This window comes from Sporosarcina sp. USHLN248 (assembly GCF_037144575.1).
GTDB lineage: Bacteria > Bacillota > Bacilli > Bacillales_A > Planococcaceae > Sporosarcina > Sporosarcina contaminans.
The window spans coordinates 1-57,671 of sequence record NZ_JBBCZC010000021.1 but is presented as its reverse complement, the minus strand read 5'-3'; the positions used below and the strand labels follow the sequence as shown (position 1 = coordinate 57,671).

The 57,671-nt window shown below is 39.2% G+C and carries 59 protein-coding genes, 1 pseudogene and 1 other annotated feature (1 of these 61 running past the window's edge); of the genes and pseudogenes, 15 read left to right on the top strand and 45 right to left on the bottom strand.

The features are described from left to right. Together parC and parE are read right to left on the bottom strand one after the other, a co-directional pair. Positions 1 to 608, bottom strand: the 5' portion of a protein-coding gene (gene parC / locus WFH04_RS10335) for a DNA topoisomerase IV subunit A (protein ID WP_336823964.1). The gene continues 1,822 nt to the left of window position 1, outside the view; the window shows 608 of its 2,430 coding nt (coding positions 1–608); it begins with the start codon at positions 606 to 608; its stop codon lies off the left edge, out of view. Further along, a complete protein-coding gene (parE, locus tag WFH04_RS10330; protein ID WP_336823963.1) occupies positions 605 to 2,575 on the bottom strand; it encodes a DNA topoisomerase IV subunit B in 1,971 nt (656 codons plus the stop codon). The genes parC and parE overlap by 4 nt, the downstream gene beginning before the upstream one ends. A 508-nt stretch (positions 2,576 to 3,083) precedes the next feature. Here parE and plsY point away from each other — a divergent pair. From plsY to WFH04_RS10315, 3 genes are all read left to right on the top strand, one after another. Next, positions 3,084 to 3,686: a glycerol-3-phosphate 1-O-acyltransferase PlsY gene (plsY, locus tag WFH04_RS10325; protein ID WP_336823962.1), complete on the top strand. Its 603-nt coding sequence runs from the start codon at positions 3,084 to 3,086 to the stop codon at positions 3,684 to 3,686. Between the two features lie 33 nt (positions 3,687 to 3,719). Beyond that, entirely contained in the window at positions 3,720 to 4,013 is a 294-nt protein-coding gene (locus WFH04_RS10320; protein WP_336823961.1) for a HesB/YadR/YfhF family protein, read from the top strand. A 218-nt stretch (positions 4,014 to 4,231) separates the two neighbouring features. Continuing rightward, positions 4,232 to 5,161 carry a C40 family peptidase gene (locus WFH04_RS10315; RefSeq protein ID WP_336823960.1) on the top strand — a complete coding sequence of 310 codons (930 nt, stop codon included), beginning with the start codon at positions 4,232 to 4,234 and terminating at the stop codon, positions 5,159 to 5,161. 409 nt (positions 5,162 to 5,570) lie between these two features. Here the strand turns inward: WFH04_RS10315 and WFH04_RS10310 are convergent, their stop codons facing one another. The 4 genes from WFH04_RS10310 to WFH04_RS10295 all read right to left on the bottom strand — a co-directional run bounded on the left by WFH04_RS10310 (position 5,571) and on the right by WFH04_RS10295 (position 10,274). Next, positions 5,571 to 6,968 carry a UDP-N-acetylmuramoyl-tripeptide--D-alanyl-D-alanine ligase gene (locus WFH04_RS10310; protein ID WP_336823959.1) on the bottom strand — a complete coding sequence of 466 codons (1,398 nt, stop codon included), beginning with the start codon at positions 6,966 to 6,968 and terminating at the stop codon, positions 5,571 to 5,573. Continuing rightward, positions 6,946 to 8,292 (bottom strand): YheC/YheD family protein, encoded by a 1,347-nt coding sequence (locus tag WFH04_RS10305; RefSeq protein ID WP_336823958.1) that lies wholly within the window; start codon positions 8,290 to 8,292, stop codon positions 6,946 to 6,948. Before WFH04_RS10305 ends, WFH04_RS10310 begins: the two co-directional genes overlap by 23 nt. A 37-nt stretch (positions 8,293 to 8,329) precedes the next feature. Further along, positions 8,330 to 8,767 carry a hypothetical protein gene (locus WFH04_RS10300; RefSeq protein ID WP_336823957.1) on the bottom strand — a complete coding sequence of 146 codons (438 nt, stop codon included), beginning with the start codon at positions 8,765 to 8,767 and terminating at the stop codon, positions 8,330 to 8,332. Positions 8,768 to 8,897: 130 nt separating this feature from the next. After that, entirely contained in the window at positions 8,898 to 10,274 is a 1,377-nt protein-coding gene (locus tag WFH04_RS10295; RefSeq protein WP_336823956.1) for a Mur ligase family protein, read from the bottom strand. Between the two features lie 170 nt (positions 10,275 to 10,444). Between WFH04_RS10295 and WFH04_RS10290 the strand changes: the two genes are divergently transcribed. Then, positions 10,445 to 11,692 carry an ATP-grasp domain-containing protein gene (locus WFH04_RS10290; RefSeq protein WP_336823955.1) on the top strand — a complete coding sequence of 416 codons (1,248 nt, stop codon included), beginning with the start codon at positions 10,445 to 10,447 and terminating at the stop codon, positions 11,690 to 11,692. A 101-nt stretch (positions 11,693 to 11,793) separates the two neighbouring features. On the opposite strand, the gene WFH04_RS10285 is transcribed toward WFH04_RS10290, so the two are convergent. The 5 genes from WFH04_RS10285 to WFH04_RS10265 form a co-directional block, all read right to left on the bottom strand. Further along, positions 11,794 to 13,956, bottom strand: coding sequence for a YheC/YheD family protein (locus WFH04_RS10285; protein WP_336823954.1), 2,163 nt, complete (start codon positions 13,954 to 13,956; stop codon positions 11,794 to 11,796). A gap of 102 nt (positions 13,957 to 14,058) precedes the next feature. Further along, the gene (locus tag WFH04_RS10280; RefSeq protein ID WP_336823953.1) at positions 14,059 to 14,466 is read right to left on the bottom strand and encodes a CotY/CotZ family spore coat protein; all 408 of its coding nucleotides are present in this window, start codon (positions 14,464 to 14,466) and stop codon (positions 14,059 to 14,061) included. 16 nt (positions 14,467 to 14,482) lie between these two features. After that, entirely contained in the window at positions 14,483 to 15,694 is a 1,212-nt protein-coding gene (locus WFH04_RS10275) for an ATP-grasp domain-containing protein (protein WP_336823952.1), read from the bottom strand. Positions 15,695 to 15,799: 105 nt separating this feature from the next. Then, positions 15,800 to 16,117, bottom strand: a complete 318-nt coding sequence (locus WFH04_RS10270) for a hypothetical protein (protein ID WP_336823951.1) — start codon at positions 16,115 to 16,117, stop codon at positions 15,800 to 15,802. After that, complete coding sequence (locus WFH04_RS10265; protein WP_336823950.1) at positions 16,117 to 16,542, bottom strand: acyl-CoA thioesterase; 426 nt, start codon at positions 16,540 to 16,542, stop codon at positions 16,117 to 16,119. The genes WFH04_RS10270 and WFH04_RS10265 overlap by 1 nt, the downstream gene beginning before the upstream one ends. A gap of 419 nt (positions 16,543 to 16,961) precedes the next feature. On the opposite strand from WFH04_RS10265, the gene qoxA reads away from it, so the two are divergent. From qoxA to qoxD, 4 genes are read left to right on the top strand one after another with little or no spacing between them, the layout of a single operon-like run. Continuing rightward, complete coding sequence (qoxA, locus tag WFH04_RS10260; protein ID WP_336823949.1) at positions 16,962 to 17,873, top strand: cytochrome aa3 quinol oxidase subunit II; 912 nt, start codon at positions 16,962 to 16,964, stop codon at positions 17,871 to 17,873. 27 nt (positions 17,874 to 17,900) lie between these two features. Continuing rightward, positions 17,901 to 19,844 carry a cytochrome aa3 quinol oxidase subunit I gene (qoxB, locus tag WFH04_RS10255; RefSeq protein WP_336823948.1) on the top strand — a complete coding sequence of 648 codons (1,944 nt, stop codon included), beginning with the start codon at positions 17,901 to 17,903 and terminating at the stop codon, positions 19,842 to 19,844. Further along, positions 19,841 to 20,437, top strand: a complete 597-nt coding sequence (qoxC, locus tag WFH04_RS10250) for a cytochrome aa3 quinol oxidase subunit III (protein WP_336823947.1) — start codon at positions 19,841 to 19,843, stop codon at positions 20,435 to 20,437. Before qoxB ends, qoxC begins: the two co-directional genes overlap by 4 nt. Position 20,438: 1 nt before the next feature. Further along, positions 20,439 to 20,729 (top strand): cytochrome aa3 quinol oxidase subunit IV, encoded by a 291-nt coding sequence (gene qoxD / locus WFH04_RS10245; protein ID WP_336823946.1) that lies wholly within the window; start codon positions 20,439 to 20,441, stop codon positions 20,727 to 20,729. A 138-nt stretch (positions 20,730 to 20,867) separates the two neighbouring features. On the opposite strand, the gene WFH04_RS10240 is transcribed toward qoxD, so the two are convergent. From WFH04_RS10240 to WFH04_RS10155, 18 genes are all read right to left on the bottom strand, one after another. Next, positions 20,868 to 22,061 (bottom strand): MFS transporter, encoded by a 1,194-nt coding sequence (locus tag WFH04_RS10240; protein WP_336823945.1) that lies wholly within the window; start codon positions 22,059 to 22,061, stop codon positions 20,868 to 20,870. Positions 22,062 to 22,125: 64 nt separating this feature from the next. After that, positions 22,126 to 22,400 (bottom strand) — a binding site (T-box leader). Between the two features lie 73 nt (positions 22,401 to 22,473). After that, on the bottom strand, positions 22,474 to 22,854 hold the full coding sequence (locus WFH04_RS10235; protein ID WP_336823944.1) for a hypothetical protein: 381 nt from the start codon (positions 22,852 to 22,854) through the stop codon (positions 22,474 to 22,476). A gap of 327 nt (positions 22,855 to 23,181) precedes the next feature. Beyond that, positions 23,182 to 23,415 (bottom strand): VOC family protein, encoded by a 234-nt coding sequence (locus WFH04_RS10230; RefSeq protein WP_336823943.1) that lies wholly within the window; start codon positions 23,413 to 23,415, stop codon positions 23,182 to 23,184. A 485-nt stretch (positions 23,416 to 23,900) separates the two neighbouring features. Then, positions 23,901 to 24,827, bottom strand: coding sequence for an aminoglycoside phosphotransferase family protein (locus tag WFH04_RS10225; protein WP_336823942.1), 927 nt, complete (start codon positions 24,825 to 24,827; stop codon positions 23,901 to 23,903). Between the two features lie 77 nt (positions 24,828 to 24,904). Then, on the bottom strand, positions 24,905 to 25,423 hold the full coding sequence (locus WFH04_RS10220) for a GNAT family N-acetyltransferase (RefSeq protein WP_336823941.1): 519 nt from the start codon (positions 25,421 to 25,423) through the stop codon (positions 24,905 to 24,907). 639 nt (positions 25,424 to 26,062) lie between these two features. Continuing rightward, on the bottom strand, positions 26,063 to 26,287 hold the full coding sequence (locus WFH04_RS10215) for a transcriptional regulator (RefSeq protein WP_336823940.1): 225 nt from the start codon (positions 26,285 to 26,287) through the stop codon (positions 26,063 to 26,065). Between the two features lie 69 nt (positions 26,288 to 26,356). Further along, a complete protein-coding gene (locus WFH04_RS10210) occupies positions 26,357 to 27,547 on the bottom strand; it encodes an MFS transporter (protein ID WP_336823939.1) in 1,191 nt (396 codons plus the stop codon). Between the two features lie 174 nt (positions 27,548 to 27,721). After that, positions 27,722 to 28,054: a DUF3889 domain-containing protein gene (locus tag WFH04_RS10205; protein WP_336823938.1), complete on the bottom strand. Its 333-nt coding sequence runs from the start codon at positions 28,052 to 28,054 to the stop codon at positions 27,722 to 27,724. A gap of 111 nt (positions 28,055 to 28,165) precedes the next feature. Further along, positions 28,166 to 28,681, bottom strand: a complete 516-nt coding sequence (locus WFH04_RS10200; RefSeq protein WP_336823972.1) for a nucleotidyltransferase family protein — start codon at positions 28,679 to 28,681, stop codon at positions 28,166 to 28,168. Between the two features lie 68 nt (positions 28,682 to 28,749). Next, positions 28,750 to 29,622 (bottom strand): alpha/beta fold hydrolase, encoded by an 873-nt coding sequence (locus WFH04_RS10195; protein WP_336823937.1) that lies wholly within the window; start codon positions 29,620 to 29,622, stop codon positions 28,750 to 28,752. A 166-nt stretch (positions 29,623 to 29,788) separates the two neighbouring features. Continuing rightward, on the bottom strand, positions 29,789 to 30,175 hold the full coding sequence (locus WFH04_RS10190) for a hypothetical protein (RefSeq protein WP_336823936.1): 387 nt from the start codon (positions 30,173 to 30,175) through the stop codon (positions 29,789 to 29,791). Between the two features lie 120 nt (positions 30,176 to 30,295). Then, on the bottom strand, positions 30,296 to 31,216 hold the full coding sequence (locus WFH04_RS10185; RefSeq protein ID WP_336823935.1) for an anti sigma factor C-terminal domain-containing protein: 921 nt from the start codon (positions 31,214 to 31,216) through the stop codon (positions 30,296 to 30,298). After that, positions 31,217 to 31,714, bottom strand: a complete 498-nt coding sequence (locus tag WFH04_RS10180) for an RNA polymerase sigma factor (RefSeq protein ID WP_336823934.1) — start codon at positions 31,712 to 31,714, stop codon at positions 31,217 to 31,219. Positions 31,715 to 31,804: 90 nt separating this feature from the next. Further along, entirely contained in the window at positions 31,805 to 33,001 is a 1,197-nt protein-coding gene (gene thrS / locus WFH04_RS10175; protein ID WP_336823933.1) for a threonine--tRNA ligase, read from the bottom strand. 691 nt (positions 33,002 to 33,692) lie between these two features. Further along, positions 33,693 to 35,924: a YcdB/YcdC domain-containing protein gene (locus tag WFH04_RS10170; RefSeq protein ID WP_336823932.1), complete on the bottom strand. Its 2,232-nt coding sequence runs from the start codon at positions 35,922 to 35,924 to the stop codon at positions 33,693 to 33,695. A gap of 170 nt (positions 35,925 to 36,094) precedes the next feature. Next, a complete protein-coding gene (gene acnA, locus WFH04_RS10165; RefSeq protein WP_336823931.1) occupies positions 36,095 to 38,809 on the bottom strand; it encodes an aconitate hydratase AcnA in 2,715 nt (904 codons plus the stop codon). 153 nt (positions 38,810 to 38,962) lie between these two features. Continuing rightward, complete coding sequence (locus WFH04_RS10160) at positions 38,963 to 40,273, bottom strand: D-arabinono-1,4-lactone oxidase (protein ID WP_381479853.1); 1,311 nt, start codon at positions 40,271 to 40,273, stop codon at positions 38,963 to 38,965. Continuing rightward, complete coding sequence (locus WFH04_RS10155) at positions 40,270 to 41,442, bottom strand: alanine racemase (RefSeq protein ID WP_336823929.1); 1,173 nt, start codon at positions 41,440 to 41,442, stop codon at positions 40,270 to 40,272. The genes WFH04_RS10160 and WFH04_RS10155 overlap by 4 nt, the downstream gene beginning before the upstream one ends. Before the next feature lie 232 nt (positions 41,443 to 41,674). Between WFH04_RS10155 and WFH04_RS10150 the strand changes: the two genes are divergently transcribed. Together WFH04_RS10150 and WFH04_RS10145 are read left to right on the top strand one after the other, a co-directional pair. Continuing rightward, on the top strand, positions 41,675 to 42,220 hold the full coding sequence (locus tag WFH04_RS10150; protein ID WP_336823928.1) for a cysteine hydrolase family protein: 546 nt from the start codon (positions 41,675 to 41,677) through the stop codon (positions 42,218 to 42,220). A 113-nt stretch (positions 42,221 to 42,333) separates the two neighbouring features. Continuing rightward, positions 42,334 to 42,588 carry a GlsB/YeaQ/YmgE family stress response membrane protein gene (locus tag WFH04_RS10145; protein WP_336823927.1) on the top strand — a complete coding sequence of 85 codons (255 nt, stop codon included), beginning with the start codon at positions 42,334 to 42,336 and terminating at the stop codon, positions 42,586 to 42,588. Positions 42,589 to 42,729: 141 nt separating this feature from the next. On the opposite strand, the gene WFH04_RS10140 is transcribed toward WFH04_RS10145, so the two are convergent. The 5 genes from WFH04_RS10140 to WFH04_RS10120 all read right to left on the bottom strand — a co-directional run bounded on the left by WFH04_RS10140 (position 42,730) and on the right by WFH04_RS10120 (position 44,955). Next, positions 42,730 to 43,407, bottom strand: coding sequence for a lytic transglycosylase domain-containing protein (locus tag WFH04_RS10140; RefSeq protein WP_336823926.1), 678 nt, complete (start codon positions 43,405 to 43,407; stop codon positions 42,730 to 42,732). A 180-nt stretch (positions 43,408 to 43,587) separates the two neighbouring features. Then, positions 43,588 to 44,175 (bottom strand): SCO family protein, encoded by a 588-nt coding sequence (locus tag WFH04_RS10135; RefSeq protein ID WP_336823925.1) that lies wholly within the window; start codon positions 44,173 to 44,175, stop codon positions 43,588 to 43,590. Positions 44,176 to 44,296: 121 nt separating this feature from the next. Next, positions 44,297 to 44,425, bottom strand: coding sequence for a YvrJ family protein (locus tag WFH04_RS10130; RefSeq protein ID WP_336823924.1), 129 nt, complete (start codon positions 44,423 to 44,425; stop codon positions 44,297 to 44,299). Positions 44,426 to 44,504: 79 nt separating this feature from the next. Further along, a complete protein-coding gene (locus tag WFH04_RS10125) occupies positions 44,505 to 44,723 on the bottom strand; it encodes a DUF2922 domain-containing protein (protein ID WP_336823923.1) in 219 nt (72 codons plus the stop codon). A gap of 13 nt (positions 44,724 to 44,736) precedes the next feature. After that, a complete protein-coding gene (locus WFH04_RS10120) occupies positions 44,737 to 44,955 on the bottom strand; it encodes a DUF1659 domain-containing protein (RefSeq protein WP_336823922.1) in 219 nt (72 codons plus the stop codon). Between the two features lie 113 nt (positions 44,956 to 45,068). On the opposite strand from WFH04_RS10120, the gene WFH04_RS10115 reads away from it, so the two are divergent. Continuing rightward, positions 45,069 to 45,497: a DUF2621 family protein gene (locus tag WFH04_RS10115; RefSeq protein ID WP_336823971.1), complete on the top strand. Its 429-nt coding sequence runs from the start codon at positions 45,069 to 45,071 to the stop codon at positions 45,495 to 45,497. A 43-nt stretch (positions 45,498 to 45,540) separates the two neighbouring features. On the opposite strand, the gene WFH04_RS10110 is transcribed toward WFH04_RS10115, so the two are convergent. The 6 genes from WFH04_RS10110 to WFH04_RS10085 form a co-directional block, all read right to left on the bottom strand. Then, positions 45,541 to 46,056, bottom strand: coding sequence for a CcdC family protein (locus WFH04_RS10110; RefSeq protein ID WP_336823921.1), 516 nt, complete (start codon positions 46,054 to 46,056; stop codon positions 45,541 to 45,543). After that, entirely contained in the window at positions 46,049 to 46,378 is a 330-nt protein-coding gene (locus tag WFH04_RS10105; protein WP_336823920.1) for a thioredoxin family protein, read from the bottom strand. The genes WFH04_RS10110 and WFH04_RS10105 overlap by 8 nt, the downstream gene beginning before the upstream one ends. A 69-nt stretch (positions 46,379 to 46,447) precedes the next feature. Beyond that, on the bottom strand, positions 46,448 to 47,158 hold the full coding sequence (locus WFH04_RS10100) for a cytochrome c biogenesis CcdA family protein (RefSeq protein ID WP_336823919.1): 711 nt from the start codon (positions 47,156 to 47,158) through the stop codon (positions 46,448 to 46,450). Positions 47,159 to 47,462: 304 nt separating this feature from the next. After that, positions 47,463 to 49,244 (bottom strand): ABC transporter ATP-binding protein, encoded by a 1,782-nt coding sequence (locus tag WFH04_RS10095; RefSeq protein WP_336823970.1) that lies wholly within the window; start codon positions 49,242 to 49,244, stop codon positions 47,463 to 47,465. Positions 49,245 to 49,249: 5 nt separating this feature from the next. Continuing rightward, a complete protein-coding gene (locus WFH04_RS10090) occupies positions 49,250 to 51,004 on the bottom strand; it encodes an ABC transporter ATP-binding protein (RefSeq protein WP_336823918.1) in 1,755 nt (584 codons plus the stop codon). An 80-nt stretch (positions 51,005 to 51,084) separates the two neighbouring features. Then, the gene (locus WFH04_RS10085) at positions 51,085 to 51,420 is read right to left on the bottom strand and encodes a YolD-like family protein (protein ID WP_336823917.1); all 336 of its coding nucleotides are present in this window, start codon (positions 51,418 to 51,420) and stop codon (positions 51,085 to 51,087) included. 59 nt (positions 51,421 to 51,479) lie between these two features. On the opposite strand from WFH04_RS10085, the gene WFH04_RS10080 reads away from it, so the two are divergent. Next, positions 51,480 to 51,656, top strand: coding sequence for a hypothetical protein (locus WFH04_RS10080; protein ID WP_336823916.1), 177 nt, complete (start codon positions 51,480 to 51,482; stop codon positions 51,654 to 51,656). A 22-nt stretch (positions 51,657 to 51,678) separates the two neighbouring features. Here the strand turns inward: WFH04_RS10080 and WFH04_RS10075 are convergent. The 3 genes and pseudogenes from WFH04_RS10075 to WFH04_RS10065 form a co-directional block, all read right to left on the bottom strand. Further along, a pseudogene (locus WFH04_RS10075) lies at positions 51,679 to 52,558 on the bottom strand (DinB/UmuC family translesion DNA polymerase); the annotation flags it as partial. Positions 52,559 to 52,896: 338 nt separating this feature from the next. After that, on the bottom strand, positions 52,897 to 53,250 hold the full coding sequence (locus WFH04_RS10070) for a hypothetical protein (protein WP_336823915.1): 354 nt from the start codon (positions 53,248 to 53,250) through the stop codon (positions 52,897 to 52,899). A gap of 93 nt (positions 53,251 to 53,343) precedes the next feature. Next, positions 53,344 to 53,793: a hypothetical protein gene (locus WFH04_RS10065; protein ID WP_336823914.1), complete on the bottom strand. Its 450-nt coding sequence runs from the start codon at positions 53,791 to 53,793 to the stop codon at positions 53,344 to 53,346. Positions 53,794 to 54,196: 403 nt separating this feature from the next. Here WFH04_RS10065 and WFH04_RS10060 point away from each other — a divergent pair, with 403 nt between their 5' ends. Then, the gene (locus tag WFH04_RS10060; RefSeq protein WP_336823913.1) at positions 54,197 to 54,424 is read left to right on the top strand and encodes a hypothetical protein; all 228 of its coding nucleotides are present in this window, start codon (positions 54,197 to 54,199) and stop codon (positions 54,422 to 54,424) included. A 15-nt stretch (positions 54,425 to 54,439) separates the two neighbouring features. Here the strand turns inward: WFH04_RS10060 and WFH04_RS10055 are convergent, their stop codons facing one another. Together WFH04_RS10055 and WFH04_RS10050 are read right to left on the bottom strand one after the other, a co-directional pair. Beyond that, a complete protein-coding gene (locus tag WFH04_RS10055; RefSeq protein WP_336823912.1) occupies positions 54,440 to 54,772 on the bottom strand; it encodes a cupin domain-containing protein in 333 nt (110 codons plus the stop codon). A gap of 54 nt (positions 54,773 to 54,826) precedes the next feature. Further along, positions 54,827 to 55,009, bottom strand: a complete 183-nt coding sequence (locus WFH04_RS10050) for a helix-turn-helix domain-containing protein (RefSeq protein WP_336823911.1) — start codon at positions 55,007 to 55,009, stop codon at positions 54,827 to 54,829. Positions 55,010 to 55,457: 448 nt separating this feature from the next. Between WFH04_RS10050 and WFH04_RS10045 the strand changes: the two genes are divergently transcribed. Next, on the top strand, positions 55,458 to 55,796 hold the full coding sequence (locus WFH04_RS10045; RefSeq protein WP_336823910.1) for a YolD-like family protein: 339 nt from the start codon (positions 55,458 to 55,460) through the stop codon (positions 55,794 to 55,796). Positions 55,797 to 55,812: 16 nt separating this feature from the next. Continuing rightward, complete coding sequence (locus tag WFH04_RS10040) at positions 55,813 to 57,117, top strand: Y-family DNA polymerase (RefSeq protein WP_336823909.1); 1,305 nt, start codon at positions 55,813 to 55,815, stop codon at positions 57,115 to 57,117. Positions 57,118 to 57,671: the final 554 nt, after the last annotated feature.

Sequence of the window (57,671 nt, the reverse complement as noted above, 5' to 3'; positions counted from 1 at the left end):
GTAACACTGTGATTATCCATTCTCATGAGCACGGCATCAATTACTTCATGTAAGGAATGCGGCGGGATATCCGTTGCATAACCTGCAGAAATCCCAGTTGATCCATTGACGAGCAAATTAGGGAAGCGCGAAGGAAGTACAGTCGGTTCCGGTTCAGTATCATCGAAATTCGGGATGAATTCAACTGTTTCTTTGTTAATATCTCTCAACATTTCACCTGCAATTGCAGATAGCCTTGCTTCGGTATACCTCATTGCTGCTGCAGGATCACCATCAACGGAACCATTATTGCCATGCATTTCAATCATTAAATGCCGCAATTTCCAGTCCTGGCTCATTCGGACCATTGCATCGTACACAGATGTATCTCCGTGAGGATGGTAATTACCGATCACATTTCCGACTGTTTTTGCCGCTTTCCTAAATGCTTTATCATGTGTATTGCCTTCGTGGAACATTGCATACAAAATACGCCGTTGTACGGGTTTTAAGCCATCCCTCGCATCAGGAAGCGCCCGATCTTGAATAATATATTTACTATAGCGTCCAAAACGGTCGCCGATTACTTCTTCCAAGGGCAGATCTTGGTAACGTTCTGATAAGGTCATTCAAAGTCCCCCTCGACATGCAAAAATTCATTTTCTAAAATATTATGTTCTTCTGTTCCAAAGTCAACATTGTTTTCAATCCATTTTCTTCTTGGCTCTACTTTGTCCCCCATTAAAGTGGTTACACGCCGTTCGGACTGCGCTCCGTCTTCAATCGTTACTCGGATCAATGTGCGCGTTTCAGGATTCATTGTCGTATCCCATAGTTGGTCGGCATTCATTTCACCAAGACCTTTATAGCGTTGCAGCATATAGCCTTTTCCAATTTTTTTAATTGCTTCGTCAAGATCGGCTTCAGTCCACGCATATTCCACTTGTTCGTTCTTGCCGGTTCCTTTGGACACTTTGTAAAGCGGCGGTAAAGCGATATATACCTTTCCGGCTTCGATTAAAGGCTTCATGTAACGGTAAAAAAATGTAAGGAGCAGCACTTGAATATGTGCCCCATCTGTATCGGCATCCGTCATAATGACTACTTTGTCATAGGCGATATCTTCAATTTGAAAATCGGAACCGACTCCACCGCCAATCGCATGAATAATCGTATTGATTTCTTCATTTTTCATAATATCTTCCAATTTCGCCTTTTCGGTATTAATCACTTTACCGCGCAATGGCAAAATAGCCTGGAATGTCCGATCCCGGCCTTGTTTAGCAGATCCTCCCGCAGAATCTCCTTCAACTAAATACAGTTCATTTTTTGCAGCATTTCTTGATTGAGCAGGTGTAAGCTTTCCAGACAACAACGTGTCTGAACGTTTCCGCTTTTTGCCTGAGCGTGCATCTTCCCTTGCTTTTCGCGCTGCTTCTCTCGCCTGTTGAGCACGTATCGCTTTTCGAATTAAATTAGCACTCAATTCAGCGTTTTCCTCAAGAAAATATAGCAACTGTTGGGAAATGATCGAGTCAGTCGCAGTACGTGCTTCCCCTGTACCTAATTTTCCTTTTGTCTGTCCCTCAAATTGTAGAATTTCTTCCGGAATCCTCACAGAAATAATTGCTGAAATACCCTCTCGTATATCCGAGCCATCCAAGTTTTTATCCTTGTCTTTCAATAAGCCCGTTTTTCGTGCATATTCATTAAAAACGCGCGTCATTGCTGTTTTGGCTCCCGTTTCATGTGTTCCACCATCTTTTGTACGCACATTGTTTACAAAAGACAAAATCGTTTCAGAATAGCCATCTGTGAATTGAAATGCGAACTCCACTTCTATTCCTTCCGCTTCCCCTTCCAGATAAGCGACATCATGCATGACATCTTTTTCTTCATTCAAATAAGAAATGAAGGCTTCTATTCCCGTTTCATAATGGAAAATGTCATGTTTATCAGTACCTTCTTCTTTTAAAACGATTTTCAAACCTTTCAACAGGAAAGCAGATTCTCTTAATCGCTCCGATAACGTTTCATATTGGTATTTAATCGTTGAAAATATGAGTGGATCAGGCTTAAAGTGGATCAACGTCCCCTTTTCCCTTGTATTTCCGATTTCTTCAAGTGTTGTTACAGGCTTGCCGCCTTGTTCAAAGCGTTGACGATATTTTTTCCCATCACGGAAAATCGTCACTTCCAACCATTCGGACAAAGCGTTAACAACCGATGCACCGACGCCGTGCAGCCCTCCACTTGTCTTATAGCCGCCTTGACCAAATTTTCCTCCGGCATGTAGGACGGTAAGGATAACCTCGGTTGTCGGTTTCCCGGTCTTATGCATACCTGTAGGCATACCGCGACCGTAATCCCTTACACTTATACTGCCATCTATATGGATTGTTACATCCACTTCCGAACCGAAGCCTGATAATGCCTCGTCAACTGCATTGTCAACAATTTCATACACTAAATGATGAAGTCCTCTAGAGTCCGTAGAACCGATATACATTCCCGGTCGTTTACGAACCGCATCAAGGCCTTCTAAGACCTGAATGGAGTCATCATTATATGCTGTTACTGATACATTCTTCGTCAAATCGCAACCCCCATCAAACGAATGTTCTATACTAAATCTATCGTACTGCTTCCCGTAAACCTTGTCAAATCAACGTTCCGGGTATGTCGCTCAATTAATTGTATATAAGAAAGCGCTATTATGCAATGAGATAAGGCATTTGTGTTTGTAATTTTACCCATATATCGTTTAATAGAAGCATGCATTTTCTTATAAATCCATTCCTCATATTGTCGGCGCTCTACTGTTCTGATAGACTAAAAGGACAACTAATGTCAATTTTGCGTTTATGTTTTGCGCGCGGATTTTGAAACAGGTTTGATCGGTTTACTACTTCGAAATTTCGTGATTTTGTAGGCTAAATCCAACATACGATTGGCCAAGCAAGTTTGCATTGACAGTCGTAATTTGCTTACCATTCTTAAAGAGTAGGCGTTAATGAACAGCTCTTAAGAACAGTAGCCCACACTCCTCTCACACAGTATGAGAGAAGAATATTTGCTTAATAATGATAGTAAAGGGGAACATCATGGAAAATATCATTCTTATTATATGTGCCTATTTGCTTGGCTCCATCCCTTCTGCACTTTGGGTTGGAAAGATTTTTTACAAAACTGATGTACGCCAGCATGGCAGTGGGAACTTAGGTGCTACGAATACGTTCCGCGTTTTAGGTAAAACAGCTGGTATCGTTGTAACTTTGCTTGATATTCTAAAAGGAACGGCAGCGGTCCTTTTACCGCTTTTGCCACTATTCGCTGCAGGTACGATTCACCCACTTTTGTTAGGAGCGCTCGCCGTAATCGGCCATATGTTTCCTCTATTTGCGAACTTTAAAGGAGGGAAAGCTGTTGCGACTTCAGGCGGTGTTTTATTAGGATATAATTGGCCAATTTTTATCGTTGTGCTACTTGTATTCTTGATAGCACTGAAGTTTACTAAGATGGTTTCTTTATCCTCAATGATCGTAGCTGTAGTCGGTTTTATTTATAGTATTATTTATTTCGTTATTAGCGGTGATATCTATCTTATGATCATCGTTGGATTCATGGCCATTTTTATTTTTTATAGGCATCGAGCCAATATTGCACGTATTAAAGCAGGAACTGAGCCAAAAGTGAAATGGATGTAATACAATAGAGGGATCACAGAAAGGCGGGATTGTATGAAAATCGTTATTTCGGATGATGCAATGAAATGGTTCCATGAAGAAATGGAAGCAGAGCAAGGAGACTATATTAAATTCTTTGCCCGGTATGGAGGTTCAAGCCCCTTACATGATGGATTTTCACTCGGAATTACGAAAGAGAACCCGGATGAAATTGCTGTGGAAACAGAAATGGAAGGCATTCATTTTTACGTTGAAAATCGAGACTTTTGGTTTTTCGATGATCATGATTTACATGTTGACATAGACCAACAATTAAATGAATTGATCTATACTTACGAAAAAGCGTAACGGTTATTATCCGTTACGCTTTTGTAATATTTTCCTCTTTTATGCCTGTAATATAAATGTAAAGAAAGCATCCGAGCCCCCACCATTCCATCATTCTTATTGATCCTAAAATAGAGAGGAAAATACTTCCGACTGAAAGTGTTGTTTTCTATGATACCTTATGCGTAGTAGCGAGTCAGTCGCTAAATCAATAAGATGATCTTTTGGAGGAGTTATTTATGAAAAGAAAATTTTTATCAGCAGCACTTATTACTTGTGTCAGCCTCAGCTCAATTGCTATACCTGCCATTGGTCCTGTACATAGCGTCTCAGCAGCTACTGCTACACAATCGAACAGCCAAACTGTAAATGCCAAAGCAGATGAATTAATTCGCATCGCAAAAAGTTTGATTGGGAAATCTACGTATAGCACAGCAGAGTATAAACCTACTTATCCATACAAATTTTCTTGTGCAACATTTCTTATGTATGTTTTTGAAAAAGGTGGAGTAGATCTTGCAACATATAACGAAGATTATATGTTAAAGCAAGGGAAATACGTAGCGAAAAGTCAGCTCCAAAAAGGAGATCTAGTATTTTTCAAAAGTAAAAAAACTGGAACGGATCCCGATCATGTAGCTATGTATATCGGTAACAATAAAGTGATCCATATGGCTGATTCAAAACAGAATATCGTCATATCGGATATGAATAGCAAGCCATATTACAAAGAGAATTATATGACTGCAAGAAGAGTTTTGCCAAGCTTGATGTCTTCCACTCCCGCAACGAAAGGTGATAAAATTGTCGAATCGTCTTATAAGTTAAAAGACAGTGCGATCATCGGAAAAACGAATAATGTGAGTGCAAAAAGGTTTACAAGCATAGGATTTGTCAACTATGTTTATAAAAACAACGGTGTCAATCTTAACGCGACAAGTTTGAAAGACTTACAAAGCAAAGGTACAACAGTTTCCCGTTCCAATTTGAAGAAAGGTGACCTTATATTCTTTAATAGTGTAAAAGGATCAAAGAATCCATCAATGGTTGGAATTTATGCAGGTGAACAGCGAATTATATTACCGAATTCAGGGGGCGTCATAACTCGTGTCATGCTTGTCGATTATTACAAAGAGCATTTCATTACAGCGAAGCGTGTGTTCAACTAATCATTGACTGGCAATAAATGAACTATCAGCTTGTGCTATTCTTCAGCTGAGCAAACGTATTGGAAAATAAAGTGAAACTCAGCTATGCTAACGAACATAACATTTACATCGGCAGACTTCACTTACTTTATCTATAAGAACATGGCATTGATTTGCGAAGATATTTTTACAGCTTACAGTGCAATCCTTGTGACACAAACAGGGTACTCTTACAAAATATAAGCGCAACATTTAGCCAATTGTATTTATATAAAGAAGGACAATGATAACAACAATTAATTTAGGGACACGTTTCCTATGCGAATTGTGTCCCTAAATTTAGGTTAATAATAAGTTCTCCTCATGTACTATTGCATTGTTCCAATTTAGTTTTTTCATGTATAATGAGCCATTCTTCTCTTATATTTCTTTATTCCCTCGCCAAAGTGCCATTTTTTAAACGTTCGGCAAACTCGATAAGTGATCTGCTTGACATTGGCCCCTTAATTAGCACGATTGTCTTCTCATCCAATTGAGGATATAAAAACTCCTCTACCCCGTTTACATCTTGATATATGCGAATAATTGCATTGCTGCCATCGGCACTTGCTTGCTTCGCGATTTGACGAGCTTTTTTGCCAATCGTTAATAATGCATGGATGTTTCTTTGGGCAATTTTACTGCCGATTTCTTGGTGATATTTTTGTTCGAAATTTCCTAACCGATTAATGTCGCCTAAAATAAGTATTACCTTTTTGTTTTTTCCGATAGCATCAAGGACTCTCAGTGCCGCTTCAATCGATGTCGGGTTGTTCGTCCATGTGTCGTCAATGACTGTGCAGCCGCCTACCCCTTTTGAAAACTCTAAATGGCGTCCCATGTTTTTGTACGATTGCAGGCGTCGAATCGCTTTATGCAGATTGATACCCATCTCATTTACTGCTGCAAGTGCGGATAATGCGTTAAGCACTTGGTGTTCTCCATAACCAGGAATAAACACACGATAACCCTTTTTTTGATGGTACATTGTAAAGGCCATGCCGCCTTCTGCATACCGGATATTGGCAGCCCGGAAATCCGAATCCCGATCGGTTCCAAAATAAACGATTTTTCCTTCGAAATGGCGTTTGTTCAACTTTTGAATATTTTCGTCATTGCTATTCAAAATCAACGTTCCGCCTTTCCGAACACCATCAATAATTTCCGATTTCGCTTTCCGATACCCTTCAATATCTACACAACCATCTAAATGATGTACGCCGATATTCGTTATAATGCCAATCGTCGGCTGATAAATCATACATTGGTGGGCAATATTACCAGAGTTGCCAAGGCCATGCTCAAATATAGCTGCCTCAGTCTGCTCATCAATGCCCATTAAATATGGAAAGGACCGCCTCGGCTCGTTTTGGCTGCTTACAGACGCATGAACAACCCGGTCTTCCGAAAGTATATGATGAATCATATCTTTAGTTGTCGTTTTACCGCAAGTGCCCGTTATCGTTACAACAGGAATATCAAATAAATTTCGATAATACGTTATAAACTTCCAATACGATTGCACGAGACTTTGGACTTGGAGCACAGTCGTCTTATTTAATCGAGGTAAATCAATCTCTTTTTTATCTGTAACGACTAGTGAAGGCCCTTTCTGATCAATTGCTTTCCAATCGATCGGGTCTGTTCGGTTTACAAACAGTAAAGAGTTCCGTCTTTTATGGTCATGCCTTTTATAGTAAATGGCATCCTGTACTTCCCAGTCCTCTTTTCCGATAATGATTTGGCCTCCTAATAATTTTCGGATTTCACTTACCACAATCGATTTCATTGCGGTTCCCCCCTTTCGCCGAAATCCGGTTTTTCTTATTTTGTCGAATCAACTGCTTAATCCTATTATGGATGTCGTTGTTTTCGAACCCGAAAAACATGGACAAAGAAGGTGCATAATTCCCTTCGATTACCCATAAATATCCGTCACGATCAATCCCAATATCAAAACCGATAATCGTTAATCCATTTTGTTCCGAAGCAAGCTCCTGTGCTACATAATTGCAAAGATTTTCAATTATATCCGTGCATCTTTGCATGTCAGCTTGAATTCCTGCATCATTGAAAGCTTGTTCCAACGATAATAATTTTTGAGCCCGGTTTGTAATGAAATAATTTGCAACCGCAACTCTGCAAAGCATGCCGGATGTTACCCAATCCCGATGATCCAACTGCGTAATCACTCTTAGGTCAAAGGGGCAATCGTCAATCGTCACAAGAGGAATTCCTTGTTGGACTAAGTATTCCATTTGTGACAAATGATGATTGTTCAGATACGTAAGCAATTGATCGAGATTTAATCCGTCAATTGTTTCATCCAGCATTCGCAATTCGAATGTCCTGTTATTTTTCTTCGTAACGAGCAACAGTCCTTTACCTTGTTGGCCGACGATCGGTTTAAGGATAATTTGGTTATAGTTTTTGAGGAATTTGAAAAGTGTAAAGGGGGTGCAAAGATCTGTTGCGGGTATAAACGGACGTATCGATCTCTTTTTCAATAATGTAATCGATTGGTTCCATTTACTATTTCTTTCATGTAGCGAGATGTCATATAAAAAGAACGTGCCATACCGGTCTTGCACAATATCTATAACAACGGTTTGGCAATTAGGAAAAGATTTGCCAATAGCATTTGCTGTATAATAGAGAAGACTATGGAGCTTTCGCAACTGAAATAGACTAAATAGTGATTTAGAATAAGAATGATCAACAGCTGTTTTTTGAACAAACTTCCAAGAATCAACAGCAGATTTCCGATGATAGGTAAATAAGCTGCGAAACGGTTTCGTTGAGAGTGCAGGTATTTCTTGCAAAATATAAAACTTCTTCGGCAACATTTTATCTATTAAATACTGATAAGCTTCTTGTACTGTCACAAATTGTTTCTGGAATTGCAAAGTTTCAACATATATTCCCCACTCGATTTTAGTAATTACGATCTCTTCTGGACCAAAAATCGGTTTGATCATGAAACGATCATATCTCCTGAAAAAATCATAAAAAGACTCTTCCTTAAACAATTGCATTTCTAACAGATGACCGCGGATGAAAGGTTCTTTTTGCAAGATTGCATTTTGTCCGTATCTCCCTCGGATTCCCTTCACTTCCTCACCCCCTTGTTCCTAAATCGTATGATCAAAATTATGAGCAGCCTTGATTCATGATGGTCCCTTGTGGAACGGAAACGATGCCGTTTTGGTCAAAAAATTGATCGATGACGAATAGCTTTACGCGATCTGTTGTTTCAGGAGGTGCTTGATCCATGAAAATCGCAGCGAAATCATGTCTTGCTCCATTTACAGTGCCTGAACCGATAATGCCGATGAGACAGCAATTCCCTTCATTGACACAATCGACTTCAAGAATCGTATCCGCAATGAATTGAAAACTGAGGTCGCGTCCATCGCAATCTTTATCGATGAATTTGAGCGATAAAGTTGAGGATTGCAGCCGATCGACACATACATTTGCCTGATAGGTCAGGTCGCCTTTTACTGTTCCGCGATGCCCTAAAAATCGGACATGCTTATTTGCTGCACTAGCATTTACGATAACCCCGCATGGACATTGATTACCCATTTCTATCCCTTCCTTTCATTAAAGGATTCTTTAGTATTTTACCAACCTGATCTCACTATTTACGGTATTCTTCGTGGATGGTTGTTGACTTGGTAACTGCCCTATTTAAACCACTTTCCCAGCCTGCTCTTCATTTTTTCCGCAATTGTACAGCCACTTCTTTCAATGCTTTGCTGTACATGTCACCTTTCACAAGGACGATCGTCTGATCATCAACAATCCTTTTCAATAAATCGATTGCTAATAACTCACTATTAAAAGCGTAGACCTCTTTTATTTTTCCTATCTCTTTTACACGGTCTGCCATTATACGAGCATGCTTGCCAATTGTAATTAACACATCTGTACCAACTTCATCAATAATGTCGCCTGCAAGCTCATGGATAATATATCCCCATGACCCTAAATCGGTCACTGTTCCGATTACAGCGACTTTTCTTTTTTTATGTCCGACAGCTTGTAAAACATGCATAGCGGCTTTAAGGGATGTTGTCGTTAAACTCCACGTATCGTCTATAATGGTTGAACCGTTTATGCCGTCAATGATTTGTAGTTGTTTATTTAAGGTTTCAAAGCTTTTCAATCGCTCCGATATTTGCTCAAGAGGCATCCCGATTTCATGGGCGGCGGCTATCGCACAAAGAGCATTGTACACTTGGTGGACCCCAAGCCCTGGAACGAACATACATTCCGTAATATCTTTATGATGCAAAGTAAAATACATTCCTTTTACCCCGTAGTAAACTTGACTTGCTCTGAACGTACAGTTAGCATCAATGCCTATCGTAATGAGCTTGCCTTTGAAATTTATTAAATCCAATGTTTGTGTTCGTTCGTCATCCGCGTTCACGATTAGCACTCCATTAGGTTCAAGGGCTTTCATGATTTCCCCTTTTGCAGCGATATAACCTTCAATTGTCTTACAATAATTTAAGTGATGTTCTCCGATATTTGTAATAATCCCGATGTTCGGCTTTAAATAAGCTGCTGCATTCGTCAAGTCCCCTGGTGCCCCGACTGCTGTTTCAAACACTGCTGCGTCTGTCTGTTCATCAATGCTAAGCAAATAATGCAAATGTGCTGTTCTTGAATTGTTCGTGCTCGCTGTATGAGCGATTGTCATACGCTCGGACAGTAAATGCCGGATCATCTCTTTTGTTGTCGTTTTGCCGGAAGTGCCTGTAACAGCAACAATTGGAATGTTGATTTGACTACGGTAATCGTTAATGAAGTTCCAATATGCTTTATCGAAGTTTTTCACATGGATGATCGTCAAGTCGTTTTCATATTCACGCACCTCAAATATGCGATCGGTAATAATTGCGATTGGAAAAAAAGGTTTCAGTCTATCCCATTTGACCAATTTCCTTTTAAGAAAAAGCAATGTATTCGGATGGCGTATCTGCTTTAACCGATATGCTCCGTGTTGAATCGGAAGCATATCAGTGCCTTGAACAAGTGCGCCGTCTACGATTTTTCGGATATATCCCGTCAATAGAGGTTTCAATTCAATTCACTCCCTTCCCCTACGTTATTTTATGTTCATTTTTATTAGTAGCTTGTACGAAACGCCTGCTATAGCAAATTATACGAACGTATATCGGTTATAGGATGTATAACCAAGTAGTGGACACGAAATTTCATACGATAGTAAAGAGTTGTCTGGATTATGAAGGGGTGAACTTTTTGAAAACGATAATCTTCATCGGCACGAATAAATCCGGATCAAGCAGAGAAGCGATTAAAGCAGCTGTTCGCCTTGGTTATTTTACGGTTTTATTCACAAATAAAGAAAAACAGATCGCCCAGCGGAAAGAATATACAGATGTCCATGAAATGATCTTCATAGATACTTCTGACATGGCTGCCATGGCAGATGCAATACGGTCGATGCAGTCGAAAGGGAATGAAATTATGACGATTATAAGTTTCATAGATCCTAATGTATCGAAAGCACTCGCGTTATGCGATATGTTTTGCCCAAACGGGATCTCGTCGAAAGCTGCTGCATTGATGGAAAATAAGGCAGGGACAAGAGCTTTGTTGGAAAAACATAGTTCTAGCCCAGCGTTTTACATTATCAATCCGGAAGATGAATGGGATTCCGATGATTTTGTGCTGTCATTAGGCGACGATTTTCCCGACTTTCCTGTTATCGTTAAATCATCTTCGTCAACTGGTTCGAAAGATGTCATACGAGTGACGGATCGTGTACAACTGCAAAAACAGGTTCGGAAGTTACGTGAGAAATCGCCGGAGGAAGCTGTCATTATTGAAGAATTCATAGAAGGTGAGCAATATTTAGTAGAGGCTCTCGTTTATGAGAAGCAACTTATGATTGCTGGTATTATTCAACAGGAAATAACTTTCGGCAAACGATTTATCATAACGGGTTATGGTGTCATGTCAATAGTGCCTAAGGAGTTGGAAAACAGCATTCGGTCTGTGCTAACATCGATCATGCAATATTTTGCAATTGAAAATGGTGCTTTCCATATTGAAATGCGCTTAACGAACAAGGGGTGGCGCTTAATTGAAATTAACCCTCGCATTTCCGGCGGTGCGATGAATCAAATGCTAAAAGCGGCTTTCGGTTTCGATTTGGCGGAAGAAACAGTGAAATTATACTTAGGTGAACAGCCTTCGATCGTGCCGGCTCATCGAACGTTTATCTTTACCCAATACGTCATTGTTAATGAAAGGGGCATTTTAGAGAAAGTGACCGGGAAAGGAAGAGCGAAGAAGATACCCGGAGTTGTAGAAGTGTATGTTAAGCCGAAAAAAGGGACATTATTATTGCCGCCTCTTTCAATGGGACATCGTTATGCATACGTCATTGCATCAGGAGAAACATTAAATGCAGCTCAGAAAACCGCCAAACAGGCTGCAAAAGAAATCCATTTTCATTTACTGCAAAATAGTTAGGTGAAAATAGTTGAAATATAAACAAGGTGAAGAAACGAAGGATCGTTTCTTCACCTCTTTTTAATGTTTTGAAGCATCGTAATGAAGCTAAGGTATAAAACTCATAGCTCTCGATCAAGAAAAGCAACTGTCTCAAACATATTCGTCTTGCTTGCTCCTTTAATAAGGATTGTATCGTTTTTTTGAATGATCTTCAGTAATAGTGCATGCAGTTTATCGCGGTCGGTAAAATGGAACACGTCACTTGGATGCATACCTTCTTTAATCGCTTGATTTCCAATTTCTTCTGTTCGGAAACCATACGTAATTAACAAATCGACCTTTTGCTTTGCTACATACGATCCGACTTTTTGATATTCTTGTTCCCGCAAGTCTCCTAATTCCCTCATTTGTCCGATAATCGCAATCTTCCTATGAGTAGATAGATTCATAAGTACGTCAATCGCTGCCTTCACACCCTCTGGATGGGAATGCACGGTATCATCGATCAGCTTAATATGATCTTTGCATTCATAAATGGTCAGTCTTCTTGGAGGCTTTTTGAATAACAATCCAGTTTTAATTTCAATAGGAGAAAATCCTAAATGATCGGCTATGGCTATTGCGGACAATGCATTATAAACGTGGTGCTCACCAAAAATTGGGATGAACATTTCGATTTCCTCGTGCTGTAAAGTCATTTTGAAGCTCATGCCACTGTCTGTATACGTAACATCTCTCGCCATATAGTCCGCTTCGTTTTGGATACCGACCGTTATGATTTTGCCTTTAAATTTGTCCGTCTCTAAAAACTTTGAATTGGCATTGTCATTATTTAGGCATAGAACCCCGTTTTGATCCATCCCGTGTATCAACTCTGATTTCGCCTTCGCGACTCCACGAGGATCACCACCGAAATTTCCGACATGTGCCAAGCCGACATTTGTTACAATGCTTATATTTGGCTGGATAATGCGGCAATGTTCGGTAATGACCCCTTTATACGCCATTCCATATTCCAATACGACAGCTTGATGTGATGAATTAATTTCTGCAGCATGTTTTTTCGTATGCTCTGTCGTATTCCAATAATCCTTTGACTCAAACACTTTCCATTTTTTCGAAAGGATCGATGCTAAAAAAGCTTTCGTTGTTGTTTTCCCTGCACTTCCTGTTATTGCGATGACGGGGATTTCCCTATGATGCTTGGCGCGTTTTCGTTTCACTTCATCAATTTTAGCTTTGATGGCATGTTGGTTTTTGGCAATATACTTTGCGTAGAGAATTGTGTTTTTCACAACATCCAACTCTAAATAAAAAGCTGGGGGGCAGCCCGGACGCCAATTCACTTCGTATATCCATAATTTACGTTCTTCATCCATCCCAACGTCAACGCCTATTTCATCGATCGTCTCCCCGAACTTTTCCATTTGCAATTCATCTAAGTGGTTTGCTAACGACAACGAAAAGAACTCTAATTTCTTTCGAATATTAAATGCTTCCTCCCCGAATTCCTGCTCCAAAAACGGGTCTAAATAATTCGTGTATCCTCCGCTGTTAATATTGGCAATGATTGATCCTTTCGGTGCTACACGTGGATAAATGGTTGTGATTACCCAATTGCCTGTACCATTTTTTTGAACGTGCAAGCGGAAATCGAACACTTGGCCAGAATTTGTTACCGATCGAATGTATGGCTGAACGATAAATGTTTCATTCGATAATTTTTGTTTAATAAAGCCATTCATCTGGTTTTTTGTATACGTCCGATTTAATCCTTCCGCTTTTACAATGAACTTTCCATTTTCCTGGACTATGAAGTAGATGCCTTTTCCTTTTCTGCCGTCGATTGGTTTGAATACGACTTTATCAAATGCAGAAATAAACTTGAAAAAATGTTCCGGATTTTTTACTGATTCAGTTGGAATTAAATAATGGCTAAATTCTCCGGCTTCCTTCAACCGGCGATTCACGCTCCATTTATTTCCAATTGAATGGGTAGTGAATGGGATTTCCTGCTTCAGTTTATCTATAGTTTCCTTTGATTTCGATAGTTTCTCAGGACTACCAGCATTATAAATTACATCTGGAAAAGGCAGGATTTTCGATTTCCAAGCACCTTTCTCATACACTTGTCCGCGAATGGTCCGGTTCACAAAATTCACATCGCCCGGGGAAAAATAATAAAATACGCAGCCTTCAGCAACAGCTACAGCAGCAAAAGCGTATGCTTTAATGACTGTTACTGGATCTTTCCGGTGATGCAACATGCCGATAACTGTCATCATGTATCTCCTTCTCTCTTTTTCCAACTCCTTATAATACATTCAAAAAGCTTGGCAAGTGATAAGGACAACTGTTTATCAATAGGCATGAATGTAAAAACGTTATGATTTTGACTCAACAATCGGCAATGGTCGGATTAGAAGTTCAGGTGATAGCGGGGTGATAGCACAAAAGCAGCAAATATTAACAATGATGCAATGATCGGTCTTACGTAGCGCGAATAGATCGTTCATATGTAAAGTTTGCTGCCCTATCATATCAATTGGCTTTAGAAGCCGTAAACGAGCACAACAATTACTTATCAATTCTTCCAATCGGAAGTACGGTGTCGAACCGCGATTCAAAATGGCGGCAAAGGGAGTATGCTCGCCTGCTGTTTGCAGCATGAAAGGAATTGTGTCCAGCTTTTTTAATGCACATACAAATTGAAATGTACTGTGCAGCTTCGATAAAGTCTCTTGTTCTTCCAATAAAGTGTGCAGTTCCTCACATAGACAGCAATTTTTCATCTTCCCCTTCCACCTTTCAAATAGGATCAATATAAAACTTAATCAAAGCAACAGCCCGATCAGCATTTTCCTTCGCTTCCTCCGCCGTTTTTCCTTCTGCCATGACGTAGCCGTAACGCTGTCCCATTGAAACGGCAGGCATTAAAATTGTTCCAACTGCCGGCTTCACATGGACATCAATTACAGATGGACATTTTTTTGCTTCTTCTACGCCTTCCACTTTCAATAATTCTCCACAATGTTGGACTGTAATAAATGTCGTATGAACCGGCCGAACCCATTTCCACAATACATCCGGTTCATTTCCTAAATATAAGGAAATTGTCTCTTTTACTAAATGAATACCGAATGCGGATTCAATCATTTTATTCATCGCCCCGCCTGCAATACGAGGATTCATCTCAATTAATTTCCATTGTCCAGAGCAAAAACGCAGTTCCATGTGGCATGCGCCGTTTGTTAAACCGATGTCCTCTACGATCGAGTGAACGGTCTGTCGTAGTTCTTTATAGAAAGATGGATCCATTTCAATAAGGACATCATATGCAGTCACAATAAATGATACATTTCTCTCAATTTCTTGTTTAATGACCGACACGATAATCGGATTCCTTTGTATAACGATCAATTCAACGACATATTGTTCACCTTCAACGTAGTCTTCAAGAATGAGTGGATGCTTCGGAAATTTTTGTAACATTTTTCGCCATACTTCCACTATTTCAGCTTTATTTTCAATAAAACGAACTCCTTTTGATCCATTTGATAAGGTACTCTTCATTACTTTTGGAAAACGGTCGTTAACAAAAGACTCAAAATCACGAACCTCATTTAATTGTACAAAATCGATTGTAGCTCGATTCCCTCTTAATTTTTCTCGAACGAACAACTTATTTTCCATACAGCGCAAAGCTTGAGTTGAAATGGAACTATTGCAATATTCATTTGACAGCTCAGCTGCAAGAGAAACGTATGGATCTACAAAACTTATTATCGCTCTAATATGGTAACCAGAACTTAGGAGCTCGCTTATTTCTTTTTTAATTGAATCTTCATCTATCTCTTCCATAAAAATGACTCGATGAATGAATGAAAGCAAATCAGTATTATGAAATAAATAGTTGCGTTTTGTAATTGCAATCGATTGTAGCCCCATTTCATAGGCAGCTTTGAACGCTTCACTTGCCGATCCATATTGCGGGGTCTCTATGAATAGAATTGCGTCCACAATTTCACATCCGCTCTATTACCGATCCTTATTTTATTCATATGCTTTAAACGCCTAATTGCATAGGCAATCGGAGGAGTTGCAATATAAAAACACGAAGCCTTTTCACGCTTCGTGTTTTTGTATTAGGTTGAACCGTTTTAACTGGTCAATCAACCCTTCATTAAATAAGATATCGTGCTCATATTTACCAAATAAATCAAAATGAGGATAATCTGGACGCATATCGATCCATTCAGGCTTCAAACCATACTGCTTTCCCCATTCAACTAATTTTGCAAGATCAGCACAGCCTGCTTTCGTAACTGTTCTGCATTCAGGAAATCGTTCATCCAACCAATAATGGGTTAGAAAAGCGACCTCTCCCGAGCGGACAGCCTTTTGCCAAGCACGTAATTCAGTCCGGTCAATGCCGAATGCCATCAGTCCTGCACCCTTCTTATTTCCATATATTTTGCATCCCATATCGGATCGATTTTTTTCAAAGACACTGGACGGAAGCTGTCTTTCTTAACAAGTACATGTTCCGATGTCGCAGTTGCTGCAACTGTTCCATCTTCATGCAATATTTCATAGCCGTAAACAGTGCGCAATTTGCCGTGTGTTTCTATCCATGTACGCACCTTTGCAGTTTGGCCATAAGTCATTGCGGCTTTATATTGGATTGACAAGTCAATGACAGGTGACAAATAGCCTTCAGCTTCCAATCCGGCATATGTAAAACCTAAATCTTTAATTAAACTCGTCCTACCAATTTCCATCCATATTAAGTAATTCGCATGGTAGACGACACCCATTTGATCTGTTTCCGCGTAGCGAATTTCCACTTCTTTTTCACTAACAAACACTGTAATCACCTCTACGTTCCATTATACAAAATAGATCGGTACATTGCTGTTCATGCAACTTGTAACGAAAAGAAAACAACTATTTGTTGTTCGTTCGTATCAATCATGAAGTGAGTTCTAGCATTTTGTTCCTATTTCACTTTTTGTTAAATAATATTTCACACTAACTTCACAAAATAAAAATACCATAATTTGTTTAAAAATCCATGGGTTACATGTACTTCAAATATATAAAAGTAATTTAAGAACCTTTTGTGACAACGGTTCATAACTATTGTTTTCAAAATCAGAAAGGAATATTATATGTTGCACGAGGGAATTTATTTACTTTAAATGTCATTTAAATATTGGGTTATATTATTTCGAAATAATTTAAAGTGATAGATTTACTTCATCCTATATGAAAGAGGGGGTAACCCGTGAAGGCGAAATGGTTATTGGTTTCACTTTTCTTAACGCTTTCTTTACTTTTATCTGGTTGTGAAAATTCGTTGCTCATTTTTGATCCGAAAGGGCCACAAGCGAAAACATTGTCAGATACAATTCTTTTTTCCATCATTACGATGGCCGGAATCCTTTTTGTCGTGTATGTATTGTATACTTTCATGCTCGTTAAATATCGAGCCTCCAAAACTGGTGATGACTATGAACCGCCACATGAAGAAGGTAGTAAATGGCTAGAAATTACGTGGACAGCTATCCCAATCATCATTGTCATTATCTTATCGGTCGTTACTGTTCGATCAACAATGGATGTAGAAAGTGTGCCAGAGGCTTATGCAAATGAAGATCCGCTCGTAATCTATGCATCTTCTTCCAACTTTAAATGGCATTTCAGCTATCCTGAAGAAGGCATTGAAACGGTTAACTATGTAAATATGCCAGTAGACCGGCCGATTGAATTCCGGCTCTATTCCTATGGACCAATTACAAGTTTCTGGATTCCTCAATTGGCTGGCCAAAAATATGCGATGAGCGATATGGTGAACACAATCCATTTGGCAGCTGATACGACAGGATCCTTTGTTGGCAAAAACTCGAACTTCAGCGGTAAAGACTTTGCACATATGGAATTTGAAGCGCAAGTAATGACTGCAAAAGATTATGATGAATGGGTTCAAGATGTAAAAGATACTGCTCCTGCTCTAACTGAAGAAGAGTTCGATCAACTACTCGAACCAAGTGTGTTAGGACGTAAAACGTATTCTTCTACACACTTGACATTCAGACCAGCACCTGAAGGCGAAAATGCTGGCCATCATCACGGAAGTCACAAAGAAATGACAGATGAATCTTCTTCCCACAACATGCATGAAGAAGAGCATAAATAACCCATTACTCGAAAGGAGACAACATCTATGAAATGGGATGAATTTTTCGTCACGGGCGAGCCGATGATCTATGCGGCTATGGTTATGATTGTTGTCGTTTCTGTCGCCATCGTTGCTGGTCTTACCTATTTTAAAAAATGGGGCTATTTATGGCGTGAATGGTTAACGACAGTAGACCATAAAAAAATCGGTGTTATGTATATAATTGCAGCACTTCTAATGTTGTTCCGTGGAGGAGCAGATGCCCTCTTAATGCGTGCACAAACAGCTGTGCCTGAAAATGGACTGCTTGATGGACAACATTACAATGAAATCTTTACGACGCACGGAATTATTATGATTTTATTCATGGCAATGCCTTTCATCATCGGATTGATGAACGTTGTCATTCCACTTCAAATTGGAGCGCGCGATGTCGCATTCCCTCGTTTGAATGCAGTGAGCTTCTGGCTCTTCTTTTTCGGAGCGATGCTGCTCAATTTGTCCTTCGTTATCGGCGGTTCGCCTGATGCTGGATGGACAGCTTACTTCCCACTCGCAAGTACGGATTTCAGCCCAACAGTTGGGAATAACTACTATTCTCTGGCGCTTCAAATTGCAGGGATCGGTACGTTAATGACGGGGATCAACTTCCTTGTGACGATCCTAAAAATGCGTGCTCCAGGGATGACGCTAATGAAAATGCCGATGTTTACTTGGTCCATTTTGATCACAAGCATCATCATCATTTTTGCGTTCCCTGTTTTGACAGTTGCGCTTGCATTGATGATGTTGGACCGTCAATTTGGTACGCAGTTCTTCGCGATGCAAAATGGCGGGATGGATATGCTTTGGGCAAACTTGTTCTGGGTATGGGGCCATCCGGAAGTGTATATCGTTATTTTGCCAGCATTCGGTATTTACAGTGAAATTATTGCGACCTTCGCACGTAAAAACTTGTACGGTTACAAATCGATGGTCATCAGTATGGTTGCCATTTCCATGCTGTCATTCCTTGTATGGGTCCATCATTTCTATACAATGGGCCATGGGGTCATGGTCAACAGCGTTTTCTCGATAACGACAATGGCAATTGCGGTGCCGACCGGTGTGAAGATATTCAACTGGCTCTTCACGTTGCGGCGAGGTAAAATCAGCTTCTCTACCCCAATGCTATACGCATTAGCGTTTATTCCGATCTTTACAATTGGCGGAGTTACCGGGGTTATGTTGGCGATGGCAAGTGCCGACTACCAGTACCACAACACGATGTTCTTAGTCGCTCACTTCCATTATGTATTGATTCCAGGAACGGTGTTTGCGGTTATCGCGGGCTATCATTACTGGTTCCCGAAAGTGTTCGGTTTTAGATTGAATGAAAAATTAGGGAAATGGGCGTTCTGGTTCATTGCCATTTCATTCAACGTAACGTTCTTCCCGCTCTTCATTCTTGGATTGAACGGCATGACGCGCAGAATGTACACATATTCTGCAAGCACTGGATACGGTCCACTCAACATGCTCTCTATGGTTGGCGCGGTCGGACTCACTATCGGGTTTATTTTATTAGTTTACAATATTTACTGGAGCACTCGCTATGCACCACGCGATACGACAGGCGATCCGTGGGATGGACGTTCACTTGAGTGGAGTACACCAAGCCCTGTTCCGGAATATAACTTTGCGAAAACACCTGTCGTAAACAAATTAGATGCTTTTTGGTGGTCTAAAAAGGAAAATACGTCATTGACGGAAGGCGATTACGAGCCGATTCATATGCCGAATAACAACGGTCAACCGTTTATTATGGGCGTTGCATTTTTCTTGTTTGGATTCTTCATGGTATTTAGCTGGTGGGTTCCTGCTATTATTGCAGGTGCTGCCATTCTCGGTACAATGGCCTATCGCACTTTTGAGCAGGATCATGGTCACCACATTTCTGTCGAAGAAATCGAACGGACCGAAAAAGCATTGCGAGGTGAACAATCATGAAAGTAGATCATTCTATGCCACTTGAATATAGTACCGAGGAAAACCGTCTGAAGGTATTAGGCTTCTGGATTTTCTTAGGAGCGGAGATCGTATTGTTTTCCACATTATTCGCCGTCTATTTCACTCTTGTGAATCGGACGGGAAATGGTCCCGCTGGCAGCCATATTTTTGAATTGACGCCAGTGATGATAGAGACGGTTGTACTACTTACGAGCAGTTTCACGATTGGTCTCGGCATCCATGCAATGCGGATCGGTTCAAAAAAAGCGATGATATCCTTTTTCGGCATTACCCTTCTCTTAGGAGCAGTTTTCTTAGGAGTAGAAATTACAGAATTTGTGACGTACGTTCATGAAGGAGCAACAATGCAGACGAGTGCATTCCTTTCAAGCCTCTTTACATTATTAGGTACACACGGAGCCCATGTCACTTTCGGTTTGCTTTGGGGCGGCGCGATTTTGTATCAGGTGAAAAAACGCGGGTTTACTCCTGAAACTGCAAATAAATCATTCATCTTTTCCTTGTACTGGCACTTCTTGGACGTTGTCTGGATTTTCATTTTCAGCTTCGTCTACTTGAAAGGAATGATGTAATATGAAACAGTTATTTCCCGTCCCGCATGTGATCGGATTCGTTTCATCCCTCCTCCTTTCACTTATTGCATTAGTCGTAGTAAAATTCAATTTGACCTTTGCAGCCGGTATGACGATTTTAGGAATCACAGCTTTATTCCAAGCAGGCTTGCAGCTCTTCCTTTTCATGCATGTCGGAGAAAATGAAGATAAACGATCTTTGCTCACAAATATCGCTTATGCACTATTCGTAGGGCTTGTCACCATTTTTGGTACATTGTTCGCGATGTTGTGGGGATATAATATGATTTGATTGCAAAAGGTACCTAGCCGAATCGGTAGGTACCTTTTCAATTTTTCTTCTGAAAGTAGAGAACGTATTAAAATAACTATTCTCTCAATCATTTATCGGTTTGTTATGTCCTTTTTCTATACTTATTTCATGATAATATTACTTCTTGGATTGATCCAATACGAATAAATTCATGATAACTCCCAAAGCCAAAAAAGCAAAGGAGCCTATTAAATAGATGAACCGAATTCCATACAGCTCAGACAATACTCCATTTGCAGCTGTAAACACTATAATCAGTAATGCTTCCAATACTCCAAGGACACTTGAAAATCTACCCATTATATTTACAGGTACATTATTTTGATAGAAAGTGAAAAAGCCTGTATTTGCAAATGATAGAGCAAATGTCAATATGAAAAAACCTAACGACGCTGTAATAAAACTATGCGAAAATGCAAAAATCAAATAACCAATTGGTGTAAAGAGTGCTCCGAATCCTATAAGAATATTTGTTTTGCAGCGGTTAGCGAAAAAAGCATTTGTGATAGAGCCTATTATAATTCCGATACCGGCAACGCTGACAAGAAACCCATAAGCACTTTCAGATAGAGAGAGCACTTTTGTTGCAAATGAGGCTTCCAAAGAATCTAACCCAGTCATAAATACTGTCATTCCGCTAAATAGGACATAAATCAATGTAATATACGAGTTTGATTTGCTAAAACTAAGAATGTCTTTCCAATCATTTTTGATTAGCCTCAAGCTTACTTTTTCTTTCTTAATCGTATCTTCCTTTAATTCTAAATTCGGAAGCAAATAGATAATGATGGCTGATATACATAATGCTATGGCGTTTAATTGTATGGCTAAATTAGGAGTACCGATAATAAATAACAAACCCGCAATGGAAGGACCGATGATAAATCCGCTTGAATGAATGAAATTTCTAAGTGCGTTAAATCTTTGTCTATTTGTCTTCGGGATGAGCATTGTCATATAAACCATTGACGTAGGTTGGAATATCGAATTCGCAATGTTAATAATAAAAACCCATAAATACATTAAAATAAGTGAATCCATAATGGATAGCAAAATGATAAAGGTTGCTCTGAATAAGTCTAAGAAAATTATTACATTCCTTTTATTTAACCTGTCGATGAAGCTTCCAGACCAAAAATTTGTACATAAAGTAGCGATTGGTATTAAAATATATAGGACGGAAACAGCAAATGGTGAACCCGTCTTCTCTAAAACGATCAGATTAAGCGCGATCAAATAAATCCAAGCCCCTAAATTTGATACTCCAATCCCTAACAGAAGCAATAAGGGGTTTTTCCATTTTAAAAGCATCACGATCACTCCTAAATTCTTTTTTTGGAAACACAAAAAAGGAATCTCACCCCAAGTCAATAGACTTGAGGACGAGACTCCCTAAATTTAGAAGTTCGCGGTGCCACCTCAGTTTGTTCTTGTGTCACCACAAAAACCTTTTCAAGTATGTCTACAAAAACTGTAGATTTATACTCTATCTCATTAACGGGAGAAACCGGCACATCATCAATCTTGTAAAGGCAATATCCCATGTGCAGCTCCGAGGCTTGTTTCTATGTGCTTCTACATCCTCCTTCGCAGCTTACGGAGTTCTCTGTTATGCTTAAGCACATATACTTTTCTCATCATCGCTATTTGATTAAATCGTATATTACCACAGTTCGGTGAAAATAAAAATAGAGAGAATTAATAACCTAACAATGTTCAACCTTCAACGAACTACAGGATTACTATTTTTCAATCCGGCTAAAATCGTTACGATAATGCTGCAAATACTGACAATCATACCTATAATACCAACGACAATTACCCAAACATCAGGAATAAAAAAGCCGACAGGAACAAGTCCTAAAAACAAAATTACTGCAAAGCCTTGATAAATAGCAGAAATGATTTTTACGACCATATGATTAAAAAATGAAAAAATGAATGGGGGTATAAACAACATAATTACCATTCCGATGGATAGCATCAATATAAATGGCTCGTCAAAACTAACCGTATTAGGTCCTGTTGGATTTTTAGCGCCTAAAAGTAACGCAATAATCGCTAAAACCATAGTCAAAAATACGAAAGAAAATCTGATCCGCATGATTAAACCTCCCTTTATTGATCAGTATTTTTATTGTAGTCGGAATATAATATATCATCCATTTCACTCCTAACAGAATGAGCGGAAGTTGTAAAATGTATTAAGCCTTTAGCCTTAGCGAGATGAAGCTGGTAACTTGCAGCAGAAGACGAATGGCGGTAATGCTTTTTCTTACTTCCATATCCCGAAGAAAATTCGAAAAAAAAAGAGCTGCTTTTGCTGCTCTTCTTGTAAGTGGTGTAATTTCTGATAGTTAAACTCTTTCCAATTATTGATCATTAATGACTAACATATTTGAATTATCAAATTCCCAGTTTTCCCAATAAGCTACTTCCCAATAATAACCATCAAGGTCTGTAAAATGACCTCCATAGCCACCCAATCATTTTCCGTAGGTTCTTTTTGAAGAATAGCTCCTGCTTTTTTTGCTCTTTTTAAAATCTTATCAACTTCCTCCGCTGTCTTTGCATTATAAGATAGTGTTATTTCCGGGAAACCATTCGTAACAGCAGGTGGATTTTCCTCGTTTACATCTTTCGATAGTTCCTCTATTGGATACAAGGCAATTCTTGTTCGTTCATTTCTGAAAAAATAATGTATGGATTTGTTTCTGTCCCTCTAATGGAAGTATCAAATCTAAGCTCTTTAAAAAATTAATGAGATTTGACAATATCTTTGTACCTAATGTCATAAGATTTAATCTGTTTATCCATATTCTCCTAAAATATTATTTCTCAATCGATCTACTCTTTTTATCTGTTCTTTCCTTTACGTGCCAACAGAGGATCGTTAGAAAATGAATAAGCAAGTCTTAGGAAAGTTAATGTACAAATAAATCATAGTTGTGTAATAAACAATCTGTTTTTACTTCGCTTATTTTCCAATTTAAGTATTCAGTTCTTAATTGTATAATCATATGTTTCTTTACGAAACGTCTCTTGTTCAAGCGATTAATACGAACAAAATTGCCAATTGTCTACTCCTTTATACAGGCTAAATTTAGCTTTCATAATAATCACTTCGTCCATGCCTTGCCGATTTTCGATTTACAAATTCATTACATCTAACTCTTTTTCTAAAAACTCTTGAAACCACTCAGCACATTGAAATGTAGTTTCCCAATAAGGGTCACCGTCTTCTAAAGCCCAACACGCATATAATGTCGACATACCGACAGCTGCTTTCAATAAACGCTTACAATCCAATTGTAATAATTCGCAAATTTGATTAACTCGCTGGTGCAAAACTGACTTTGGGTCTTGCTTTTCCATAAGATGATTAATCAAATATGAAATTAAGTCAAAATACGGATCCCCTCCGACTCCCTTCGGATCAATTGCAAGCCATCCACGGCTTTCGGAATACAGTATATTCTCATGGTGCAGGTCGCCGTGCAATAAACAATAACCATCAGAAGTGTCCATCAATTCCTTAATGTATTTCGTCGCTGTATAAACAAATTCATTCGGTATTTTTCCCTCCGACTCTTTGTAATTGTCGATATATCGAGTGAGTGCAGTTGCCCATTCCGTTATCATCGGTATATTGTCATCTATAGGCAAATCTCTACGTAGTTTCATCCACACTGCTGTAAATATTGTCGTTGCCTGTTCGTCGTCGGTTACTTCCGAAAGCATCGTACCCGGATCTACTTTTTCAAGCAGTATCGCCCCATTTTCTTCATCCCATTTCACAATATTTGCGCAGCCAATTCCGTTATAAAGTTGCATAGTTTTCATTTCGTTGCGGCAATCAAAATTAGGAACACCTAACTTCAATATATAAGACACTTGTTGAGCATCTGTTACATTCAATACGTAATTATAAGAAAGATTCGATACAGGAGCTTTTATTGTTAAACCCCAATTGTCGGCAACATGATTTACTCTCTCATTTAACGTTAATAGCCACTTCTCCCCGTCTTTCCCAAAGCAGCTGCATATTTTCTGTTGAAATTCTTTTGGTATGTCCATATTGATTAGCTCCTAAACTTGTCTAATTCTGTTCCCTTGTCAGGGGAATTTGTAGGCATTAATACAACTCTTCACCCCTAAGCTTTATTAAATAGTACGTCAATATCCTCCCACCCATATGCCACTTCTATAAATTTCTCTCCACCAATCGTAATTGTTGTTTGATCAATTACTTTACCGCCAAGTCGCTCGTAAAAAAGCTTCGAACGATTTTGCTCAAGGACCCAAATAAGCATGGAAGTAAATCCGGTTGTTTGTAATTCAGTTGCCACTGCACGAATCAACGCAGTCCCGATTCCCTGCTCTTGTGCTTCTTTCAATAGATAGATTGCGTAAAGTTCCCCTTTATATTTATCGTATTTACCTGTCCTCTCTCTTCCTCCCGTTGCAAAACCGATTATTTTACCATCTTTACGTTCAGCAACATATAAAGGGTTCACCCCGATTCCCCTTTTCCAATTTGCTGTACGCTGTTCGTAAGACAAACCTTCTAGATAGGATGCTGCCACGATCCCTTCATAGGTTGTTCGCCAGCTATCGACATGCACTTTCGCAATACCGTCTGCATCTCGCAGGTCCGCTTTTCGAATGAACATTAAAACGCCCCCTAAAAAAATCCATCGACTGAATAATGAATCAATGAATACAATAAAAATCGTATTAATTGATAATGCTGCTATGGAAAGTAATGTGAATGACCTTATCGCTTTATAGGTTTAACAACTTTTACCCATAAAAAGTCAAGGCGCAATAAATAATAAAATTATAAATGGATGGATTCGCATAAATGCCACCTGCTATTTTTCCATTACGTCTGTTTTTACCATTATACAAACTCTTCTACAGAAAAAAATTTTTAAATACACCTAAAGAAATGGTTAGTAAATACCATTCGAGAAATAATGCCAAAATCCTTCAATTGGTAGATTTACGTTCTTCCATAATTTTTATCTTATAGATTGCAAAAAGATGTCGCTAACAGTAGCGACATCCCAGCTTGTTGACAAACGCTCGCATACTGCGTTGCTCGTCTCGCTCGTCCCCTCATGAACCTTAAGTTCTATTCGGGTCTTCGCTCGACTTCGCGCCTTGTCTGGCAAGCGTTTTCAAGCCAAGCTGGGCAAACACTTATCCCATAACTAAAAACCTTTAAAAGACTGTAGACAAAGTGAAAAAATACTTTGTCTACAGTCTGAGATGTCGCTAACAGTAGCGACATCCATTCAAATATATTATTAACCAATTGCTCTTTTTTCTGTTCTCTTTGCAGGAATAATGGCGAGTACATTTTCGATGCTGAACGTCCGTTTTCCTTTTCGTAAGTAGCAAAATGCACGGAAAGAGGTGTTCCCGATTTGCAGCACTTTAATTGTACGCTTCGTAATTGTCCCGTCATTTGCCATATACACCATAAGCAGCACGTCTCCAAATTTCAAAGCTTTTTCAAGTTCTTTACGCACGAACGTTCCCCTCCTTAATTTTCATTATAGAGAATGCGCGTTCGCTTGTAAAGTTGATTGTTTTTCCATTTAAGTAAACAATTTTCTACTTCTAAATAGTACGACCGTTCCTATTAATAGCATTACACCAGATAACATAAATACCATTTGAACGCCAATTATATCTGACAAAATTCCCATCATGACAGAGCTGATGCCAAAAAGGCCCGTTCCTAAAGCACCTAAAGAGGTATATACAGCAGCCAATTGCTCCTTCGGCACACTTTTTTGTATGATTGTTTCCAAAGGTATGCTCTTTAATTGCCCAAAAAATCCAATGCATAATGATAAAATTAGAGCGATAATAGGGAAACGATTAAAGCTAAACAGCAATGTTACGACGCAACACGCAAGCGAGCCAATGAAGATAGAAGTTCCTACCCTCTTTTGAATAAAAGCAGCGTATTTTATACAATAGACACTTCCAATAATTAACCCGAAAAAGAATGCTCCGTTAATAAACCCCCACCATTTTTCATCTACGTTTAATGCATCGCTTACAAAAACATACAATATAGCGGCAATCCAAACTGTCCCTGCAATTGTTTCAACGGATTCAATCCAGGCGATTTTCCGCAAGACAGGCGTTTGAAATAATTTAATCCAGCCTTCTTTTATTTGCTCCAACTTTCCTGTTTCCTCGTTTTTCTGATGAGTTACATTTTGGAGTAGGCATAATAACATGCTTGATATCATAAATAAGCCAACTACCGCCCATGTTAGTTGAACTGGTCCTAATGCGACTAATAAAAGGCTTCCGGCAAACCACATAATCGTTTGAATCGTTTGCGTAACCGATTCAGATATACCATTCGCTTTCAACAAATGCTCATCCTTTACGTAATGTGGTATTAGCGTCTGTTTGATTGGGTTCGCGCAGCCATCAAGAAAAGCAATCATCCCGATCATTATAAAAAGCAAATAATAATTGGAAACTGTAATGGCATGTAAGGACAAGCAAAGAAAAGTGAGCAATACTGTTTTGCCGATTTGTGAACTTGCCAAGATCCATTTCAGATTCACTTTTCCGATAATTAATGGCGTTAACAAACTTGATAGAAACATAGACGTAGTAATTGTAAATGGAACAAATGAAGATGCAGCTGCCGAACCTGTTAAAGCAAAAATGGTACTAATAACGCTGAGCATATAAAGCACGTCACCAATATTCGCAATCGACTGGCCGGTTACAAGTAAAAAATAGTTTTTATTAAATTTCATATATATCCCCCATTGTTTAAAGCTTACATTACTTATTTTCGGGGGTTTTTAAATTGGACGAAACATCTCTATCATTCTCCTTTACGTAACGGATAAATCGGGGGATGAATTTATCGCAAATTTTGATTGCTACTGTATAGTGAAATTTCTGTTTTACTTGGCGATCGGTTTGCTTTATCTTGTCGTTTCTTGAAATTCAATGTCGACTAACTGTTCAGTTTCCGTTAGATATTTTACGTTAACGATCATACCGAATTCCCTGTTACCTTCTTTTAACCACAGTTTAAACTTTTCAATCGTCATACCATCATGCACCACTTTGCCTATGTGCAAGTAATCAATCACATTTGCGTTCGGATATTTTAATGCCGTTTCTTTAATGGCGATCTGGGACCATTTTGCATAAGAAGGAATTTGTTGTTGAGCAGAAACATTTGGCAACAGAATGCTATGTACTGAATGGGCTGTTGCTGTAATGGCAAATGCAATGAATAATTCTTTCCTCATTAAGCACATCTCCTTTTGAATAGCATGAATCATTCTCCATGAATCATTCTATATTGGAGATGCTTTAAACAAGATTCTTAGTAACTGCAATTTAATTTGCGATTATTACTTTTAGTTATAATGGATTTTTAATTGGTTCCATCTCAATTTCCAATTCTTTTGGTTGATTCGATTTTTATAAATGGCAATCCGTTCTTTCTTCTTTTGGAAGTGAATAGTAGGCTTAACTTCTAAATTTATTAAGTCCTTGATGCCATGGGGTGCTGTTAATACGATACGATCTTGGTCATCCAATTTTACTCCAATAGCGGTAGCTGTTTCAGGAAACTTGGAGATCGCATCGACAGATGATTGATATGGAGGCATATTGCTTTTCACATGCATTCTTGCTTCATTCTTTACCGACCAAGGGACAGTTGGGTTAAGAAAAGATAATTTTTCTTCAAGAAATAGATCTGCAGCTTCGTCTATATTTTTTGGATCAAAATAAATCACATCGATATCTGCAAGGGGCGTTCTTTCTTCGAAATTATGTAATATATCCCATACTTTTGATCTAACAAAGCCGGAGCAAATCCACCAATCTGGTAAGTGTAAAGATTTCACTAATTTTAGAAGCTCCATCATCCATTTGTCTTCTTTAATAATAGATATGATTTTATTCTCATCTAACACTAGGACTACCTCTTTCCAATTCAGTCTGTCTGTCTCGTTGAAGAAACTAACTCGGTACGATTCAAAGTACTTCTGACGAACGCCGCAAACTTCTCTTCTTCCTCAAAAAATGGATAATGATTGCTATAGTCAAATGAAGTGAATGTAGCATTTGGAAGGCATTCTGCTATTTCAACACCGAATTTATGCGGGCATTGGGCATCGTATGTACCTGCATATATATAAGCCGGTAAGTCAATTTGTTTCAAATCATCCCTGACATCATACGTCTTGCAGTCCACTTTTCTGAAATACGTCAATCGATCCCCGACCGTCTTGCCACTATTTGGTTTCTGAAAAGCCAACTCCATTTTCTCTTCCGAATGAAAAGACATCAAATTCCATTCACGGCCTAAAGCACGCCTTTCCTCCAATGCTACGTCTGGTGTATCGAGTCGATTCATTATTTCAACGATGCGTTCGAAATTCGGATTTTCTCGACAATAAATACTGTCTGGATCTGCACTATATTCAATGCTTGCAGCAGTGCCGCCAGCGATAATTTTCGTTAATGATTCTTTTCGCATCACAGCATATACAAGAGATAGCATGCCTCCTGTCGAATGTCCTGCAAATCCCCATTTCGGCAAATGGAGCGCTTCTCGTATCGCTTCCAAATCTAATACGGACTCTTTCATACTATATTGCTCTTCTGATTGTGCACACTCTGATTTCCCTGCTCCGCGTAAATTGATGAGGTAGACATAATAATAATCCGTAAAAGGATTTGCGAACGCATTTCCACGTTCATCATATTCACTGTATAGATGAGTGACGGCTAACGGCTCGCCTTCCCCTTTTTCAAAAATTTCAAACGTTCCTCTCGCCGTTTCAACGAATCTTTGTGTCCACATGTCATAGCCCCCATAGTTCGATATTTTCTAACTATAATTAATTATAACTTTCCTATTTATGAAAAGAAATAGAAAAATAACCAAGCATAGTTACCGCTTGTAGTATAAGTATACTGTCATTGATAAGTATTTTGTGTTCACAAACGCAAGGAGATTCTCTGTGCACTTAGCTGCACTTTGTGCTCGCTCCTATACGTGCAGCTGCCATTATCAGAAATGCTGTGATCGGTAAGACGATTAAAGTTCTTAACAAGGTTTCTTCATTTACTTGTTCGATATTCCAAACTGAAACAATATGAAAACTACTAAATATGATTGTAAATAGCAGGCCGCCAATCATTAATGGCTGCAGTTGCTGTTGAGCAGGAATAAAAGTACTCGCACCAATTCCTAAACCGATAAAAATCGATAAATAAGCATAATTCAAGTTACCTATATCCCCGTCAATAAAAGCTTCACCAGTTGTCCATACTAACAAAATAGCAGATCCGTAAACGACTACGAATGAAGCAATCATCCCAATAAGAAAATATTTTAAAATAGGCTTGCTCAATTTGAAGTCCTCCCTCTCTTATGTAAGTATTAATAACTCTTCAATACTATTACGTTTTCTGTTGCGAATAGTAAACAAAAAAAAAGAACCCTTTCGAGGTTCTTTTAAAAAAATTCTCGTTCAATATCGATCAACCGTAACACCTAAGACGGCAGTCCTAATATAGGGTGCATCCAAAAATTGTTTTAATTCATTAGGTTGCCCTGTCACAACAACACCTATAATAGGCAAACTTTCAGCTTCCCATTTACCCTTATCTTTCAATGCATTTATCATCTTCTTTGTTGGTTTTTTATACTGTCCACCATTTTCCTCTAACCACTCTAATTGCTGGACAAAAGACGTAGGTCCGCTTGCTTGAGAGAACCCGAACGTATCAAATCCAATAAAACCAGTTGCATCATCGCTGTTCAATTCCTCTTTCGAATATGTATCCACCCAGAACCAGCTTATATGATTCGAAAACATTTTTTCAACCTCTTTAATTGAATAAGAACGATCAAATGAAAAAGCGTATTCAACAACTTTCTTTTCATCAATTTCAAACAGTAAATTCCGTTCGTCAGGAAGATATTCATAATTTATGGTCGGGTGAAAAAACTCTATAACACGCTCTCCTTGATAATATAGAGGGATTCTCTTGTCAGTTATTGTTCCCATACCAAACATATTGAGTGATTTAGTCGAATTTGAACTTCCGAATATCGTAAAGGACTGCTGCCGTTTACCCCAAGGGAAAAGAATTCCATCCATATTTTTAATTTGTTCATTTACCGCTGAAGCACCAAAAGGCGAATAAATATACGACGTTCCTGCGTCCTCGACATTTGCCCCCTTTACATAATGCCATGCATTATCAATTTCAGATTGGCGTTCTAAACGGTATTGCATTATATACGAGCCAGCCATATATACGAATGTGAGAGATAATAGGCTGACCAAAACTGAAATAACAATATTTTTTATGTATGAAGTTCTTTTTGCCTTTTTTACAAGTTTCGAAAAGTCAGGATCATGAAAAGATAATCTTTCTTCTTCCATTTATATTTGCCTCCTAAATTTACTTATAAATTGCTTCCTTGCTCGATATAACGTAGTTTTAACTGAATCTGGTTGCATTCCATACATCTCAGCAATTTCCTGTATGGTCAAACCGGTGCTATATTTTAGTATTAAAAATTCACGATGCTTGCTGCTTACCTTTTGTAAAGTTTCTGTTATCTCTTTGCCAGTTTCTCGCTGCAAAACTTCTTCTTCGGCTGTTATCCCCTTAGATAACTGTTCCATATCAATCGATAAAATATGCTCTTTTCTTCGTTTTTGTTTTCTGCATAAATCGTAGTATTCATTGATCGCTACGCGAAATAGCCAACTTTTAATTGTATTAGGCTGTATCACATCCATATATTTAATAAATTTATAAGCAGTGTTTTGGATAATATCTTCTGCATCTTCCCTAGTGGCACCCATCTTTATTAAATAATTTAGGACAATCTGTAAATACTGGAATAGTTTTTTCTCTAATGTCATTTCATCCATTTTCAACCTCCCTTTTCTATAACGTTTTTGTACGCAAAAAGTGAACAAGATAATAGTAACCTTGAAAAAAGTGCCGTTAGGGGCACTTTTTCAGGGGTATGATAACATTTCTACCGCATCATTAAGCTGTAATTGTCCAATATCCCCTTCTTTTCGCTTCCGGACGGAAACCTTTTGATTTTCAACTTCCTGATCACCAACAATCATCATGTAAGGAACCTTCTGCTTCTCTGATTCCCTAATTTTCAACCCTATCTTTTCCGCACGGTCATCTATTGTTACGCGATATCCCTTTGCAACAAGCTCTTTCTTCACTACTTCGGCATAGGGAACATGCCTATCAGCTATTGGAATGATTCTCACTTGTTCAGGTGCGAGCCATAATGGGAATTCCCCTGCATAATGTTCAACTAAGATTGCAAGAAATCTTTCGACTGAACCGAAAATCGCACGATGGATAATAATTGGCAACTCAAGTTCATTTTGTTCATTAATGTATCGACAATTGAACTTCCCAGGCATTTGAAAGTCCAGTTGAACTGTACCGCATTGCCAGCTTCGTCCTAACGAGTCCAGTATGTGAAAATCAATTTTCGGACCATAAAATGCTCCATCTCCTGTATTAATTCGATAGGCCATTCCTCTTTGTTTCAATACTTTTTCAAGCGATTGTTCTGCTTCATTCCACAAATCGATAGAGCCCATATAATTTTCCGGCCTTGTCGATAATTCGACTTCATAACTAAAACCGAACTTCGAGTAGATCTCGTCGATCAAATCCAATACACGATCCACTTCCCGTTCAATTTGATCTTTTCGAACGAATAGATGTGCATCATCTTGTGTAAATGCCCGAACTCTTAGTAGTCCATTCAATGAACCAGAAAGTTCGTGACGGTGTACCAATCCTAATTCTGCATAGCGAATCGGCAACTCCCTGTAGCTTCTCCGTTTATGGTTGAAGATGAGCATCGCCCCAGGGCAGTTCATCGGTTTCAATGCATATTGCTGTTCGTCCACATCGGAAAAGTACATGTTTTCATGATAGTGATCCCAATGTCCGGATTGCTCCCATAGCTCCTGTTTCATCATAATCGGCGTTTTGATCTCCTCATAACCCGCTTCCTGATGCTTCCGTTTCCAAAATTGCTCCAACTCATTTCGAATAATCATTCCTTTTGGCAAATAAAACGGCATGCCCGGTGATTCCTCTGACGACATGAACAATTCAAGCTCCTCGCCTAATTTACGATGGTTCCTTATTTCAATTTCCTTTTGTACTGACATTGTAATTCCTCCTATTTTATTTATAATTTAAAAAACCGCATTCCTCCCAAATAAAGGGACGAATGCGGTCGTGGTGCCACCCTACTTCCACCATGCTGAAACAATAACTTGTCAAGTAAAACAAGTACCATGGTGCTCAAAGGATAACGGTCTCCCGATCATAGTTTTCTGCCAATGCAGTCCTCTATAATAGCTCAAAGGTGGTAAACCATTTCTTCCACTACGGAACTCTCAGCTATCATCCCGTTCTCTGTAAAGCTTTCAAAATGGTTCGTGTCCTTCTCAGCGCATATTATTCAGTTTTAACCTTTTGTAACAAATAAAAAACCGCATTCCTCCCAAATAAAGGGACGAATGCGGTCGTGGTACCACCCTACTTCCACCATGCTGAAACAATAACTTGTCAAGTAAAACAAGTACCATGGTGCTCAAAGGATAACGGTCTCCCGATCATAGTTTTCTGCCAATGCAGTCCTCTATAATAGCTCAAAGGTGGTAAACCATTTCTTCCACTACAGGATTTTCAGCTATGATCCTGTTCTCTGTAAAGCTTACGAAATGATTCATGTCCTTATCAATGCATGTTTATGAATTTTAATTGTATTGAATTATATGTGAATAGTTTATGAATGTCAAGGACAATTTGTTATTTTTGTGCGAGGTGAAGAAAAGCATTGCACGAATGCATCCGTCAATAATACTGAAGTCCTCTGCCGCTCTCAGCAATTGCATGAGCGAGACGAATTGTTGACACTGCCAACTCTGCGTATGTCACTTCACGAGTAGGACTGAAATGATTTTGTTCAGCTTTTATAAGACCCATCGAGCTTGCCATTGCTACATAGCCCGTATTTTCAGTTTGTATTTGATCGGCATCTGAAAAGCCAAGCTTATATATACTGTTGTCTTTTGCTGCCCGCTCTAATCCCAAAACGCGGATCATCCAAACGGAAAGTTCTTCTCTTGTAATCGGAGCATCAGCATCAAATGTTGGGCGATCTGCTTTGATTATACCCATTCCAACCGCACGTTCGATCTCATCATATAGAGGATGTTGAGGGTCAATATTTTCAAAGGTTTGATTCGTGCTTTCCTGGCCGTAATAACTATTGCCGTGATAGAAATACGTAAGTGAATTTAGGATTACTTTCAAAGCTTCTCCTTTTGTAATTGCAGAATCGCCAGTGAAGTTCTTCACATCTTTTACTTCCATCACTTTGGCGTTAATTAAATAATTAAGTTCTTCTTCCGCCCAAGGATGTGTAACAGTTATTGAATCTTTGTTGCTAAACATGTTATTCCATTCCCCTGTAGTTGCATTTATATAACTAAATGGATCATCATTAAAAACCGGCGTATAAATTAAATCATAATGGTTTTCTTGTTCAGCTCTCACATGGTTCATATACGAAAGCTTAACATCAAGTGCCTCTTCCAAAATGGCCTTTGCCTTTTGCTCTGAAATCACTTCCTCACTGGATGGCCAATTATCTATTTCTTGATAATTGACGTATAAACTGTTTAATGAACCATCCACATTGATCCCTACACTAATTTGATCGCCTGCAACAATAATTCCATTCATAATTCTTGGAAAAATAAATTGGTAGGTACCTACCCTTTCGTCATAATAAGGTTCTTCGATCGGCATTGCATAATTGTGCAAATAAGAAGGGGTCCATTCTTTTAAATAGTTTACGGCTTTAGTAAGCGCTTCCTGTTCGGGAATCATTTTATCTATTTTTGGAGCTTCTCCAATATCCCTCAAAATGTAATCCTTCATGTCGTAGTATTGGATGATTTCTCCAGTATTTTTATTAATCTCTATACTAGATCCAGAGCTTCCATTTGCATAGTTATACGTATAATGTACGTTGATGACTGCCTGCCCGTTATAGTTTTCGATCTCCTGTATGGATTCAATTTTTAATTTTAGTTTATCTGAATCAATCGCTAGAAAACGTTCAGCAATTTTCTTCGCATCTTCTACAGTAATGCTCCCTTGTTTTACTGGGAATGGATTTGCTGCAATTGGATCAATTTTTGTATTCTTCGATAATTCTTCTGCATATCCGTTTGTTGTCATCCATTTCCCTGATATCGCTTCAATCCCTGTCAATTTCGCTGTTGGGCGATAGATGAGTTCTACACTCCGGTCTCCAGTTGGGTAATTATAGTTTATTTGATAATTTAAATCTACAGCAAGATTTTCTTTTACCTTTTTTAGTATGACCTCTTTATCTATGATTTTTGTAACGTCACTAAAAGTAACAGATTTTAACTGTGGAGATATTTTGTAAAAATTAACGACTTCACCATTTCCTAAAACAGACACTTCCACTCTTTGATCGGCAATGGGAACTTCATTTTGTGTACGTGTGTAAATAAATGAATAACGAATTGGCTCTGTTAATATTTGTTGCGGATAATACTGTAACGCATCTGTTTCTAATTGATAGTCTTTTCCATCGAGAAATTTCTTTATGAAGTTTTCTGCGATTTTCTTAGCTTCTTCTTTTGAAACTTTTGCTGGGAATAATGCATCTGTTATAGTAGGCGGTTGATAGGAAAAGTATTCAATCTCCAGTTCATTCCCAATAAAGCCTACATTACCGTATACTCGTTTCCCGTTAATTGTCTTACTAAAATATAAATCATGCCGCACCGTTTCATCTTCTGGATAAATATGCGCGCTGCTCACTTGAAAATCATTATTCGTTAAATAATCAAACTGATTTGGGAACATTTTTCGAAACTTCTTGATCAACTCATCTTTTGTAATGACAGCATCAGTCGCAGCAACTTGAATCTTCGCCTTTTCTGGTTGTCCATTCGTAATAGACGAAGCATCGGCAATCGATGAAAACAATCCAAAAGACAAAACAGAAGAGGTTAACATTATACCGACTTTATTCATTTTCATTCAAAAACCTCCTATATTCAAAATTTCATTTTATCTACGAAAGCGATCTTTAGATTGTATGATTGTCCAATGAAGAAAAGACATAGCTTTGACTAAAAAAGCATATTTTTTCTTTAAATAATAATTGAAAAAAGGCGCCCGATTTTACTCGGACGCCTTCTTTGTACTTATTAGTTATTTTTCATTTTATCACGAAGGACCATTTGAAGGATTCCACCGTGACGGTAGTAGTCGATTTCAACTTCGGAGTCGAAACGAGCCAATACGTCGAACTCTTTAACAGAGCCGTCTTTTGAAGTTGCTGTCACTTTCAAGATATCACGAGGTTTTACGCCTTCTGCGATGTTAACGCTAATTTCTTCTTCGCCAGTAAGGCCAAGTGTTTCTGCGCTATCTCCATTCATGAATTGAAGTGGAAGAACACCCATCATGACAAGGTTTGAACGGTGGATACGCTCATAGCTTTCCGCGATGACTGTTTTGATGCCGAGTAGTGAAGTACCTTTTGCAGCCCAGTCACGTGAAGAGCCCATGCCATAATCTTTACCTGCAATGATTGCAAGGCCTGTACCGTCAGCTTGATATTTCATCGCTGCGTCATAGATTGGCATGATTTCTTTTGTCGGCCAGTACGTTGTGAAGCCGCCTTCTGTACCTTTTGCAATTTGGTTACGAATGCGGATATTCGCAAATGTACCGCGCATCATGACTTCATGGTTACCACGGCGTGAACCGTATGAGTTGAAGTAACGTGGTTCTACACCGCGCTCGCGCAAGTATTTACCAGCTGGTGTATCTTTACCGATCGCACCTGCAGGTGAAATATGGTCAGTTGTGATTGAATCACCGAACTTACCGATGACGCGTAGGCCTGACAATGTTTTAATATCGCCCGGTTCTTTCGAAAGTCCTTCGAAGAACGGTGGGTTTTGGATATATGTTGAGTTTTCATCGAAATCGTACAAGGAATCATCCGTTGTTTCGATTGCATTCCATGCTTCGTTTTCAGTGAATACGCGTGCATACTCTTTACGGAACAAGTCAGGTGTAACCGTCGCTTTTACGACTTCCTGCACTTCTTCCGATGTTGGCCAAATATCTTTAAAGTAAACATCTGTGCCGTCTTTCGCTTTGCCGATCGGATCTTTTTCGAAATCAATGTCGACTGTTCCAGCAAGCGCATAAGCTACTACAAGCGGTGGTGAAGCCAAGTAGTTCGCTTTTACGAGTGGGTGGATACGTCCTTCGAAGTTACGGTTACCGGATAGGACAGATGAAACTAACAAGTCGTTTTCTGTAATCGTTTTTTCGATTTCAGGAAGAAGTGGACCGGAGTTTCCGATACATGTCGTACATCCATAACCGACTGTGTTGAATCCGATTTGATCCAGGTATTTAGAGAGACCGGAGTCTTCCAAGTAGCCAGTAACGACTTTTGAACCTGGTGCAAGTGATGTTTTTACATATGCAGGAGGTGTAAGTCCTTTTTCAACAGCTTTTTTCGCAACAAGCCCTGCGCCTAACATAACGTAAGGGTTGGAAGTGTTTGTACAAGACGTAATCGCTGCAATTGCAAGGTCTCCAGTTTTCATGCCTACTGTACGGCCGTCTGCAAACTCGACTGTTCCTTGTTTTTCGAATTCTTTAGGCGTCAATCCGAAACCTTGGTTTCCTTCAGGAGCCACTACGGAATCTCTGAATGAACGCTGTAATTCAGAAAGTGGAATCAAATCTTGTGGACGTTTAGGACCAGATAGATTTGCTTCAATTTTTGTAAGATCGATTTCGATCACTTCTGTATAAGTCGGATCTTCTTTATCTGCAGTGAAGAACATGTCATTTTCTTCAAGATATTTCTTGACAACTTGAATATGCTCTTCATCACGTCCTGTTAGACGCATATAATCAAGTGACTCTTCGTCCACTGGGAAGAATCCACAAGTTGCACCGTATTCAGGAGCCATGTTAGCAATTGTAGCACGGTCTGCAAGCGGCAATTTAGATACGCCAGGTCCAAAGAATTCAACGAATTTACCAACAACGCCATGTGCACGAAGTGTTTGCGTCACTTTAAGCGCAAGGTCTGTCGCAGTTGTTCCGTTTGGAAGTTCTCCTACAAGTTTTACACCGATCACTTCAGGAATTGGGAAGTATGACGGTTGGCCAAGCATGCCCGCTTCAGCTTCGATACCACCTACGCCCCATCCTAAGACGCCGATTCCGTTAATCATTGTTGTATGGGAGTCAGTACCGACAAGTGTGTCCGGGTACGTTTCAAATGTTCCGTCTTCGTTTTCCACTTCATGGACAACGCTTGCAAGGTATTCAAGGTTCACTTGGTGAACAATACCTGTTGCAGGAGGAACAGCACGATAGTTATCGTACGCTTTTTGCGCCCAGCTTAGGAATTGATAACGCTCAGCGTTACGCTCGAATTCAAGCTCCATATTAAGTCTTAACGCTTCAGGCGAGCCATAGCGGTCAACTTGTACGGAGTGGTCGATAACAAGATCGACTGGAATTTCAGGATTGATTTTGTTTGGATCTCCACCCATTTCAGCCATAGCTGAACGAAGGGAAGCAAGGTCAACTACAACTGGAACTCCAGTGAAGTCTTGTAGGATGACGCGCGATGGCTTGAAAGGAACTTCTGCGTCCTTATCTGCATCCTTGCCCCATTTTGCCAAGTTTTCAACGTGTTCATCTTTAATTACATAGCCGTCATGTTGGCGCAAGACGGATTCAAGTAGCACTTTGACTGAGTAAGGCAGTCTTGAAACATTTGCAATGCCGGCTTCTTCGAGAGCTTTTAGACGATAATAATTATACGTCTTACCATTCAACTCGAATGATTGGCGGCTATTGTGCAAGTTGCTTTTTGCCATTGTGATTTCCTCCTTTATCTACTGAAAAGGCCGTAAATAAGCATCTTTTCTCTACTCCATCATATTACAGCAATGTTCATAAGTAAAATACTTATAATTTATAGTCTATCATAAGAAAATCGAATGACTCATTATCTGTTGCGTTTCAGCTTCTTACTCTCCTAAAATCTCTCTAAAATAAGAGGTCATGAAGACGCCATACGGATCAAATTCCTTACGTAACTTTTTGAAAAGATCAATTTTCGGATAAAGCTTGACCATTTCTGTATATGTCAAATTATTCATTTTGCCAAAATGTGGTCTTCCCCCGTAAGATTTCATAATGCGATTTACCCATTTGAAATACGGTCCATTGTCCATTCCTTTGTACATATGAAAAGCGATAAATGCACTTTCTTCCCCTTGTGTAGGGCTCAGTAATGCATCTTCGCCAGCTGTCGTTCGGCATTCAATCGGAAAGTGAACATAAAAAGGATGTGCTTTCAATAATTCATGCATTTCTACTATGCACTCTTGAAACCTTTTTAGAGGAATGGCATATTCAGTCTCTGTAAATTTGACTCGTCTAGGTGAAGGGAAAATCTCGAAATAAAGTCCTTTTTTATCGCTATTCGGAATGGCTGATGCTGCAATTTGGGTCATTTTGCGAGAATAGGCCGGTTTTAATCGGCATAGCTCTGACATTAATTTAAAACCGGCTGTTTCGACAACTCCATTTGAAATAAAATCAATCGCCTTCGACTCTTTGCTTTGTTTTACCAATGGGACATCGTTCATCTCTTTCACTTGGACATTTTCATTTCCAGGAAAGTAAAACCATTCCATATGTCTATTCTTATATAATGACTCATCCCATTCTGCTATAGCCATATTAATGTTAACCTTTCTGCTTGACACGTGCAGGCTATAGAGTGGAACCGTGCGGAAGGTGAGTTTGACAAGAACCCCGAAAAGGCCTAAAGAGACACTTAACGCTTTGGACAAATCATCGTCTGCTCTTCTATGGTGACGCAAAATACCGTTGCCGTCGATATACGTCCATGCAACAACTTGGCTAGACAAAGAACCGAATTTAATCCCTGTTCCATGCGTACCGGTGCTGACAGCGCCTGCCAAAGTTTGCTGTTGAATATCTCCCATGTTTTCAAATCCCATGCCGATCTCTGATAGAATTGGCGCTGCTTCGTATAAATATGTACCTGCCCAAAAAGTAGCTTCCATCGCTTCCCTATCGAAGGAAACCAATCCTCTTAATTTGTCCAGTGATACCGCTTCATCATCAGGACACGCAACTTTGCTAAAAGAATGCCCTGCACCGATTGCTCGAAGGGTCTTCCCCCGAACTCTGCAGCTATCGACCAATTGCTGTATGTCCTCAATCGACTCCGGATAATGAAAATAATCGAGCGATGCTGTAACATTGCGAGACCAATTCGTCCATCTACTACCCTTCTTAACGGTCAAATGAAACATCCTCCTTCTCCCCTGTACGTTTTAAAGGCTTTCACATATTTTTCTCCACGCCTTCCGTGTATTTTTAGAAATCGTTCACAAAGCTCCCCAGCCTTTGCATGGCGGAAAAACACTGTATCTCCAACCGATAGAATACGATCCTTGTCCAATAATGGCGTTTGGACTTCTCCCGGCCCTTCATTTTTTAATAAATACAGGTTGTTTGGCCAAAAAGGTACAGGTGCTTTATCTATGCCGATTGCTCCTGAAGCCGTATAACCTCCGCCATGACAAACAGCGATTCCATCTTCTGGAATTCGAGTGACCCGAAGCGCATAAGACGCAGCAGGTTTAAAAGGCAATTGTTTATACCTTGAGAAAAGCGCAGGAAAATAAAAAGCGGATCCGATCGTCAGCTCTGTCACTTCTTTTGCCTGAACAGTAAAATCTATGCTGCCTGAACCGCCACCGTTAACAAATTGAATAGATGGACACGCTTTTTTTATTTGATTTACTGTATCTCTCCGAAGCTGTCCAATCAATGTCATCGATCGTTTTTTTAGAAATTGAATTAACGGCTGCTGCCATCGTATGACCGGCCTATCCACAACACCGGCGATTTGTGCTTCATAGCCCATGATTCCAATGACTTCCGTATTGGGGAACTCTTTCATTTTCATTAGAAGACTTTTGACATCTTCTACCTGCTTCAGAGAAGAGCGCTGCGTACCGAAATAGATCCATTTGAAATCAGTAGAGACATTCACATCGATACATACTTTCAAAACAATATTATGTTGTAAACCGATTTCATGCAGTAAGCGCCAATGCTCCTCACGGTCGATCATGAATGTTATGTCCGCACCTTGGGCAATATAAGGAATCATTAGCTCAATTGACTCCCTTTCCATTTGCGGATAGCCAAGCAAAATGTGAGTGAATCCTCTTTCAAGCAAAAAAAGAGTCTCTTGGCAATCAAATGTCATCCATCCTGAATGATTGTCCAATCTTTCTGCAATGTATTGAAGCAACTCTACCGACCGGATGGATTTTGTAGCAATTCGAATATCTTTTCCTTTCGACTGGACATTCACCATTTTAATATTCCAGTCCAGAGCTTCGAGATCAATGCAAGCAAATGGCCGAGCCAAATGTGCAAATGCGGTCAATGCTTCATCCAAATGATTACCTCCTTTACTTAAATCAATATTCTATTAAGTATATTCTGAATCTAATGATGAATCAATACTTCGGTTCTTTTAAATAATCTATTGTACTTTTATATCTATTAAGATGAAGGAACTTCTAGTGCTTGAATTTTTAAAGATATTGTGTCTTTACACACATATATACTGCAAAATCATTGTGAGTATGGCATGATAATAAATGAGCAACTAAAAGGGAGTGTATATATTGAAAAAGGCATTATTGGTCATTGATTATACGTATGATTTTGTCGCTGAAGATGGTGCTTTAACTTGTGGTCATGCAGGGATTGCTCTTGAGCAGTATATTACAAATCTGACGAAATCATTCTTGGAAAAAGAAGAGCTCGTAATTATGCCTGTTGACGTACATGAGTTAAATGATCCTTTTCATCCAGAGTCAAAACTGTTTCCACCGCATAATATACGGGGGACGTCAGGAAGAGAACTGTACGGTAAACTTAAGAGCTTATATGAAGAATATAAAGAAAAAATTCTTTGGATGGACAAAACACGCTACAGTGCGTTTGCAGGTACCGACTTGGAAATGCAATTAAGAGCGCGCGACATAGCCGAATTGCATTTAGTCGGTGTATGTACGGATATTTGCATATTGCATACCGCTGTTGATGCATACAATCGTGGCTTCGATATTGTTGTCCACGAAAAAGGAGTCGCAAGCTTTGATCCTGCTGGGCATGAATGGGCTCTACGCCATTTCAAAAACACTTTAGGCGCAACTGTTTTACACTAATTTCCCATCTTTTTTCAGTCTTTCTTTTGCTTATTATGTTTGATGTATCGAAATAACGGATATTACAAATACTACAGAGGCAATTATGAAATACTGAAAAGGAGATGAACAAAATGAGTTTTATTTGGTTTTTGATCATTGGAGGCGTAATCGGTTGGCTCGCTGGCCTTATATTAGGTAAAGACATTCCAGGGGGCATCATCGGCAACATTATCGCCGGTATCATCGGTGCATGGGTTGGTGGAATGCTTCTCGGTAACTGGGGACCAAGAGTGTCCGACTTCTATATTTTGCCGGCACTTTTAGGAGCGATTATCCTTGTCTTCATTGTGAGCCTCATTATGAAATCCATGCGTAAAGCGACTTGATTTAACGCTATATTTTAGCGAAAGTCATCGTGTCATTTTCACAAACATCGTATGAATTCGCAAAAAAATCGATATGCAATTCCATATCGGTGTAATTCAATGTAAAAACGTTGGAGCCCCCTTCAAGGGATTCCAACGTTTTTACTGTTCTTGTCCAGTTTCTAGCGCAATCCGATGGTTTTCAAATTCATTGAAAAACCAGAGGACATCTTCTACGTACTTTTCACTTCGATTATAATGGAAAATTGCTTTTTCAATTTCCCCTTCAGCTGCCCCACTTTTGGAAAGATAATTGGCAGCACTGAAAATGGCGTCTTCGATATCATATGGATCGGCAATACCATCCCCATTTGCATCGACTCCGTATCCGCCATATTTCTTTATGATTTCCGGATTGGTTTTGTCTTCTTCTGGGATATTCCCTTTTCCTAATCCATCACAACCAGGATATCCCCAACCAACAAAAGTACAAGGCATAAATTGCATATGACCTTCCGCACCAGCTGGCGATAATAGCGGATCCATCGTAGAGAATCGTGTTTCAATCCGATGGTGGGCTGCTAAAAGCGTCCAAGGTATTCCATATTTTTCGGCTGCGGATTTATAAATGGGAATATATTCTTCTGGAATTTCCATTGCAGTATGTCGTTCCTGTATATCCAATAATGTGCTTGCAGACTTTTTTATAAGTTCTGGATGCTGTATGCCCGTCCAAATTATTGCGGTCAATGTAAAGGTAATGACAGCGATCGGTATCAATAAGACAATCATCAAGAGCTTTGTCTTAACAGATAACCCTTTCTTTTTCTTTTTACTCACTGCACCACCCTTTTCCTTCTATCAATCGTATCCCAAAACAGATTTTTGAGCAGTATCCCGAAAGGATTTATTATAGTTCAATGGAATATATGGTATCTGCTGAACTATAAATTCCAATGGCCATCCCGCCTTCTAAGATTTCGGCAGCTGACGCTTTGTCTTTAGATTGAATATCAAAGATTATTCTTTAATAAGTGCTTTCACATCTTTTATCATTTCCTCATATGGAACGTTTTCTACACCGTTGTAAGTTTTGACCGAGACACCTTCTTTATTGACTAGGCTATAAGTAATGCCGTGTGTGATATCGCCCCCCTCTGGAGATCTTAGGACAGCGGTCTTAAAAGAACCCATAGCCAAATCCTCAATTGTTTTGGGGCTATATCCGGTCAACATTACCCATTTGCTTTGATCGACTGGATCAAAAGTATCCAAATACTCTTGCAGCACTTCTGGTGTATCGTAATCTGGATCTACACTGAAGGAAACAATTTTATAGTCTTCGACGCCTTCCTCTTTTAACATACTTTGAAAGTCAGTCATGTTAGCCATCATCGGCAAACAAACGTCAGGACAATTAGTATAAATAAATTGTGCAAGCCAAACAGTTCCTTTCAAATCGTCAAGAGACACTTTTTCATTTTGTTGATCGGTAAATTCAAAGGGCTCGATCTTATACTTGTGGTCTGCTTTGAATCCTCCAAATGAACATGCTCCCAATACGAGCATGCATGCCATTAAAAAGCCCAAAAAAGTTATTTTTCGCATATGCAAACTCCTCCACTTTTCAATACTTACTTTATCATAGTGGATGGGAGTTTATCAAACAACCGGGGGTTACTCCCAAACTTGTCCAAAATTTGTCGAAAGATTGAACTTCACTTCACATTCATTCCTTTTTTAAAGAAACGAGGGCGCTATGGATCGCTTCTAATTTAGACTCAATTCGGTGCAATAGATAAAATGAGACGAAAATCGGAAAGCCGATTTGCTGAATCAGTTCTAACCATTGTTCCATTTAGAACGCCTCCTTCCTAATTATGCAGCGTAAGCAGAAAACCGGTTCCCAGTGTAAAACTGTAGAACCGGTAGTTTGTTTATGCTCTTATAAGCTCGGTTACATTTCGCTCAATAAGTCGAGCACTTTTCAACGTAGCGAGTGGGGAACCATCCACTTCAAATACATTGGCATCAATAATGAGCTGCATCGCATCTTCGACTTCTTCAGATGTCAAATCTCCTCTTGGATTATCAACAGACAATGTCGTCTGCTTTCCGGCAGCAGTGTTAAAATGTAATTGTAAAGTTTTCGCCATTTGTCATACCTCCTTAATTCATAATTTCTGCTGTTTCTACTTTTTCCGCGCCAATGAAAGACATTTCAGAAAGATTCGCTAACTGTGAAAGAGCGTTGTATAAATCGTCCGCAGTTGCATCTTCCGCGATATTGCGATAAGATTTCGATTTCCGAATTATTTTCCCCTCTTCTGTCATACCACCATCAAAATACACTTTACCGACCGCCTGCCTAAATTCGATCGTCGCCATTTGCTTTCCCCCCTTTCACTTGTTATATAGAGAACAAATGAAAAAAGGATACATTGTCCGTGTATTTTTTTTAGTTTGCTCTTATAATGAGTAGTAGTATGGAAGAGGTGAAGATATTGCAAGATTGGTTTATATGGTTCATCGTTTTCTGGTGTATTGTCCTAATCGTTTTCTTCGGCATTGGCGGATTTTTTATGTTCCGCAAATTTTTGAAGGTGTTCCCGAAAGATGATGGCAAATCTACACTTGATTGGGAAGAACATTACGTCAACGAGTCCCTTCATCTTTGGAACGAAGAAGCGAAGCTTATGTTAAATGAACTCGTGTCCCCTGTTCCTGAGCTGTTTCGCGATGTAGCTAAACAGAAGATTGCATCCAAAATCGGGCAGATCGCCTTGGAAGATCGGGCGAAAACGATCGGCTTTGACCATATTATTCGCGGATATATATTAGCGACACCGAAGCGCGATCACAAATTCCTAAGGAAAAAGCTGAGCTCTATGGACGTAGATATGACCCCTTATGAGCACTTATTTAATTGATAAAGACCTCCCCTACCGCGGACATGCGGTAGGGGAGGTCTTTTTAATTGAAGTTCCTTTTTATTTTATAATACTTCACTAACATTCCAATCCGCCATGGCAATATCATGGCGAATGCTAATATCCAAAACATCCCCGCCAATTCTCCTACATCAACGGAACTGCTTAAAATGAGCTTTGCAACAAGACGTACGACTAATAAACCCAACAGGATAAATAAGAATGCTTTTGACTTTTTCACATAGAGATGATTATCTTTTTGCTCAAAATTTGTCGTCTTTATTAAAATGATCGAAAAGAGCAACCCCGCTCCGATTGCTTCAAAAATTTGAGGGAGCGCAACACGGAATTCCTCGAATAGAAACATGAGCGCCCCTGTTGACATGAACAGAGGCGGCAAAATAATTCTTTTGGGAGAAATTGGTTTATTGGCAGCTTTAGATCTTACAATGAAAGCCATCGTCCCCATGAATAAAAACAAAACGGTTGAACCGACAATTAAATAGACGGACGGTATTTTTGTAAAGACAAAATCGACTAATTCCTGCAATTTAATCATTGGTCCTCCCCCATTCCGCCAATTCGTCCAACCGTTGCCGTAGCTGATCCATCTGAACAAATCGGGCGAAGCGGGCCATTTCTCTGCCTTGATGAAATAATAGGACGACAGGTGCTGTAAATAAAGATAACTGCCCTGCCATTTCAGGGACTTCGGCAACATTCACCTTATAAAAAGGGAAAGGATAATCATCGGTCAACGCATTCACTTGCGGATAAAGCCCTTCGCATACAGAACAATGATCTGTTTTGACGAACAACAACAGTTGCGGCTCCTGTTCCAACTTTTCATTCCATTCGTTAAATGATCCGATCTCATTCATCGGCGGTTCCTCCACTTCCACGCGCACATCTCTCTATTCATTATGGCTAACACATTATCCAAAGGACAATTAAAAACCTTGGAAATCTCCAAAGATCGGGCTTAGCAAGCTTGTCAAGAACACAATGCCATCAAAAAATAGCAATAAGCCGAATGCAATCATAACATAACCACCTATTTTCATGATGAGGTTACTATTTCTGCGAATCCATCCAAGGCGCGTAATGAAGAATGATAAAACAAAGAATGGAATCGCAAACCCTAATACATACATCATCATATATAGCATGGCAGACCCCGGATTTGCTGCAGACAATCCGATAATCGCTCCTATAATTGGCCCCATGCATGGTTGCCAGCCTGCAGAAAATGCAAGACCGATCAATGCAGTTCCCAAATAGCCGGCAGGGCGGTTTTTAAATTGCAAACGGTGTTCTTTCATTAAAAACTTCGGTGTGAATAAGCCGATAACCATTAATCCGAATAATACGATGAAAATTGCACCAACCTGTCTTAGCAAGTCTTTATACTGGACAAAAAAGTTCCCAATAAAAGACGTACTGAAACCTAAAAATACGAATACGACCGAAAATCCTAATAAAAAGAAGATTGTATGCAATATACCGTTGCGGTTCATCCGTTTCGAATCTGAATTCAAGTCCTCAATGGACATGCCCGTAATATAGGATATGAAAGCTGGATACAATGGCAAGACGCACGGCGATATAAAGCTTAAAAAGCCTGCTCCAAAGGCAAGAAATACGTTCACATCAGTCGTCATCATTCTCTCCCCTTCAATTTTCTTCTCCCATCGTAACAAATCCTTGAGTAAATTACGCTCATTTTGACTGTGAACAGTTTATGAACGTTTCAATTGTTACATTTGTAAGCTGTTTTCGCTTCTATCCAACCTTCTATTATGGGCGGTTTTATAGTTCTCTGTCGTTTCTCAACAGTTGAAAATCGATTAACAGCTAAGAGTTTTTCTTCTACAGTGAGTTTAGTCAAAAAACAGCACCTCCAATTGTTAGATGGTGTCTAACAATTGGGGTGCAGTTCATGCATGAGCAGTCGGTTTTTTCAAGTTACATGGCATCCTCAATGAGGCCGTTCTGAAGTTGGTACATCATATAGTAGAGACCTTTTTGAGATAAAAGTTGCTGATGCGTCCCACGCTCGACAATCTCTCCTTGATGGAGAACTAATATTAACTCCGCATCCTGAATAGTACTTAGTCGATGGGCGATTGCGATCGTTGTACGCCCTTTCCGCATCTTCTCCAAACTGTTTTGGATTGCGACTTCTGTTTCTGTATCAATGTTCGCAGTCGCTTCATCCAACACTAAAATTTTCGGATTTGTTGCAATCGTACGGGCAAAAGCGACGAGCTGGCGCTGTCCGCTTGAGAAAGTGGCACCACGTTCCGTCACTTTCTGTCCGTATTTTTCCGGCAGTTTTTCAATGAATTCATTTGCTTGGACAAATTCTGCAGCAGCACGAACGTCTTCCCCGCTCATAGACTTATTATGCAATCGGATATTGCTTTCGATATCTCCGTAGAAAAGGAATGGATCTTGTAAAACTAAACCGACCTTTTTTCGGATTTCCGACTTCGGTAAGTCTTTCAACGATATGCCATCAATTAAAATTTCTCCTTTGCTATATTCATAGAAACGCATGAGCAAATTAATAATGGAGCTTTTTCCGCTACCTGTATGGCCGACTAATGCGACTGTCTCGCCGGCATTCGCTGTAAATGAAATATTTTTCAGAACATCATTTTTGCCATCATATGAAAAAGTTACATTGCGGAACTCGATTGTTCCTTCTCCGATTTCCTTCTGTCCTTCTTCATTTTGCTGCGGCTCCATGTCCGGATCATCCATTAGCTTGAATACGCGTGAAGCGGATACTAAAGCTTGCTGGAAAATGGACATTCGCTGCATCACTTCCTGGACTGGATGAAATAAGCGGCCGATCAATGTCGTGAAAGCGTAAATTACGCCGACTTCAACTGCATGATCTATTGAAAGGAAACCAAAATATCCTAAGACAAACACAATGGCAATTGCATAGAGCAAATCTATAAATGGCGACAAGAGAATACTGTCGAATTTAATATTCCGCATACCTGTCCGGTAATGCCCTTCATTAATATCATCGAATTCCTTCGCCAACCGCTCTTCCTGCCTGAAAGCTTGAATCATTCCCATTCCGGACAATGATTCCGCAATTTTGGCATTCAACTGGCTGAGTCGCTCCCGAAGATCTTGATAGAAATCCGCACTATAGTGCCGATAAACAATAATAATGATTAAGAATAACGGCAACAATAACATGGAAACGAATGTCAGTTTCACATCAAGCGAGAAGAGAGCAAAGAACACTCCAATAATGACGAAGATCGCTTGTAAAAAAGTGACCATTACACTGACAAACATCTCTTTTATCGACTCTGTGTCATTTGTAACCCTTGATACGATACTTCCAGCCGGTGTCCGGTCAAAATAGCGCATGCCCAACCCTTGTACTTTCGTAAATACATCAATACGCATTTGCTGAATAATTCTAAGAGCAATATCTTGGAAGCGCAATTGCTGGAAATAAGAAATAACAACAATGAACACTTGTAAACCGATATAAATAAGCGCCAATGTCAGCACTTCATTTTTCGGGAAATGTAAAGGTGTCAAATAATCATCGATGAACGATTGGATAATAAGCGGCCCTACGATGCTTCCCGTAATTGTCAGTGCAAGGAAGAACAATGCGATGGCAATGCTTTTCTTATGGGGAATTGCATAGCGCATCAGTCGTTTGAATACGACCCATTGATCTTTTGCCGTCAATTTAGGCTGTTTCTCCATTTGCATCATTCTTCACCCCCTTGCTCGACAAGTACTTCCAATTGCTGCAAGTCATACATTTCTTTATATCGTCCATTTAAGGCGATCAATTCTTCATGTGTACCCGCTTCTACAATCGTACCCTCATGCATGACGATAATTTTATGCGCATGCTGGATTGCACTTAAACGATGCGATGTTATAATTGTCGTTTCTCCTGTGCGAGTTTGCTTTAATGATTCGAGGATCGCTTCTTCCGTCTTGGCATCCACTGCCGATAGGGAGTCGTCCAAGATGAGCAATTCAGGCTCCATAATTAACGCTCGCGCTATGGAAACGCGTTGTTTTTGGCCGCCTGATAAAGAAACGCCTCGTTCTCCGACAATCGTTTCATACCCTTCCGCGAAGCCGACAATATCGTCATGGATATGGGCTAGTCTTGCTGCCTCATAAATCTCTTCACGATCGAGTTTTGGATTGGTAAACGCAATGTTTTCTGCAATTGTCGTCGAGAAAAGGAAATGATCTTGCGGTACATAACCGATTGATTGGCGCAAGCTTTGCTGCTTGTATTGGTTAATTGGATATCCTCCATATACAATGCTGCCTTTATATCCTTCGAACTCACGTAATAGCAGCTTTAATATCGCTGTCTTTCCTGAACCGGTCTTCCCTACAATGCCGAGGGTTTCGCCTCTTTTCAGCTCGAAATGTACATTGCGCAATGCTGGCGTTTCGTCATCAGGGAAATAGAACTCCTCAACATCAAAATATAAATCGCCTTCCGGGCGCCCGGCAATTGCTCCCGGAACGTCTTGTATTTCCGGATCGATCGATAACAATTCCGTAATACGGCTATAAGAAGCATTTCCGCGCTCTACGATATTGAACAGGAATCCGAAAGCTAACATTGGCCAAGTGAGCAATCCTAAATATGTACTAAATGCTACCATATCCCCAATCGTCATCTGTTCAGCGATAATAAACTTTGTTCCAAAATAGAATGATAAAATATAGGAAATTGCGAAAATTCCGGATATTGTCGGATCAAATAAAGCATCCACTTTTGCGACCCGCATATTTTTTGCTACGACATCCGTTGAAAGATCCGTAAAATCGTCAATATCTTCTTTTTGCTGTCCAAATGTTTTAATCACTTTAATGCCTGAAATACTTTCTTGTGTCTTGTCGTTCAAATTAGAGAATGCCTCTTGTGCAAAGCGGAAACGTCGGCGTAGCAATCTTCCATAATAACTTGTCAAGAAAATCATAAACGGGAATGGAATGAGTGCAATGAGCGTTAGCTTCCAATTAATTGTGAGCGCCATCGTCAAAATGACAAAGCCGCCAGTTGAAATGGAGTCAACAAGTGTCAAAATCCCCATTCCTGCCGTTTGTTGCACAGCGTTGATGTCATTTGTAGCATGTGCCATCAAATCGCCGACACGTCTTTTTTGATAAAATGACGGTGACATCCTCGTGAAATGATTGAATAGCTTTTCACGCATCGTCCTTGATAAGAGGACTGCCGACCCAAAAATCATGACACGCCAATAGTAACGGGACACATACATCAAAATACCCGCGGCTATCAAAATGGCTAACCATTTCGTAAGTGTCGCGGCTGTAAGCGTTCCATCAGTAATATGGTCGACAATTAGCCCAATAATTTTCGGAGGAAGCAATTGCAATAAGGAAACGAATACAAGCGCTGCAATGCCTAGTCCATATTGTTTCTTCCTTTGTTTGAAAAACCAGCCGAGCTGTAGTAAAACTTTCACATAACTTCCCCCCTATCTTTTTCTCTGTCCTTGAATAGTCTACCAAAAGTCTGAACAATAGAAAAGGTACGATTCTTAAATCATTCGGAAACTGAAATACTTTTCAATTCAGTAAATGGGATGCGATGAACTTCACCTTCCGTTTCACTGATAAAAAGAATATTCTCCACTTGATCGATTTTTCGAATAAATCCCTTTGCCTCCACCGTATCGTTTCCTATCCAGTAATGTACAATCACCGACAAATGCCGCTCTATCGCTGTAGCTATTTCATAATTCCATTCTTCTAACTGCTGCTCATCCGGCTCTGCCTTATTCACTTCATTTTCCTGCTCCTGCTGCAGCTGCCGCAGTTGCTGCACATGTTCTGGCAGCATCATCGCCGTCCATTTTATCCGCCCGCGATCGCGAATCATACGATCGACTTCCTTTCTAATTTTAATTTGTAGAATGATATAGAAAACGAGGTGTTTATATGCCGATCGACACAACCGTCTTCATCCTAACCATCCTATTCGGGCTTATCATCGGCGCTTTCATCCTCCGCTTCATCGTCCGGAGCACGATTGATTCTTCAATGCTTATGAAAAAGGTAGAAGAGGTGGAGGCTGAAATCGCCGAATTAAAAAGCGAATTGTGCGAACGGAAATAAGCTCTTCATTCATGAGAACAAATTATTTATAATGCCCGCCAATCAATTTAGAACGATGGACGGCAGTGCCGTATTTTCTGCGTAAGCCATCCATCGCCTCTCCCAATTGGCGCCTTCTCCATTTGTCTTCTTCAAATAGGCTGAGCTGCATAGCATATTCATTTTCCAAATTGTAAGCTAATCGCAATACGCCGCACCGGACGTCCGTCATGGAATTCATTGAACAGCTCCTTGCATAATCGAAAAATAACCATCGTGTCATTTGTTGCTGCATGCAGGGAGCGTGAACGTCCAAAGCCTCCTCCCAACGAATGCTTCGAATAGCCGATGGACAAATGGACCGTCCTTCCTGCTTTGCCTGCCTCTCTTGCTCTCATGGCAACGTCTTCACACATTTCAAGCAGGACAGCGAAAACATCTTCCGGTTTGGTGTAATCTCTATAAAGAATTTGTCCTTTACCATAGCTTACTTGCCCTTCGACAATCGGAGGGATGCCGACATCAGACAAATCAATGCCATGCGCATGGTAATATAATTGATTGCCCATAATGCCAAATTTTTTCTCTAACTGCTCAAGTGACGCATGAGCTAAGTCACCGACTGAAAAAATGCCCATATTATTAAGCCTCCGTTCCACTTTGCTGCCGATTCCCCACATACGGCTTAACGGGGCAACTGGCCACAATTTTTTCGGCACATCTTCATATATCCACCGAGCAAAGCCGCTTTTTTTCGCTTCAAGATCAAGCGCCAACTTCGCCATTAGCATATTCGGCCCCATGCCGCATGCCGATCTCAACTGAAACTGTTTAAAAAGCTCTTCCTGCATTCTTCTTGCCGTTTCCTCGGCAGGTCCCCATAATTGCTCAGTACCGCCCAGATCGACAAAGCTTTCATCAATTCTGTTGTCAAGTAGTTGTATATTATTTGTATTCTAAAGAGCGTTTTTCGGATTTTTGAACTCGATTGGGCAGTTGTTGTGCTCCAGAGAACACTACTGAAAGAAAAAGTATTTTAGAACTCATGGAAAATATATAACCTATAGCCGATCTTAGGGACATCGAACACACGGACAATTCTACCGACATTTATAACGGAAGAGCGTTAAGATAGCGTAACTGTCGATAACCGAGAATAAAATTGCAAATTATAAAAGGCTATGGAATTTTTTCATTCCATAGCCTTTTGCCAGCAGGCGATAACCATTAAAGATAAAGGGTTCCGCAGCGTTCAATCCGATTACCCAATGATATTCACTTTCGGTTCATACTCACTTAATACTTCAATCACATATTCAGATGTTATATAGACGTGATGTTCAACATTGGGGACATGTTCGCTTCCCAGCATCGCTATGCCATCATACCATTCAAGGAAATCAGAACTCTCCATTTTGTAAAAACTAGTATAATTGTCTGTCTGGTGTTTATTTTGTGCCTCCCTTACAAGATCTAGTAAGTCTTGTCTATCTCGTTCTGCGACCAAACGCATAGACCATATATATGAACCATTTATATATTGATCATAAATAACTTCATATATTTTTCCTGATAAATTAGAAAATCTTAATGTCAATCCTTTTTGTAAATTCATATCATAGAAATCCATACCATCAATAGTACCTGGGCATAGATCCCATGCATGTAAAACCCTCTTATCTATGAAATTCAACTCCCAACTTTATTATTAATCATAGTACCTTATTTTGTCTTTTCCAAACTCTAAAGTCCATGGTCTTAAAAGATCGTCAGTACTACGATGTATATTAAAGGTACCAGCGGGAGTTGTTTTTAAATATATTACTTCTCCCTTACTATTCGTTGTTCTAATAGTTGTTCCTCCGCTAATGCTGTTTATGTCCTTTAAAGCATTGTTAAGTCCACCTCTGTTTGAATATATGCTTATACCTGTATTTGTGGTCTTAACAAAAGCTGCTTTTCCTTTGATTCCACCCCATTCTAGCTGTATAGTTTCGATTAACTTAGCATTCATTGCTTCAAAATCTTCGTCTGGTATTAAAACATTCAAATTCTCATTGGTATTCACGGTTTGAGATTGAATTTCGTTTGCCAAAACGGAAGGCGACATAACTAGCAGTATTAATAGACTAAGAATTGTTACAAATGTTTTTCTCATTCTAATCACTTCTTTTCTGTAATATATACACCATACGACATGGAATTTGAATTGTAAATATATTCCACGAAAAGGCATATTGGGAAAATTCATTAGGTAAATAGTCCAGTTACCAAGTGTTTTAACTAAACAATATCTTGAAAACTTGATGCATTAGCATTCTAAGTTGGGATAATTCCTTAAATAAAAGTAACTTTTCAATAATTATTATCATGAAAGATAAACCCAAAAAACACATTCACTCTTCGTTCTTTTTTTATAGAAAAACCGCTCCTCCAATATTTGTAGCTAAAGTTTTGTTATATAGGAATAGACTCAAGAAGTATTTGTAGTTTTTTGTTGATTCAGTATAATTAAATAGGTAGTTACAAGGGCTCAATATAATAACGAGGGGGTGTTAAATATGAGATATATGACAGTTGATAGAGCTAGAGAAGAAATTGACCGACTGCAGCAATATGTTGATTTAGTTGAATCATATGAAGCCGACACCTTAGAAAAATTTATCATCAAAAAGTATGCCCTAACCGGCAACTTGGAAAAAACATTGGATTTGGTTCACAGCTTTGGATTCGGTATGCTTTATGGGGTTTGTCTATCCTCAATTGGGGCATTCTTTGTATCAGGATAAGCTATGGGAAAAACATTAGATTTCGTATTTCAATATGATATGAAGAACAACAACATCGTTGGTATGATTGGCATATGAATGCGTACCGTCGGTAGAGAAGCTGATTGTATCATATTGACTCAAAATATATGCCTCACCATTAACATTAATGGTAATTGTGCCAGACATGACAGTTGCAATTTCAGTTGTATTATGATGATGCTTTTCCGGATGGTAGGTGCTATTAGGCTGTAAATAAGCACGGTACATTTCCGTATCATTATTTGTATTTTGAAAAATCGGCTCAATTGCCCAGTTATTTTCGTCTCCAACAATTCTTAACCCTTCACCGGCCCGCGACAGATTCACATTACTTTCAGTTGAGAATAATGCCATGAGTGGTATGGATAAGCTTTTTGAGATTTACCATAACATCGCTACTGTTGGATTTGTTTCTCCGCGTTCTATATTTCCTAACGTTAGCTTACTTACACCCGATAATTCCGATAAATCTTCGAGACTTAAACGCTTTTCTTTACGTAGTTTTTTTAGTACAGCCCCAACTTGTAAAACAATTTGTTTTGGATCATCAGTTTCTAAATTCATTTAAAACCACCCTTTGCATTGGCATAGGTAAAATAATTATCAGTGTTTTACGTATTATAGTGGATAAAATAATAATGAACAAACCAAATTATATATTATAATATGCAAAACCGATAGTTGTATCTATTAAAATATGCCTTTCGAAACGATTTTTACTGTAGGGCTACCTGTTACGAATTCGAAATTCCTAACAAATGCCTCTGATTTAACGGCTTATGATTATTAAATTCTTTTTCATAAATACTTTTTCAAAACCCTCTGGTGATTCCTGCTTTATAAGTGGTGTTGGATCAGCCATGGTCTAAATTTCTTTTCGGATTCCTCCCCAAAATTCCCAAGCCATTGCAAAAAAAAATAGGATGGTGATTTCCATACTTTACATATTTAATACTCCTTGACTACAGAACAGAAGTTCGCATATCATAAAGGAACAAGAAAGGTGGTTTTTATGCATCCTATTCGTGATAGAGGGATTATAAAATGGCAAAGTGCAATGCTATTGCCTGAGCATATAAAAAAGTTAAAGGATTTTTACCAAGAGGTATATAAAGTTCAAAAGCCCATTTTAGATGAACAACAATTATCTGAACTTGATGTCCTTGTACGAGATGCAATGGAATATAATACTCCACTTCACTTTATATTTTTTGAAGATGGCGAGCTCATAAAACTTAAAGGATATATCAGTTTTATCGATATGATTGGTAAACAATATCGTATAAGGGATTTTCACAACATAAACCACTTTATAGCTTTCCACAAAATCATAAAAATCACTAAGGAATAGTTGGGAGGAAATTAATATGGACTACTCACAATTTCCCGCTCGAGACATTGCTATCGTTGATATGAAGAGTTTTTATGCTTCAATTGAGTGTGTCAGAAGAAATTTAAATCCCTTAACCGATTATTTAGCCGTTGCCGGTAATACACAACGTAACGGTTCTGTCATCCTTGCTGCCACCAAGAAGTTTAAGGAAATGGGTATCAAAACAGGGAGTCGTCTGTATGATATCCCTGAAGAATTTCGTAAATATGTAGTTTCCCCAAATATGCAATTATATATCGATGTGTCGGTGAATATTACACGACTGCTTAATCAGTATGTGCCAATTGATGATATATTTGTTTATTCAATTGACGAACAATTTATCGACCTCACTAGTTGCTCCTCTTTATACACCCCTTACGAAGCTATAACTGACATAAAACAAGCCATTTTCAATAGCTTCGGTCTTCCCTCGGCCTGGGGCCTGGGCGACAATCCTTTTTTAGCTAAAGTGGCCTTAGATATATATGCGAAGAAAGAACCCTCTGGTATAGCGGAAATTCGATATTCCGATGTACCGAATAAACTATGGACGATCGAGAATCTGGCTGATGTGTGGGGCATTGGGAATCGAACAAAAGAAAACCTGGCCAGACTGGGAATTAAAAGCTTATATGAAATAGCTCATTACCCTGTCGGAAAATTGGAGAAACGTTTTGGCATCCTAGGTCGTGAGTGGTTTTTACATTCTTGGGGTATAGATACTAGCGTCTTTAATGGATTATTCATTCCTTACAACTCTGTTGGCTCTAATATGGGCAAACTCTCCAAAACAAAGGGATATGGTCGCGGTCAAACGCTTTTAAGGGACTATACCATTGTGGAAGCTAAGACAATTCTTTTAGAACTTTGCGAAGAAACCATGCGACAAGTTCGATTACACAAGTTTGTAGGCAAAACGGTATCTATCACTGTAAACTATAGCCGTGATGTAGCCGTTGATGGGTTCAATCGCTCAATGACTGTTCAGGAGCCGTTCAATGAAACCTTGAAGATGTATAATATAGCTTTAACAATTTATCAACGTTTTATTGAAAACTACCCAATCAGGTATATAAGCGTTCGTCTAACAAATCTTTCTAAAGATACAGACACATTTCAAATGTCACTATTTGATCCTAATGGCTTCCGTAAGAAAAAACTAGGTTTTGTCATGGATGCAATTCGAGAAAAGCATGGTTCTGCTTCTCTTGTACGCGCATGCTCTCTCACCTCTGCCGGTACTACTGTGGAAAGATCAAGATTAGTGGGAGGACATCAAGCTAATGAGCATTCATAATACGTTGTATTCGCTATTGATAAATTTTTCATGATACAGTAAACAGCCATTTACATAGGCAAGCGTTAAACAATGCACTTCAACTCAAATGGGTATTGTTTGAAGCTTGCCTAAATAATTATTGTTTATTATCCCCATGTTCCTGCGGCATCTATAAAGCTATTGCTTCCTAAATCACTTTGTTATACTCCTTCCATCCAACGTTTGAATGTTGGTTCCACTATTCTGAAGTTCATCCCATTTCTGTACTTCACATCATCACAGCCTTATTATTTTAAGGCAAACGAAAAGCACTCACCTCAATAGATAAGTGCCTACAATACAACTCCACTGCCCCTTTTGTAGATGAAAAAATAGTGCCATATTAGCAGCTTAACGATTTTCAACTAAGCACCCGTTAGCCATCCATGCAGCAAAAAACGCTGCACCACAGAGGATGAAAATGGATAGGCTACACTTAGATGGACAGAAAAATTAAGGTCTTGTAGAATACAACTAATAGAAATGAGGAGACTACAATGACCGAAAAAAGAACAAGAAGATCCTTTACCCAA

Excerpts from the sequence above, each read along its gene's own strand:
- WFH04_RS10110 (WP_336823921.1), bottom strand. The coding sequence starts at position 46,056 with ATGATTAAATTGCAGGAATTAGTCGATTTTGTCTTTACAAAAATACCG.
- WFH04_RS10125 (WP_336823923.1), bottom strand. The coding sequence starts at position 44,723 with ATGGCGAAAACTTTACAATTACATTTTAACACTGCTGCCGGAAAGCAG.
- WFH04_RS10100 (WP_336823919.1), bottom strand. The coding sequence starts at position 47,158 with ATGACGACTGATGTGAACGTATTTCTTGCCTTTGGAGCAGGCTTTTTA.
- WFH04_RS10080 (WP_336823916.1), top strand. The coding sequence starts at position 51,480 with ATGCCGATCGACACAACCGTCTTCATCCTAACCATCCTATTCGGGCTT.
- WFH04_RS10220 (WP_336823941.1), bottom strand. The coding sequence starts at position 25,423 with ATGTTCATTCGAAAAGCGGACCTGCGAGATGCAGACGGTATTGCGAAA.
- WFH04_RS10315 (WP_336823960.1), top strand. The coding sequence starts at position 4,232 with ATGAAAAGAAAATTTTTATCAGCAGCACTTATTACTTGTGTCAGCCTC.
- WFH04_RS10085 (WP_336823917.1), bottom strand. The coding sequence starts at position 51,420 with ATGATTCGCGATCGCGGGCGGATAAAATGGACGGCGATGATGCTGCCA.
- WFH04_RS10205 (WP_336823938.1), bottom strand. The coding sequence starts at position 28,054 with ATGAGGAAAGAATTATTCATTGCATTTGCCATTACAGCAACAGCCCAT.
- WFH04_RS10095 (WP_336823970.1), bottom strand. The coding sequence starts at position 49,244 with ATGGAGAAACAGCCTAAATTGACGGCAAAAGATCAATGGGTCGTATTC.
- WFH04_RS10050 (WP_336823911.1), bottom strand. The coding sequence starts at position 55,009 with ATGAATTTAGAAACTGATGATCCAAAACAAATTGTTTTACAAGTTGGG.
- WFH04_RS10045 (WP_336823910.1), top strand. The coding sequence starts at position 55,458 with ATGCATCCTATTCGTGATAGAGGGATTATAAAATGGCAAAGTGCAATG.
- WFH04_RS10270 (WP_336823951.1), bottom strand. The coding sequence starts at position 16,117 with ATGGCATTCGGCATTGACCGGACTGAATTACGTGCTTGGCAAAAGGCT.
- WFH04_RS10185 (WP_336823935.1), bottom strand. The coding sequence starts at position 31,216 with ATGGAAGAAGAAAGATTATCTTTTCATGATCCTGACTTTTCGAAACTT.
- WFH04_RS10225 (WP_336823942.1), bottom strand. The coding sequence starts at position 24,827 with ATGGACATACCAAAAGAATTTCAACAGAAAATATGCAGCTGCTTTGGG.
- WFH04_RS10060 (WP_336823913.1), top strand. The coding sequence starts at position 54,197 with ATGAGATATATGACAGTTGATAGAGCTAGAGAAGAAATTGACCGACTG.
- qoxB (WP_336823948.1), top strand. The coding sequence starts at position 17,901 with ATGAAATGGGATGAATTTTTCGTCACGGGCGAGCCGATGATCTATGCG.
- WFH04_RS10145 (WP_336823927.1), top strand. The coding sequence starts at position 42,334 with ATGAGTTTTATTTGGTTTTTGATCATTGGAGGCGTAATCGGTTGGCTC.
- WFH04_RS10320 (WP_336823961.1), top strand. The coding sequence starts at position 3,720 with ATGAAAATCGTTATTTCGGATGATGCAATGAAATGGTTCCATGAAGAA.
- WFH04_RS10235 (WP_336823944.1), bottom strand. The coding sequence starts at position 22,854 with ATGCGGATCAGATTTTCTTTCGTATTTTTGACTATGGTTTTAGCGATT.
- qoxD (WP_336823946.1), top strand. The coding sequence starts at position 20,439 with ATGAAACAGTTATTTCCCGTCCCGCATGTGATCGGATTCGTTTCATCC.
- thrS (WP_336823933.1), bottom strand. The coding sequence starts at position 33,001 with ATGTCAGTACAAAAGGAAATTGAAATAAGGAACCATCGTAAATTAGGC.
- WFH04_RS10200 (WP_336823972.1), bottom strand. The coding sequence starts at position 28,681 with ATGATGGAGCTTCTAAAATTAGTGAAATCTTTACACTTACCAGATTGG.
- WFH04_RS10195 (WP_336823937.1), bottom strand. The coding sequence starts at position 29,622 with ATGTGGACACAAAGATTCGTTGAAACGGCGAGAGGAACGTTTGAAATT.
- WFH04_RS10070 (WP_336823915.1), bottom strand. The coding sequence starts at position 53,250 with ATGAATTTACAAAAAGGATTGACATTAAGATTTTCTAATTTATCAGGA.
- WFH04_RS10310 (WP_336823959.1), bottom strand. The coding sequence starts at position 6,968 with ATGAAATCGATTGTGGTAAGTGAAATCCGAAAATTATTAGGAGGCCAA.
- WFH04_RS10280 (WP_336823953.1), bottom strand. The coding sequence starts at position 14,466 with ATGAAAAATTGCTGTCTATGTGAGGAACTGCACACTTTATTGGAAGAA.
- WFH04_RS10300 (WP_336823957.1), bottom strand. The coding sequence starts at position 8,767 with ATGGGTAATCAATGTCCATGCGGGGTTATCGTAAATGCTAGTGCAGCA.
- WFH04_RS10130 (WP_336823924.1), bottom strand. The coding sequence starts at position 44,425 with ATGGAACAATGGTTAGAACTGATTCAGCAAATCGGCTTTCCGATTTTC.
- acnA (WP_336823931.1), bottom strand. The coding sequence starts at position 38,809 with ATGGCAAAAAGCAACTTGCACAATAGCCGCCAATCATTCGAGTTGAAT.
- WFH04_RS10105 (WP_336823920.1), bottom strand. The coding sequence starts at position 46,378 with ATGAATGAGATCGGATCATTTAACGAATGGAATGAAAAGTTGGAACAG.
- WFH04_RS10240 (WP_336823945.1), bottom strand. The coding sequence starts at position 22,061 with ATGCTTTTAAAATGGAAAAACCCCTTATTGCTTCTGTTAGGGATTGGA.
- plsY (WP_336823962.1), top strand. The coding sequence starts at position 3,084 with ATGGAAAATATCATTCTTATTATATGTGCCTATTTGCTTGGCTCCATC.
- WFH04_RS10120 (WP_336823922.1), bottom strand. The coding sequence starts at position 44,955 with ATGGCGACGATCGAATTTAGGCAGGCGGTCGGTAAAGTGTATTTTGAT.
- WFH04_RS10170 (WP_336823932.1), bottom strand. The coding sequence starts at position 35,924 with ATGAAAATGAATAAAGTCGGTATAATGTTAACCTCTTCTGTTTTGTCT.
- WFH04_RS10065 (WP_336823914.1), bottom strand. The coding sequence starts at position 53,793 with ATGAGAAAAACATTTGTAACAATTCTTAGTCTATTAATACTGCTAGTT.
- WFH04_RS10210 (WP_336823939.1), bottom strand. The coding sequence starts at position 27,547 with ATGAAATTTAATAAAAACTATTTTTTACTTGTAACCGGCCAGTCGATT.
- WFH04_RS10285 (WP_336823954.1), bottom strand. The coding sequence starts at position 13,956 with ATGACAGTTATCGGCATGTTGCATCACCGGAAAGATCCAGTAACAGTC.
- WFH04_RS10180 (WP_336823934.1), bottom strand. The coding sequence starts at position 31,714 with ATGGATGAAATGACATTAGAGAAAAAACTATTCCAGTATTTACAGATT.
- WFH04_RS10040 (WP_336823909.1), top strand. The coding sequence starts at position 55,813 with ATGGACTACTCACAATTTCCCGCTCGAGACATTGCTATCGTTGATATG.
- WFH04_RS10135 (WP_336823925.1), bottom strand. The coding sequence starts at position 44,175 with ATGCGAAAAATAACTTTTTTGGGCTTTTTAATGGCATGCATGCTCGTA.
- qoxC (WP_336823947.1), top strand. The coding sequence starts at position 19,841 with ATGAAAGTAGATCATTCTATGCCACTTGAATATAGTACCGAGGAAAAC.